This is a genomic window from Nitratidesulfovibrio vulgaris str. Hildenborough, assembly GCF_000195755.1.
Lineage (GTDB): Bacteria > Desulfobacterota > Desulfovibrionia > Desulfovibrionales > Desulfovibrionaceae > Nitratidesulfovibrio > Nitratidesulfovibrio vulgaris.
The window spans coordinates 2,972,776-3,030,446 of sequence record NC_002937.3; the positions used below are offsets into that span (position 1 = coordinate 2,972,776).

General features: G+C 64.8%; 48 protein-coding genes and 6 tRNA genes (2 of these 54 only partly in view). 42 read left to right on the top strand and 12 right to left on the bottom strand.

The window, feature by feature from the left end; genetic code table 11:
- The 4 genes from DVU_RS13490 to DVU_RS13505 all read right to left on the bottom strand — a co-directional run.
- Nucleotides 1-740, bottom strand: the 5' portion of a protein-coding gene (locus tag DVU_RS13490; protein ID WP_010940138.1) for a DNA modification methylase. It extends 619 nt beyond the left edge of the window; the window shows 740 of its 1,359 coding nt (coding positions 1-740); the start codon lies at nucleotides 738-740; the stop codon falls past the left edge of the window.
- 126 nt (nucleotides 741-866) lie between these two features.
- Nucleotides 867-2,423 carry a primase-helicase zinc-binding domain-containing protein gene (locus tag DVU_RS13495; protein WP_010940139.1) on the bottom strand — a complete coding sequence of 519 codons (1,557 nt, stop codon included), beginning with the start codon at nucleotides 2,421-2,423 and terminating at the stop codon, nucleotides 867-869.
- Nucleotides 2,424-2,689: 266 nt separating this feature from the next.
- Nucleotides 2,690-4,375: a DNA primase family protein gene (locus DVU_RS13500; protein ID WP_010940141.1), complete on the bottom strand. Its 1,686-nt coding sequence runs from the start codon at nucleotides 4,373-4,375 to the stop codon at nucleotides 2,690-2,692.
- Between the two features lie 507 nt (nucleotides 4,376-4,882).
- Nucleotides 4,883-4,959: transfer RNA gene (locus tag DVU_RS13505), tRNA-Arg, on the bottom strand.
- A gap of 484 nt (nucleotides 4,960-5,443) precedes the next feature.
- On the opposite strand from DVU_RS13505, the gene DVU_RS13510 reads away from it, so the two are divergent.
- From DVU_RS13510 to DVU_RS13535, 6 genes are all read left to right on the top strand, one after another.
- Complete coding sequence (locus DVU_RS13510; protein WP_010940142.1) at nucleotides 5,444-6,940, top strand: bifunctional folylpolyglutamate synthase/dihydrofolate synthase; 1,497 nt, start codon at nucleotides 5,444-5,446, stop codon at nucleotides 6,938-6,940.
- 111 nt (nucleotides 6,941-7,051) lie between these two features.
- The gene (selA, locus tag DVU_RS13515) at nucleotides 7,052-8,521 is read left to right on the top strand and encodes an L-seryl-tRNA(Sec) selenium transferase (protein WP_014524582.1); all 1,470 of its coding nucleotides are present in this window, start codon (nucleotides 7,052-7,054) and stop codon (nucleotides 8,519-8,521) included.
- A 58-nt stretch (nucleotides 8,522-8,579) separates the two neighbouring features.
- Nucleotides 8,580-9,983, top strand: coding sequence for an aminopeptidase (locus tag DVU_RS13520; RefSeq protein WP_010940144.1), 1,404 nt, complete (start codon nucleotides 8,580-8,582; stop codon nucleotides 9,981-9,983).
- Between the two features lie 168 nt (nucleotides 9,984-10,151).
- On the top strand, nucleotides 10,152-11,345 hold the full coding sequence (locus tag DVU_RS13525) for an iron-containing alcohol dehydrogenase (protein ID WP_010940145.1): 1,194 nt from the start codon (nucleotides 10,152-10,154) through the stop codon (nucleotides 11,343-11,345).
- 106 nt (nucleotides 11,346-11,451) lie between these two features.
- Nucleotides 11,452-12,291 (top strand): AraC family transcriptional regulator, encoded by an 840-nt coding sequence (locus DVU_RS13530; RefSeq protein ID WP_010940146.1) that lies wholly within the window; start codon nucleotides 11,452-11,454, stop codon nucleotides 12,289-12,291.
- 250 nt (nucleotides 12,292-12,541) lie between these two features.
- Nucleotides 12,542-13,510 (top strand): DMT family transporter, encoded by a 969-nt coding sequence (locus DVU_RS13535; protein ID WP_010940147.1) that lies wholly within the window; start codon nucleotides 12,542-12,544, stop codon nucleotides 13,508-13,510.
- A gap of 181 nt (nucleotides 13,511-13,691) precedes the next feature.
- On the opposite strand, the gene DVU_RS13540 is transcribed toward DVU_RS13535, so the two are convergent.
- Nucleotides 13,692-14,519 carry an ATP-binding cassette domain-containing protein gene (locus DVU_RS13540; protein ID WP_010940148.1) on the bottom strand — a complete coding sequence of 276 codons (828 nt, stop codon included), beginning with the start codon at nucleotides 14,517-14,519 and terminating at the stop codon, nucleotides 13,692-13,694.
- Nucleotides 14,516-15,064 (bottom strand): biotin transporter BioY, encoded by a 549-nt coding sequence (locus DVU_RS13545; protein WP_010940149.1) that lies wholly within the window; start codon nucleotides 15,062-15,064, stop codon nucleotides 14,516-14,518. Before DVU_RS13545 ends, DVU_RS13540 begins: the two co-directional genes overlap by 4 nt.
- 18 nt (nucleotides 15,065-15,082) lie before the next feature.
- Between DVU_RS13545 and DVU_RS13550 the strand changes: the two genes are divergently transcribed.
- The 8 genes from DVU_RS13550 to DVU_RS13585 all read left to right on the top strand — a co-directional run bounded on the left by DVU_RS13550 (nucleotide 15,083) and on the right by DVU_RS13585 (nucleotide 24,962).
- On the top strand, nucleotides 15,083-15,961 hold the full coding sequence (locus DVU_RS13550) for a class I SAM-dependent methyltransferase (RefSeq protein WP_010940150.1): 879 nt from the start codon (nucleotides 15,083-15,085) through the stop codon (nucleotides 15,959-15,961).
- Between the two features lie 18 nt (nucleotides 15,962-15,979).
- Complete coding sequence (gene nikR, locus DVU_RS13555; protein ID WP_010940151.1) at nucleotides 15,980-16,399, top strand: nickel-responsive transcriptional regulator NikR; 420 nt, start codon at nucleotides 15,980-15,982, stop codon at nucleotides 16,397-16,399.
- A gap of 10 nt (nucleotides 16,400-16,409) precedes the next feature.
- Nucleotides 16,410-17,204, top strand: coding sequence for a GTP cyclohydrolase FolE2 (gene folE2 / locus DVU_RS13560; RefSeq protein WP_041722811.1), 795 nt, complete (start codon nucleotides 16,410-16,412; stop codon nucleotides 17,202-17,204).
- Nucleotides 17,205-17,251: 47 nt separating this feature from the next.
- Nucleotides 17,252-17,629: a flagellar basal body rod C-terminal domain-containing protein gene (locus DVU_RS13565; protein ID WP_010940153.1), complete on the top strand. Its 378-nt coding sequence runs from the start codon at nucleotides 17,252-17,254 to the stop codon at nucleotides 17,627-17,629.
- A 277-nt stretch (nucleotides 17,630-17,906) separates the two neighbouring features.
- Nucleotides 17,907-18,956, top strand: a complete 1,050-nt coding sequence (locus DVU_RS13570; protein WP_010940154.1) for a sigma-54 interaction domain-containing protein — start codon at nucleotides 17,907-17,909, stop codon at nucleotides 18,954-18,956.
- A gap of 329 nt (nucleotides 18,957-19,285) precedes the next feature.
- Nucleotides 19,286-22,498: a tetratricopeptide repeat protein gene (locus DVU_RS13575; protein ID WP_014524584.1), complete on the top strand. Its 3,213-nt coding sequence runs from the start codon at nucleotides 19,286-19,288 to the stop codon at nucleotides 22,496-22,498.
- A 342-nt stretch (nucleotides 22,499-22,840) separates the two neighbouring features.
- Nucleotides 22,841-23,830: an AmmeMemoRadiSam system protein B gene (amrB, locus tag DVU_RS13580; RefSeq protein ID WP_010940157.1), complete on the top strand. Its 990-nt coding sequence runs from the start codon at nucleotides 22,841-22,843 to the stop codon at nucleotides 23,828-23,830.
- 130 nt (nucleotides 23,831-23,960) lie between these two features.
- Nucleotides 23,961-24,962, top strand: coding sequence for a GNAT family N-acetyltransferase (locus DVU_RS13585; protein ID WP_010940158.1), 1,002 nt, complete (start codon nucleotides 23,961-23,963; stop codon nucleotides 24,960-24,962).
- A gap of 384 nt (nucleotides 24,963-25,346) precedes the next feature.
- On the opposite strand, the gene DVU_RS13590 is transcribed toward DVU_RS13585, so the two are convergent.
- Nucleotides 25,347-26,189, bottom strand: a complete 843-nt coding sequence (locus DVU_RS13590) for a WcbI family polysaccharide biosynthesis putative acetyltransferase (RefSeq protein WP_014524585.1) — start codon at nucleotides 26,187-26,189, stop codon at nucleotides 25,347-25,349.
- Nucleotides 26,190-26,404: 215 nt separating this feature from the next.
- Between DVU_RS13590 and DVU_RS13595 the strand changes: the two genes are divergently transcribed.
- From DVU_RS13595 to rlmN, 5 genes are all read left to right on the top strand, one after another.
- A complete protein-coding gene (locus DVU_RS13595; RefSeq protein WP_010940160.1) occupies nucleotides 26,405-27,604 on the top strand; it encodes an amidohydrolase family protein in 1,200 nt (399 codons plus the stop codon).
- Between the two features lie 13 nt (nucleotides 27,605-27,617).
- Entirely contained in the window at nucleotides 27,618-28,571 is a 954-nt protein-coding gene (locus tag DVU_RS13600) for an aspartate carbamoyltransferase catalytic subunit (RefSeq protein WP_010940161.1), read from the top strand.
- The gene (locus tag DVU_RS13605) at nucleotides 28,571-29,839 is read left to right on the top strand and encodes a dihydroorotase (RefSeq protein ID WP_010940162.1); all 1,269 of its coding nucleotides are present in this window, start codon (nucleotides 28,571-28,573) and stop codon (nucleotides 29,837-29,839) included. Before DVU_RS13600 ends, DVU_RS13605 begins: the two co-directional genes overlap by 1 nt.
- Before the next feature lie 317 nt (nucleotides 29,840-30,156).
- Nucleotides 30,157-31,485, top strand: coding sequence for an HD domain-containing protein (locus tag DVU_RS13610; RefSeq protein WP_010940163.1), 1,329 nt, complete (start codon nucleotides 30,157-30,159; stop codon nucleotides 31,483-31,485).
- A 473-nt stretch (nucleotides 31,486-31,958) separates the two neighbouring features.
- A complete protein-coding gene (gene rlmN, locus DVU_RS13615; RefSeq protein WP_010940164.1) occupies nucleotides 31,959-33,053 on the top strand; it encodes a 23S rRNA (adenine(2503)-C(2))-methyltransferase RlmN in 1,095 nt (364 codons plus the stop codon).
- 293 nt (nucleotides 33,054-33,346) lie between these two features.
- Here the strand turns inward: rlmN and DVU_RS13620 are convergent, their stop codons facing one another.
- The 3 genes from DVU_RS13620 to DVU_RS16890 form a co-directional block, all read right to left on the bottom strand.
- Nucleotides 33,347-34,525 (bottom strand): iron-containing alcohol dehydrogenase, encoded by a 1,179-nt coding sequence (locus DVU_RS13620; protein ID WP_010940165.1) that lies wholly within the window; start codon nucleotides 34,523-34,525, stop codon nucleotides 33,347-33,349.
- Between the two features lie 278 nt (nucleotides 34,526-34,803).
- A complete protein-coding gene (locus tag DVU_RS13625) occupies nucleotides 34,804-36,243 on the bottom strand; it encodes a Y-family DNA polymerase (RefSeq protein ID WP_317623781.1) in 1,440 nt (479 codons plus the stop codon).
- A gap of 158 nt (nucleotides 36,244-36,401) precedes the next feature.
- Nucleotides 36,402-36,770 (bottom strand): LexA family protein, encoded by a 369-nt coding sequence (locus tag DVU_RS16890; protein ID WP_219995814.1) that lies wholly within the window; start codon nucleotides 36,768-36,770, stop codon nucleotides 36,402-36,404.
- Between the two features lie 420 nt (nucleotides 36,771-37,190).
- On the opposite strand from DVU_RS16890, the gene DVU_RS13635 reads away from it, so the two are divergent.
- The 3 genes from DVU_RS13635 (at nucleotide 37,191) to DVU_RS13645 (ending at nucleotide 39,078) form a co-directional block, all read left to right on the top strand.
- Complete coding sequence (locus DVU_RS13635) at nucleotides 37,191-37,943, top strand: hypothetical protein (protein ID WP_010940168.1); 753 nt, start codon at nucleotides 37,191-37,193, stop codon at nucleotides 37,941-37,943.
- A gap of 103 nt (nucleotides 37,944-38,046) precedes the next feature.
- On the top strand, nucleotides 38,047-38,460 hold the full coding sequence (locus tag DVU_RS13640) for a MarR family winged helix-turn-helix transcriptional regulator (protein WP_010940169.1): 414 nt from the start codon (nucleotides 38,047-38,049) through the stop codon (nucleotides 38,458-38,460).
- Nucleotides 38,461-38,472: 12 nt separating this feature from the next.
- Nucleotides 38,473-39,078 carry a manganese efflux pump MntP gene (locus DVU_RS13645; protein WP_010940170.1) on the top strand — a complete coding sequence of 202 codons (606 nt, stop codon included), beginning with the start codon at nucleotides 38,473-38,475 and terminating at the stop codon, nucleotides 39,076-39,078.
- A gap of 200 nt (nucleotides 39,079-39,278) precedes the next feature.
- Here DVU_RS13645 and DVU_RS13650 read toward each other — a convergent pair whose 3' ends face one another.
- Nucleotides 39,279-40,040 carry a TlyA family rRNA (cytidine-2'-O)-methyltransferase gene (locus DVU_RS13650; RefSeq protein WP_010940171.1) on the bottom strand — a complete coding sequence of 254 codons (762 nt, stop codon included), beginning with the start codon at nucleotides 40,038-40,040 and terminating at the stop codon, nucleotides 39,279-39,281.
- Nucleotides 40,041-40,241: 201 nt separating this feature from the next.
- On the opposite strand from DVU_RS13650, the gene rpmE reads away from it, so the two are divergent.
- From rpmE to rplL, 18 genes are all read left to right on the top strand, one after another.
- Complete coding sequence (rpmE, locus tag DVU_RS13655) at nucleotides 40,242-40,457, top strand: 50S ribosomal protein L31 (protein ID WP_010940172.1); 216 nt, start codon at nucleotides 40,242-40,244, stop codon at nucleotides 40,455-40,457.
- Nucleotides 40,458-40,571: 114 nt separating this feature from the next.
- The gene (locus DVU_RS13660) at nucleotides 40,572-41,579 is read left to right on the top strand and encodes a DUF1385 domain-containing protein (RefSeq protein ID WP_010940173.1); all 1,008 of its coding nucleotides are present in this window, start codon (nucleotides 40,572-40,574) and stop codon (nucleotides 41,577-41,579) included.
- 6 nt (nucleotides 41,580-41,585) lie between these two features.
- On the top strand, nucleotides 41,586-42,659 hold the full coding sequence (gene prfA / locus DVU_RS13665) for a peptide chain release factor 1 (RefSeq protein ID WP_010940174.1): 1,074 nt from the start codon (nucleotides 41,586-41,588) through the stop codon (nucleotides 42,657-42,659).
- 699 nt (nucleotides 42,660-43,358) lie between these two features.
- Entirely contained in the window at nucleotides 43,359-44,246 is an 888-nt protein-coding gene (gene prmC / locus DVU_RS13670) for a peptide chain release factor N(5)-glutamine methyltransferase (RefSeq protein WP_010940176.1), read from the top strand.
- 207 nt (nucleotides 44,247-44,453) lie between these two features.
- Nucleotides 44,454-45,380 (top strand): UDP-3-O-acyl-N-acetylglucosamine deacetylase, encoded by a 927-nt coding sequence (lpxC, locus tag DVU_RS13675; protein ID WP_010940177.1) that lies wholly within the window; start codon nucleotides 44,454-44,456, stop codon nucleotides 45,378-45,380.
- An 881-nt stretch (nucleotides 45,381-46,261) separates the two neighbouring features.
- Nucleotides 46,262-46,337: transfer RNA gene (locus DVU_RS13685), tRNA-Thr, on the top strand.
- Between the two features lie 6 nt (nucleotides 46,338-46,343).
- A tRNA-Tyr gene (locus DVU_RS13690) sits at nucleotides 46,344-46,429 on the top strand.
- A 57-nt stretch (nucleotides 46,430-46,486) separates the two neighbouring features.
- Nucleotides 46,487-46,563, top strand: a tRNA-Gly gene (locus DVU_RS13695).
- 36 nt (nucleotides 46,564-46,599) lie between these two features.
- Nucleotides 46,600-46,675: transfer RNA gene (locus DVU_RS13700), tRNA-Thr, on the top strand.
- A 52-nt stretch (nucleotides 46,676-46,727) separates the two neighbouring features.
- A complete protein-coding gene (gene tuf, locus DVU_RS13705; RefSeq protein ID WP_010940180.1) occupies nucleotides 46,728-47,921 on the top strand; it encodes an elongation factor Tu in 1,194 nt (397 codons plus the stop codon).
- Nucleotides 47,922-47,925: 4 nt separating this feature from the next.
- The gene (gene rpmG, locus DVU_RS13710; protein WP_010940181.1) at nucleotides 47,926-48,075 is read left to right on the top strand and encodes a 50S ribosomal protein L33; all 150 of its coding nucleotides are present in this window, start codon (nucleotides 47,926-47,928) and stop codon (nucleotides 48,073-48,075) included.
- An 18-nt stretch (nucleotides 48,076-48,093) separates the two neighbouring features.
- A tRNA-Trp gene (locus DVU_RS13715) sits at nucleotides 48,094-48,170 on the top strand.
- 30 nt (nucleotides 48,171-48,200) lie between these two features.
- Nucleotides 48,201-48,452, top strand: coding sequence for a preprotein translocase subunit SecE (secE, locus tag DVU_RS13720; RefSeq protein ID WP_010940182.1), 252 nt, complete (start codon nucleotides 48,201-48,203; stop codon nucleotides 48,450-48,452).
- A gap of 11 nt (nucleotides 48,453-48,463) precedes the next feature.
- Nucleotides 48,464-49,015 (top strand): transcription termination/antitermination protein NusG, encoded by a 552-nt coding sequence (nusG, locus tag DVU_RS13725; protein ID WP_010940183.1) that lies wholly within the window; start codon nucleotides 48,464-48,466, stop codon nucleotides 49,013-49,015.
- A gap of 56 nt (nucleotides 49,016-49,071) precedes the next feature.
- Nucleotides 49,072-49,494 (top strand): 50S ribosomal protein L11, encoded by a 423-nt coding sequence (gene rplK / locus DVU_RS13730; protein WP_010940184.1) that lies wholly within the window; start codon nucleotides 49,072-49,074, stop codon nucleotides 49,492-49,494.
- Nucleotides 49,495-49,603: 109 nt separating this feature from the next.
- Nucleotides 49,604-50,311, top strand: coding sequence for a 50S ribosomal protein L1 (gene rplA, locus DVU_RS13735; protein ID WP_010940185.1), 708 nt, complete (start codon nucleotides 49,604-49,606; stop codon nucleotides 50,309-50,311).
- 168 nt (nucleotides 50,312-50,479) lie between these two features.
- Nucleotides 50,480-51,001 (top strand): 50S ribosomal protein L10, encoded by a 522-nt coding sequence (gene rplJ / locus DVU_RS13740; protein ID WP_010940186.1) that lies wholly within the window; start codon nucleotides 50,480-50,482, stop codon nucleotides 50,999-51,001.
- A 53-nt stretch (nucleotides 51,002-51,054) separates the two neighbouring features.
- A complete protein-coding gene (gene rplL / locus DVU_RS13745; protein ID WP_010940187.1) occupies nucleotides 51,055-51,438 on the top strand; it encodes a 50S ribosomal protein L7/L12 in 384 nt (127 codons plus the stop codon).
- Between the two features lie 60 nt (nucleotides 51,439-51,498).
- Here the strand turns inward: rplL and DVU_RS13750 are convergent, their stop codons facing one another.
- The gene (locus DVU_RS13750) at nucleotides 51,499-51,699 is read right to left on the bottom strand and encodes a hypothetical protein (RefSeq protein WP_150100223.1); all 201 of its coding nucleotides are present in this window, start codon (nucleotides 51,697-51,699) and stop codon (nucleotides 51,499-51,501) included.
- A 204-nt stretch (nucleotides 51,700-51,903) separates the two neighbouring features.
- Between DVU_RS13750 and rpoB the strand changes: the two genes are divergently transcribed.
- Nucleotides 51,904-56,022 carry a DNA-directed RNA polymerase subunit beta gene (rpoB, locus tag DVU_RS13755; protein WP_010940188.1) on the top strand — a complete coding sequence of 1,373 codons (4,119 nt, stop codon included), beginning with the start codon at nucleotides 51,904-51,906 and terminating at the stop codon, nucleotides 56,020-56,022.
- Nucleotides 56,023-56,129: 107 nt separating this feature from the next.
- On the top strand, nucleotides 56,130-57,671 hold the start of the coding sequence (gene rpoC / locus DVU_RS13760; RefSeq protein ID WP_010940189.1) for a DNA-directed RNA polymerase subunit beta'. 2,616 nt of this gene lie beyond the right edge of the window; the window shows 1,542 of its 4,158 coding nt (coding positions 1-1,542); the start codon lies at nucleotides 56,130-56,132; the stop codon falls past the right edge of the window.

A 57,671-nucleotide genomic window follows, 5' to 3' on the forward strand; every position in this document is an offset into this window, starting at 1 on the left:
CCGGCCTCGGAATGGGCCACATAGGCGGCAGCCCCGTCAGCCAAAGCTTCATAGGAACGCGACAGAAGACGCAGCAGGAACGCGTCGAAGTCTTCCGGACTCATCTTGTCATTCCGGATCTTGCCAGCCTTGCCGGAGTAGTCGACGTTGTAAGGCGGATCGGTCCACAGCATGTCTGCCTGCTCGCCAGCCATGAGCCGGACAACATCTTCCACAGACGTGCTGTCGCCGCAGAGAAGACGATGCCCACCCATGTTCCAGACATCACCCGGGCGGGATGTAGGTGCTTCAGGGAGAGGTGGAACCATGTCCGGATCGGTCTCTCCGGCTAGGGCGACTCCCTGCAGGAAGGCGTCGAGTTCCGCATCGGCGAAGCCGGTCATCGTCAGGTCCACGCCGAAGTCGCGCAGGCTGGCCAGTTCGACGCGCAATGCCTCGTCGTCCCATTCGGCCCATGTCGCCGAACGGTTGACCAGCAACCGGAAGGTCCGCACCTGCGTTGGCGTCATGTCATCCACGACGATCACCGGCACACTGGTCATGCCCATGGCAATCGCCGCCTTGAGCCGCAAGTGGCCGTCCACCACCTCTCCAGCCCCGGTGACCAGCAAGGGTATCCGGAAGCCGAACATACGCAGGGCGTCCACCATACGGGGTATGGCATCGTCATTACGACGGGTGGCATGTTCGCTGTGGTGAAGCCTGTCCACGGGCCAGTTCTCTATGTTGAGGTTTTCCATCCGCTAGGATTCCTGTTATGCCTCTGCCGCCGTTGGCATGAGGGTTGGGTCGGTCCTGGTCGGATGCTGCTACATCCGGTCGCCCTGAAGAGCGGCAACTCTGCAGGGCAACCCTCACCTTGGTTGTCAGCAACAGGCCGCGTCGTTTTGATGCGGTCTGTTGGCGTTGTTGGCGTTGGAACGCCGTGCCCTGCACAGCAGATTGTCCGGGGTGATGATGCGGGCGGGGTGCTCTGCGAAGTAGTCCCACAAGGCCGGTGTGGCGTCGAAACGCCGAAGCAGTTCGTGCAGGCGGGCCATGTGGCGCTTGCCCCACGGGGCGGGGTACTGCCACTCGTACCCGCCGGAGTTGAAGCGCACGTACTTCACCGGCATGCCCTCCCACAGGGAACGGAAGGCCAGCACCGTCTGCAGAACATCCGGCGGGAGGCCGCACGAGGATGCGGCAGCAGCCGCCGGGGTGGGAATGGGTGCGGGTGCAGTCGCACACGGGGCGACGGCGGGTGCGGAGGACGCTGTGGGAGCCTGCTCGACAGACGAAAGCTGCGCCGCGCCCCGAGCCTTTGCATGTTCCATGGCCAGCACCGGAGGCAACCCGGCAAGAATCCACGCCCGCAGGTCCTCACCCTGCTTGAAGGCGTCACCGGGGTCCTTTCCAGCAGGAACGGGCCACCGCTTTGCCTGCGGGTAGGTCTCGCGCCACCACGCCCAGCCGTCTGCCCCCGGGCCGTCGTAGTCCAGTGCCACGAGGATGGACGCAGCGGATTGCAACGCTGTGTGGGCTGTGGCGTCAGGACGGCCCCGGTTTGTCAGCACGGCCAGCGCACCGACAAGGTCGCCAGCGGCATGATGCACGAGCATGGCGTCCAGTTCGGCCTCGACCACGACCACCGCACGAGGAGCCTCGCCCAGCAGCATCGTGGTGCGCCCGCAACCGCCCTCGACGAGCATGTACTTGTCGCCCCACTGCTCCACATCGCCGTCGGGCCTGCGGATTCGGATACGCACCGGCGCGCCATCCTGCCCGGCAGGCCCGTAGGCCGGAATGATGATGCCACGGGGGATGAACATGCTGGTTCTCGGCTTGCCGTCTTTGCCTTCCTTGGGCTGAAGACCCCACGCAGAGCGAGCGCGAAAGACGCCCTGCCGTCCCTGTTCCCCGGCGAGGTAGCCAATGCGGTAGCGACGCACAGCGGCCTCGGGAAGCCCACGCTCGGCAAGATAGGCCAGCGCCCGGGGCGTGCGCAGCAAGGCAGCATGGGCATCGGCCACGAACTTACCTGCCTGGGCTGACCAGATGTCACCCGGTAAGGCCGAGGGCTTCGGCTGGAAGCAGGCCTTGCGGGTCGCCTTGGGCATGGCGGGCAGCCTGCCGGGTACGAAGGTCGTGCGCTCTATGCCCAGTTCCTTGCAGGCTTCGGCCCACTCAAGACGCTCGACCGTGAGCAGGTACTCGAGCACATCGCCGCCCTTCTGTTCCTGACGGCAGAACCATGTGCCGACCACTCCGGCCTTGGCGCAGGCAGGACCGCCCGGCTGTTCAGGCCAGATGCGGAAGCGGTCACGCCCGCCGCACACCGGACACGGGCTAGCGAACTCCTCGCCCCTGTCCCCCCTGCCGGTGGACACCTTTCTGGGCTGCAGACCACGGGCAGCAAGTCTTTCAAGCAACGGCGCTCTCATTCGACTGAACCTCCCAATATCCCTGAAATCTCCCAGCTCATTTCTTTCTTTAACCTTATGTTTTTCCATAATAAATTTAATGAATGGGAGCATGGGACATTCGACGTGGGCGATGCACACAACTCGCAATCATGCGCATGTGCGTGGCAAGATACCGCTGCGGACTCTCCCAACCTCCAGACGTGACTATTCCTCCAATCATCACTGAATGTTGTGACTGCGCGTCCGTCATTACAACGGGAGCTTTTGGGAGGTTTCCGTGCGGCCTAGTCAAAGAGCTTCCTCCTTTTGGCAGAGGACGCGTCAGACGAACTCGTATCCGCAGCCATCTCGTCCTCGACCTCGGGCAGAAGCGAGACGCCAAGGTAGACCATGCCGCCCGACTTCTTCTTGGGAATGCCCTTCTTGGCGAGGATGTCACCAAGCCGCCGGGCGCTATACGAGTAGGAAGAGTCCACGTTCTTGTGCAGCCACCAGTTGAAGGCGTTGAGCAGCACCGTGGCACTTGTCCGCGTGGCAGGTTCGATGCCCTCGACGACCTGCTCGATCTCGCAGCACTCGGTCAGGAAGCGGCCCACATCGTCGAAGGCTCTGCGCCGCTCGCGCGTACAGGCCAGCACCTCTTCAGGCGGGTTGAGTCCGACACGCTGGTACTCGAGGCACCCGCGCACCAGCCACGCGAGGATGCCGGGAAGCTCTTTCATCAGCTTGTGCTCCATCTGTGGATCACGGGGCCGTTCGTCAGGCGTGGTCGGATGATCCACGAAACGGAGCTTCCACGGCACGGCGAGGGTGCGCGTCCAGAAGGCGTCGTCGTCGGCCTTGGCGCGCGGTATCTCGTTGGTCAGAAGGAACAGCAGATGCGTCTGCTTCCATGTGGTGTAGAGCTTGTCCTGAAGGCCCCGGGCCATGAGGTTGCTGCCGCCCGTCAGCCACTTGATCTTGGACATGGCGAACTTCTGGCCGTCCTCGGCTTCGGTGGCGAAGGCCATGCGCTTGCCGCGCAGGGCGAGCACGTCGGGCGAAGGCCCCGCGCTGCTTCGCGGCTGCTTGGTATCCAGCAACAGCGCCGTGTCGATGGTCGAAGCGAGGTCATCGCCAAGGATGGCGGTCAGTATCTTCAGAAGGGTGTCTTTACCGTTGCGCCCCCGCGCCCCGTAAAACACGAACCAGTAGTGATCATCCCTCGCTCCCATGATGCCGTAGCCGAACACGCGCTGCAGGAACGACACGATGGCCTCGTTCTCATGGCAGGAGTACATGAACCGCTCGAACTGCGGGCACGGCGCATCGATGCCGGCCCATTCGATGGGACAGGCGTTGAGCACATAGTCGTCAGGATGGCCGGGGCGGAACTCCCCTGTCCGCAGATCGATGACCCCGTTCCGGCAGGCAAGCAGGAACGGCTGCTGGTCGAGTTCATCACCCGTGATGGCAAGGGGGTCGGCGATGGTGTGGGTACACCGGAGCAGCTGCTCGCGCCCGGACGGTGCCCGAAGGAAGCTGACACGCTTGAGCAATTCCTCGCGCTTGCGCTCGAGCAGGGCCTTCTCGTCCCCCACGGCGTCGTCGGCTTGCTTCGACAGGCTCGAGACAGCACGGAGGTACGCTTCGCACACGGCCTCGACCGCAGCCTGTGAGGTCTCCATGATGTCCTCTTCCCAGTGATGCCCGGCCCAGCGGATGAAGCGCCCCCAGCGTTTGACGTAGACGAACTTTCCTCGGTTTAGCGCGTTGAAGAGCATGGCGTCGCCAACGCGATTGGCCTTCAGGCACTTCAGTATGAAGTCGTCACTGAGTGCGGGCACTTCATCTCTCGGGGCAACCGGGCGTGACGCCTCTTCATCTTTGACGCGGGCTGCCACTCTCGCGGCCATATCAGCCGTGGCAGGCACAGACGGCGCGGCAGCACCGACTTCAGGCAACGCATCGCCGGTACGATCTTCATGCATGACGGTACTCCATGAACCCGCCCGTACATGGTGCAATGCCCCTCAACGGGCGGGGTGCAGTGTTACGATTGTCTCTTGGCGTATGCAGCAAAGGTGTCGCGCCCGCGCGGATTCCATTTTTCCACGCAATGCGTTCCACAGTTCGCGGCCAAATCGTGGGGTCGGCAGCAGCCGTAGGCTGGCCCCCGTAGGGGAAGGACCCGCAGCCACCAGAGGGGCGCGCGGGCTTATGGGAGATTTTGGTCAGCTTCTCCGGAGAGGGGGGGAAGGGGGCGCGGGGGACTGCGCCGCCCCGGAGGCCCGCGCAGCGGCGCGGGCTGAAGGAAGCACCCGTGCGGGCATGACATCGCGCACGGCGGAGGCTAGGGGCACTGTTGCGATCAACGGACCACACGGGTGCACCCTCCCCCATGCAGACCAGCAAGAAAATGGTAACCGCGTGGTAACCATCTTCCAAAACGACGAAGAGGACACACGCGTCTCCGCATGTATCCTCTTGAAATATCTTGGCGCGCCCGGGAGGATTCGAACCCCCGGCCAAGAGCTTAGAAGGCTCCTGCTCTTTCCAACTGAGCTACGGGCGCGTGAAGGCGAAAATGAATAGCCGAGCGCGGGCCCATGGTCAAGGGGGAGCTTGGCAGGAGAGAACGCAGAGGGCGTTCAGCCCTCCCATGGCGACAGAAAAGCCTGTCTTGCGCGCGCAGGGCACATGCCATGTGGGACGCGACACGGCGATGCTGTCGCCCTGCGTGCGAGGCTACCGCTGCCTCAGTCGCATCGCCAACTCGAGCACGGTGCGGGTCTCCTACGCGGGAGCTCAGAGGGTACGCCGTTTAGTGGCCCCGATGATATCGGCCGCCTTCATGTGCGATGGGACGAGCATGAGCGGGGCACTGTCAACAAGGCCAGCGCCCCTGCGCCCCTCCTCGGGGACACGAACCCTTGACGTCCAACGTGCCTCGGCCTAGGCAGGGGCAAGCATCTGGCAGTTCGCATGGACGAAAAGCCTGCATACGACGTGCACCCCACAGCATTGTATCCGCAAGACACCAACCCACCGGAATCAACATGACGTTCCGCACCTATGGCGACGTTGTCGCCCATCTCGAGGGGCTTGGCCTCTTTCATATGGATTTCGGACTCGACCGGATGCATGCAGCCCTCGCCGCCCTCGACCTCACCCGTCCTCCCTACGCCGTGGCGCAGGTGGTGGGCACCAACGGCAAGGGCTCCACGTCGACCTTTCTCGCCTCCATCGCACAAGCGCACGGGCTGCGCACGGGTCTCTACACCTCTCCCCATTTCATCACACCGCGCGAACGCATCCGCATCGATGGCAGGATGCTCGAGGCCGACCAGTGGCCCCTTCTCGGCAACCGCATCCTCGACGCCGGCGGGGCCAACCTCACCTATTTCGAATTCCTGACCGTCCTCGGGGCTCTCGCCTTCCGAGAGGCAGGGGTGGACATGGCCGTCATCGAGGCGGGACTCGGTGGCACATGGGATGCGACCACGGCCCTTGCCGCCGACATCCTCTGCGTGACGCCCATCGGCCTTGACCACCAGCATGTGCTCGGCCCCACCATCACCGCCATCGCCACCGACAAGGCCGGGGCCATGCGTGAAGGACATGTGGCCCTCACCGCCCCGCAATGCGGTGAGGCGTTCTCGGCCCTTGCACAGGCCGCCGCCACGCGAGGGACTCGGCTGGTACAGACCGCCGCCACGACGACACTCCCCGCCGGGACGCACCTCGGACTCGCAGGCCCCCACCAGCGCGACAACGCGACACTGGCACTGGCCGCATGGCGCACCATCGCAGCCACACGGGGCTGGACGCCTTCCGAAGCGGCTGAACGGCATGGACTCGCCTCGGCGCACATCGCAGGCAGATTCCAGCGTGTCGAGGTGCGCCTCTCCGACCTGCCAGTGGCCGGGGTTCGTCCGGCTGATGTTCTTCCGGCTGGCTTCCATCCTTCCGATACGCATCCGGCCCGTATTCTCCCGGCAGACAGTTGCCCCTCGGAAAATTGCCCTTCGGGAGATTGTCCGGCTGGCCCCCCGCCCGACGTCACTATCCCCTCTTCCATCGAAGATACTCCGGATGCGGACACGACAAACCCGCATCCCTGCCGGTCGCTGCCGTTCATCCTCGACGGGGCGCATAACACCCACGGCCTCACCGCACTGCGCACCGCGCTGGAAGCACAGGGCCTGCGCCCTGCAGCTGTCATCTTCTCGTGTCTCGCCGACAAGGATACGGAGGCCCTCGTGCCGCTGCTGCACGACATCGCCGCCGGTGCCCCTGTCATCGTGCCCACCATCGCCGACAACGAACGTGCAGCTGACGGTGCGACCCTCGCCCGCAGAATGGGGCCAAACGCCCGCGCCGTGCCACGCCTTCATGACGCCCTGCACGAAGCCGCGCGGCTGGCCGGAGACGTGACGCCAAAGCACCCGGTGCTGCTCTGCGGTTCCTTGTATTTGCTGGCCGAGTTCTTTACACTTCGGCCCGACCTTCTCGAATCACCCGCAGAAGCGACCGGTTGCGCTGCATCCCGCTGACAAGCGGGCCAACCACGGCGCGAAGGCGGGCAGGGCCCTCTTGCCTGCAACGACTTCATGCCGTGAACCAGACCAGCCAGCACGCACCGGTTGTCGCGCCGCCATGACCGCATGGTCGCCACAGAGGCGATGCGACAGGCCTACTGCACCCAACATGACGAGGACTTTCGCGTGAACCGACTGTTCCGGGCCCTGCCATCTGTCGACGCCCTGCTTACGGCACTGACGACGCCGACACACGGCCACGACACTTTCGCCGACCTGCCTCGCGCCCTGCTTCGCGACCTCGTGAACGACTTTCTCGACGCAAGGCGTGAGGACATCCGGCAGGGGCGCATCGACGCCCCCGAAAGCCTTGCCGCCGAAAGACTGCTGCCGTCTCTCGTCCAGTCCGTGGGCAGACGCAGCCGAGCCCATTTCCGGCGCGTGCTCAACGGCACCGGGGTGGTCATCCATACCAACCTCGGCCGTTCGCTTCTCGCCCCCGCCGCCACCGAAGCCGTCGCCGCCGCCTGCGCCCACTACTCCAATCTCGAGTTCGACCTCGACACGGGCGAGAGGGGCAGCCGCTACAGCCATGTCGAGCAGCTTCTGTGTCGTGTCACCGGGGCGGAGGCGGGCCTTGTGGTCAACAACAACGCCGCCGCCGTGCTGCTGGTGCTCGACACGCTGTGCAAGGGGGGCGAGGTGGTCGTCTCGCGCGGGCAGCTGGTGGAGATAGGCGGCAGCTTCCGCATCCCCGATGTCATGGAGAAGAGCGGCGCGACACTGCGCGAGGTCGGCGCCACCAACCGGACGCACCTGCGTGACTATGAGAACGCCATCAACGAGAAAACCGTGGCCCTGCTGCGTGTGCACACCTCGAACTACCGCGTTGTCGGCTTCCACAAGGAAGTGCCGCTCGACGAACTTGTGGCACTGGGGCGCGCCCGCGACCTTCCCGTCATCGAAGACCTCGGCAGCGGCAGCTTTCTCGATTTCACCCCGTGGGGCCTTCCCGGCGAACCCACGGTGCAGTCCGTGGTGGGCGCGGGGCCCGATGTGATCACCTTCTCCGGCGACAAGGTGCTGGGCGGCCCGCAGGCGGGGCTTATCGTTGGACGTCGCCAGTGGATAGACCGCATCAAGCGCAACCCGCTCAACCGTGCCCTGCGCATCGACAAGATGACGCTTGCCGCGCTTGAGGCCACCCTGCGCCTGTACCTCGACCCCGAACGCGCCCGGAACGAAGTCCCCACCCTGCGCATGATGACGGCATCGCCCGATGAACTGGCGCGACGCGCCCGTCGCCTTGCCGCACGGCTGCGCAAGGCGCTGGGCGACGCGGCCCGTGTGGGCACGGTGCCGGGCGTCTCGCGTGTGGGTGGCGGTTCGTTCCCCGAACGCGACCTGCCCACCACCCTCGTGGAGGTGGCCCCCGCCTCCTGCACCGCCACGGTGCTCAAGACGCGCCTTCTGGACACCGACCCGCCGCTGGTCGGCAGGCTGGAGAACGACACCTTCCGCCTCGACCCGCGCACCCTCGACGACGTCGAATTCGCCCCCGTCGCCACTGCCTTGCGGCAGGCACTGGGGCTGTAGTGCCACCGAGCACAGACAGGAAAGAACACTGGCGGGCCCGTCCCGCAGGAGGAAATAGATGACCCTAGACCTTGCCTTCTCCACACGTAATTGCTGGGAGACCTACGCCAGCCAGACAGACGCGGCGGCCATGAACGACCTCGCCACGCGCTATGTAGACTTCCTCTCCCGCTGCAAGACCGAACGCGAGACCATCGACTATGTCGTCGAACGGTTGCGCACGGCTGGCTACACCGAGAACTTCGCCCACGACAGGGTGTACCGCGTCTTCAAGGGCAAGACCGTGTTCATCGCCCGCAAGGGCCGCCAGCCCCTCTCGCAGGGGATGCGCCTCATCGGCGCCCATGCCGATACGCCCCGCCTCGACCTCAAGCAGCGTCCGCTGCAGGAACAGGCAGGGGTGGGACAGGCCAAGACCCACTACTACGGCGGCATCCGCAAGTACCAGTGGCTGGCGCGCCCCCTCGCCATCCACGGCGTCGTGGTGCGTGAAGACGGCACGACCGTGCAGGTGACCCTAGGCGAGGATGTGACAGAACCTGTCTTCACCATCGCCGACCTGCTGCCCCATCTCGCCCAGAAGCAGTCGGGGCAGACCGTGGCCGACGCGTTCGAAGCGGAGAAGCTGAACATCGTCATGGGCCATCGCCCGCAGCCGAAGCCCGAAACCGCCGGTGACGAAGCCGACGCCAAGGACGCGCCGGAGGCCAAAGACCCCATCAAGGCCCGTGTCCTCGCCCTGCTGCACGAGAAGTACGCCATCCGCGAAGAGGACCTCTACTCCGCCGAGTTGCAGGCCGTGCCCGCAGGCCCCGCGCGCTTCGTGGGCCTCGACGGTTCGCTGGTGGGCGGCTACGGGCAGGACGACCGCATCTGCGTCTTCGCTGCGCTCGAAGCCCTGCTCAACGCCGAGAACCCCGCCGCCCCCCAGTGCGTGCTCTTCTGGGACAAGGAGGAGATAGGGTCTGAAGGTTCCACGGGGGCCAAGTCGAAGTTCTTCGAATACTGCGTGGAAGACCTCATCCAGTCGTGGCAGCCCGCGGCGCGCTTCAGCGACGTGATGCTGAACACCCGCGCCGTCTCCGCCGACGTGCACGCCGCCCTCGACCCCGACTGGCAGGAATTGCACGAGAAGCTCAACGCCGCCACGATGGGCCACGGCCCCGTGTTCTGCAAGTTCACCGGACACCGGGGCAAGTACGAGGCCAACGACGCCCACCCCGAATACGTGGGCTGGCTGCGCGGCGTGCTCAACGAACGTGGCATCCCGTGGCAGATGGCCGAACTGGGCAAGGTCGACCAGGGCGGCGGCGGCACCGTTGCCATGTACCTCGCCGCCTATGGCATGGACATCATCGACTTCGGCCCTGCCGTACTCTCCATGCACAGCCCCTTCGAACTCGCCAGCGTGGCCGACCTGTATGCCACACGACTCGCCTATACGGCGTTCCTCGAACGCTGACCGTTGAACCGGAGGGCGGGCAAAAGCCCGCTCACACATGCCGACGCCCCGCGACAGGGGTTGCCGCATCTCGCAGCGGACCGACCGCCGGGGTGGAGCACCACACCTCCGCCAGCCCCGCCAGCCGCACCCATCTACACCCCTCTCTCCCCACCGCAAGGAGGCCCCATGCTCGACTTCACCTTCCATGTCCCCACCCGTATCGTGTTCGGTGCAGGCAGGCTCGAAGAACTGGGCAGGCTGCCGCTGCCCGGCGTCAAGCCTCTGGTGGTCGTCGGTGCAGGTGGTTCCATGCGGCGTCACGGGCACCTGGACAGGGTGCTCGCCCTGCTGCGCCAGAACGGCTGCGAACCGATGCTCTTCGAGCGCGTCAGACCCAATCCCTCGCTGGTGCACGTGGACGAAGGGGCGTGCGTGGCACGCGCCAACGGCTGTGACTTCATCGTCGGCCTCGGCGGCGGCAGCCCCATCGACGCGGCCAAGGCCATCGCCCTTGCCGCAGCCAACGGTGGCAGCTACTGGGACTACATCCAGAGTGGCACAGGCGGCCGCCGCACCCCGCAGCACCCTGCGCTGCCCGTCGTCGCCATTCCGACCACGGCGGGCACGGGCACCGAAGCCGACCCGTGGACGGTGGTGACCCGTGACGAGACACAGGAGAAAATCGGCTGGGGCAACGACTCGACCTACCCGGTGCTGTCCATCGTCGACCCCGCGCTTACCATCACCGTCCCGCCCCGCATCACCGCCATGACAGGCATGGATGCCTTCTTCCACGCCGTGGAAGCATATCTTTCCCTCTCGCGCCAGCCCTCAAGCGACCTGCTGGCACTGGAGGCCGTGAGCCTGCTGGCGCAATTCCTGCCACAGGCCGTCCGTCAGGGCGACAGCGTCGAGGTGCGTTCGATGGTCTCGTGGGCCAGCACCGCCGCTGGGCTGTGCGAATCGCTCTCTTCCTGCATCGCGCACCATTCGATGGAACACGCCCTCAGCGCCTACCACCCCGACCTGCCGCACGGCGCGGGCCTCGTGATGCTCTCGCTGCCGTTCTTCGAGGTCATGGCGCGGGTGCAACCCAAGCGTTGCGCCGACCTCGCCGCCACCATGGGGATGCCGTTGCATGGGCTGCCTCCGGCACAGCAGGGCATGGCCTTCGTCGAAGGGCTACGGTTGCTCATCCGCGCCGTGGGCCTCGATGACCTGCGCCTTGCCGACCATGGCATCACCGCCGCAGAGATTCCCGCGCTGGCGAAGAACGCCCGCGAGACCATGGGGGCGCTCTTTCCCCTGACGCCGGTGGACTTGCGCCCCGAAGACGTCGAAGCCATCTTCGCCAAGGCCCTCGCGGGCCCGACGGCCTGACCACGAGCACTGCACGGGGGGGCCAACGCCCCCCTGCCGACGAGGGCAATTTCACGCAATACGCCACCCCGCCTTGCCGGGTATGGTGCGAGGATGGAGAAGCCCCATGCAGCCAAGCCATGACGTACGCTTCTGGCGCGACGCCGACCTCCCCGACCTCGAAGTCAAGCGTGTCGTGCGCAGTTCACACAGCTACCCCAGACATACCCATGACACGTATGTCGTGGGTGCCATGGAAGAAGGGGCCAGCTACTGTCTGGGGGCCACCCGGTCGAGTGCCGTCGTCGCAGCGGGGCAGTTGTGCCTCATCAATCCGGGGCAGGTCCACACAGGCGAACCCTTGCGGGACGTGCTCCCCACCTTTCGCATGTTCTACGTCGAACAGGCGTGGGTGAGGCGTCTTGCCAGCGAACTCACCGGGCGCGACGCCCATGAACCGGAGTTCGACGCCATCGTCCGCGCCGACCGCGAGATGCTCGACGCCTTCATGCTGTGCAGCCACGCCATCATGCGGGGTGCGGAACGCCTCGCGAAGGAATCCGCCATGGTGCGGGCCTTCTCGTTGCTGCTCACCCGCGGTGCGGCCCTGCGTGCGGAACCGGCCCTGCGCCGTTCTCCGGCTTCGCGCCATGCCGGTCACATGGCGGTGTTGCGTGTGCGCGAACACCTCTCCGCCCATCTCGGCGGCAACGTCTCGCTGGAGGACCTCGCGGGGGCCACGGGCCTCAGCCGGTACCACCTGCTACGGGTGTTCCGGTCTGCCACGGGCATGACGCCCCACGCCTACCACCTGCAATTGCGCGTGGAGAAGGCCAAGCACCTGCTACGTTCCGGCTGGACGCCAGCCGAGGCGGCGGCAGACACCGGGTTCGCCGACCAGAGTCACTTCACCAACACCTTCCGCCGTTTCGTGGGGGCCACGCCCGGCCAATACCTCAACGGGTGAGGCACAGCCGCGACCGCAAGCCGAAGAGGAGGCAACGCCATCAGGCGGGCGACGCCATCACAGCCTCACCGGTTCCAGCCTTGAATTGAGCCCTGCCGCCCGCAGGCGGACGACGCAACGTCCACCTGCCCTGCGGGCCGGACGCCACCGCATGGACGCGGCCCCACCGCAATTTTCTGCAACAACCCTCTCCAAGACAATCGCGCACCCATCTGCTAGACCTCCCCCCAGCACAGGAGGAGAGACGCCCGTGGAAAGAGACACCGTACTGACAGCGACCCCGACCATCGACGCAGACCTCGCGGATGCGACGTCTTGCGCGACGCCCTCACGCACGGCGGTATCGCCACTGTTGCCCGTACTCGCGGCACTCGCCGCCGTCGTCCTCTGGGGGGGAGCCTTCCCTGCCATGAAGGTCGCGGTGCAGACCCTCGGCACATGGCAGATGATGTGGGCACGCATGGTGTTCGCCCTGCTGCTGCTTGTGCCGCTGGCACGACGCCTCGCCCCCGCGCGCATCGAACGGCGCGACCTGCCGCTGCTGGCGGGCATGGCCCTGATGCAGCCCTGCCTCTACTTCCTGTGCGAATCGACGGCACTGCAACTCACCACCTCGTCACAGGCGGGCGTCATGGCCGCGTCCATGCCGCTGATGATGGCCGTGGGAGGCTTCCTCCTCGGCGAGAAGGTCAGCCCCCGGCTGTGGTTCGGCGTGGGGGTGTCGTGCATCGGCGTGGCATGGCTCACCTCCTCCGGTGGTGAAGGCGGAGGTTCAGCACCAGACCCGTTCACGGGCAACCTGCTTGAACTCGCGGCCATGGCCTGCGCCACAGGCTCATCGCTGTGCATCGGCGCGCTCATCTCGCGCGGCAAGGGGAGGTGGAACGCCCTGACGCTCACCGGCATCCAGACGCTGGCGGGGGCCGTCTTCTTCCTGCCGGGGGCACCCGGCGTCATCGGCGGCGTCGCGGACTGGTCGACGGAGGTCCTGCTTGCCGTCGTCTACCTCGGCGGGGCCTCATCGCTGGGGGCCTTCGGCCTCTACAACTGGGCACTGGGACACATGCCCGCCAGCCGCGCGGGCAACTTCATCAACCTCGTGCCCGTGGCCGCCATCTTCTTCGGCTGGCTTCTGCTGGGCGAGACGCTGACGACGACGCAGTACCTCGCCACCGGCCTTGTCATGGGTGGTGTTCTCATGGGCACCCGCGCCCGGTGACCTTGCGATGACAGTCCGCTGACCGCGCGCTGACCAGCCCAGCCAGACTGCGGAGAGGCTGGGCTGGCTGCGAACAGGCTTTGGACAGGCCGCAGACGGGCCACAGACGGGCCACAGACGGTCCGCCGAAGCCCTACTGCGCCGGACAGGGGGACGGATGAGGCGAAAGCCCGGAAGGGGTTCAGAGATAAGGCACGATCGTCCGGTGGGCCGTCCACGAATACGGAGGGCGGATGCCGAAATCGCGCACATGGTCGAGCACCTCGCAGGGCGGGCCGTACAACACCTGCCGCCCCTCATGCAGGACAAGCATGGCATCTGCGACATCCACCACCGGTTCGAGGTCGTGCACGGAGACGACCTGCGTGAGTCCTGCGGCACGATGCGCCACAAGCACGGCACGCAACTCCATGATGGCGGGGTGGTCCAGCCCGCTGAAGGGTTCATCGAGCAACAACAGGTGCGGCCCCGTCAGCAACGCAGCGGCAAGACACAGTTTGCGCTTCTGCCCGTAGGACAGCGTATGCACCGGTTCGTCCCACTGGTGCCCGAGGCCGAAGCGGTCGGCCATGTCGCGGGCCGCGCCATGGGCTTCGGCATCGCCGGGGTCGAGGGCAAGACAGAGGTCTTCACCCACCGTGGCCCCCAGAATCTGCATGTCCGCGTCCTGCAACAGAAGCGCCGCCCCTTGCCGGAGTACCCGCGCGGCCTCACGCGCCTGTCGTGCGGATGGTGCGACCAGCCCCTCCCGCCTGTCACCGTCCTTCGCATCAGGCGCGTCACCCGGCCAGCCATTGGACCCCGCATCCGGCCCGCCGCCTAGCCTGATGCCCCCCGTGGATGGTCGCTGCAACCCTGCCAGCAGCGAAAGCAGCGACGACTTGCCGCTGCCGTTCACTCCGCACAGACACAGAAGCCCGCCCGCGGGCACGGAGAACGTCACACCTTCAAGGGCGGCGCGTTCAGCACCGGGGTAGCCGAAACCGAGGTCACGTACCGATAGCGTCATGGCAGTAGCCTTCTGTCACGCAGGTAGCGCCACGCGGCCACGGCGGCGACAATCTTCAAGAGGTCTCCCGGCAGGAACGGCAGCACTCCCACGGCGAAGGCACGGCCCATGCCGATGTCCAGCACGGACATGAGGCGCAACGCACCAAGCCCGTAGGCGACGGCAAGTCCCGCAAGGGCCCACGCCGCCGCGACGACCACGGTCATGCGCCCGCCTTCGCGGCGTCGCCCGCCCATGCCCGCACACCATGCCATGACGACGAACCCGGCAAGGTAGCCTCCGGTGGGCCCGAAGAGCACAGCCAGACCGGACTTGCCACCGGCGAAGACCGGAAGCCCCAAGGCCCCCGCCGCGATGTACAGCAGCATGGCGTAGGCACCGCCGCGCGGGCCCAGCACGAATCCCGCCAGCAGCACGAACAGGGTCTGAAGGGTGACGGGCACCGGCCCGACGGGGATGACGGTCATGGCGCCCACGGCGATGAGGGCCGCCATGAGCGATGTCCAGACAAGACGATGGATGTCTGCGAGAGGCGATTCTGGCATCATGACTCCACAATGAGAATGAGCGTCCCGCGCTGGGTGGCTGAACGGACCGGCCTGCCCCGCACGGCGCACGACGCGGGAACAATAGGTGCGGCGGGGTGTACGGTCAATCGCTTCGCCGTCGCCCTCATGCCCGACTCCGGAGGGCACCCTCGGAAGCCCATCGCCGGGGTGGACGCCCCGCCGCCCCACCTGCTACTGGTGGCACGGCGCATGACGCGCCCCGGAGAACACATGGCCCTCACCACCTACACCCCTGTCATCACCGTCTTCGCCGCCGGGCGCGAATGGACGCTCGAACGCGCCGCCGACCTCCAGACCCTCTGGGACAACATGGTGGAGGCCGACTTCGGCGACGACGAACGCCTTCCGTACTGGACGGAACTCTGGCCGTCGAGCCTCGTTCTGGCCGACTGGCTGCATGACAACGCCGGTCGCATCCGCGGCAGGACATGCCTCGACATGGGGTGCGGGCTCGGCCTGTGCTCGCTGGTGGGACAGTGGCTCGGTGCCCGCGTGACGGGCATGGACTACGAACCCGAGGCCCTGTTCCACGCCCGCCGCAACGCCGAACGCAACCGGGTGCCGCAACCGCTGTGGACGGTCATGGACTGGCGCGCCCCCGCCGTGCGCCGTCATGCGGCAGACCTTGTATGGGGCGGCGACATCATGTACGAACGCCGCTTCGTCACACCGGTGCTCGACTTCCTCGACCACGTGCTGGCCCCTTGCGGCGCGGCGTGGGTGGCGGAACCGGGGCGAACCGTGTACAACCACTTTCGCGAAACGCTCGACGCGCGAGGCTGGCATGCCCGCAGGGTGCTCTCGTCGGAGACAGCATCCCTCTACGAACAGCCGGAGAGCGTCACCGTCCACCTCTGGGAAATCACCCGCTAGACCAACGAAGGAGCCGCCATGGGACGCACCATCCGCTTCGGCGTATCACTCGACTCCGAGCTTCTGGACAAGTTCGATGTCCTCTGCGATGAACGCTGCTACCAGACCCGTTCCGAAGCCATCCGCGACCTCATCCGCAACACGCTGGTTCAGCAGGAATGGGAAGACACCGACCGCGAAATCGCCGGTACGCTCACCCTCGTCTACGACCACCACAAGAGCGACCTCGCACAGCGACTCACCGAGATACAGCACGACGTGCACGACATCATCATCACCTCGCTGCATGTGCACCTCGACCATTACAACTGCCTTGAAGTGCTCGTCCTCAAGGGCCCCGGCCAGCAGGTGCGCAACCTCGCGCAACGGCTCATATCCACCAAGGGCGTGAAGCACGGCAAGCTTTCGCTCACCACAACCGGACAGGACCTCACCTAGCATCATGGAAATGGAAGACGTACAGAACAGCCCGGCACAGGTGGCCATGCCCATCGACCGCGTGGGCGTGAAGAACCTCCAGTTGCCCCTTGTGGTCAGCGACAGGGCGCAGGGCCGCCAGCACACCGTCGCCACCGTCGACATCGGCGTCGACCTGCCCGCCCACTTCAAGGGCACGCATATGAGCCGCTTCGTCGAGGCTCTCGAGAACTGGACCGAAGAACTGGACTACGCCAGCATGAAGCGCCTGCTCGAAGACGTGAAGACACGTCTCGAGGCACGCAAGGCCTATGTGCTCTTCAGGTTCCCGTATTTCATCCGCAAGAAGGCCCCTGCCACGGGCAGCCCCGGTCTCGTCTGCTACCAGTGCCGCCTCACCGGTGAACTGGAGGAGGGACGCCCCTCGTTCCTGCTGGAGGTCGAGGTCCCGGTCATGACCGTGTGTCCGTGCTCCAAGGCCATCAGCGACGAGGGCGCGCACAGCCAGCGGGCCGTGGTGCGCATCGCCGTTCGCATGACGCGCTTCAGCTGGCTTGAGGAGTTCATCGACCTTGCCGAGGTGTCGGGTTCATCGCCCGTGTACACCCTGCTCAAGCGCGAGGACGAGAAGTACGTCACCGAAGACGCCTTCGCCCACCCCACCTTCGTGGAGGACGTGGTACGCGCTGCCGCACAACGTCTTGAACGCCATCCGCAGATTTCGTGGTTCCGCGTCGAGGTGGAAAGCTTCGAATCCATCCATTGCCACAACGCCTTCGCCAGCATCGAGCGCACCATCACCCCCGAAACGCAACCGGGTAGCTGACAAACCGTCCCGCGCGTCTTATCTGAACGATAGACGTGGAGGCAGCCATGCGCATCGACACCGGATGGGCCGCCCTTGACGCCTTCGGCATCGGCCTTGGCGTCACGGCCAACAACATCGCCAACGTGAACACGGATGGCTTTCGCGCCTCGCAGACCCGGTACGAGACCGGGCCGGGCGGCGAAGGGGTGCGCTTGGGCGAGATTCGCGAAAGCACGACACCCGGCCCCCTGCATGAGGGCATGGGCATCGTCGAACGCGAAGGACGCATGGAACAGCAGCGCGTACTCGTCGAGGGCAGCAACACCGACACAGCGCGCGAGATGGTCTCGATGATGGAGACACAGCGTGCCCATGAGGCCAACGTCGCCTCCATACGCGCCCACGACGACATGACGGGAGTGGTGCTGGACATCATGGTCTGACCCCCCGTCCCCGACCCGCATGAACGTACCGCGCCGGATGCCCACTACAGGTATCCGGCGCGTTTGCGTCGACGCCTTGCATGAAGCCCGCCCCCGCAAGCCTGTGCCGCACCCGTCGCGTCGGCAGCATGATGGAAGGGGACTCCCATGCCATGAATCGCGTCTTCTCCACACCCGGAAGCTGCGGATGACGCAACTTCGCTTGACTTCATGTCATGTAATTGACAGTTAGAGTCTGTGGCTGTCCGGAACGCCGGTTGCCCGACGAGGAGGGAGGATGGAGATAGACACCTGTGGCATCATCGGGCAGAGCACCACGCTCTGTCAGGTGTTCCGCATGCTCGGCAAGGTGGCCCCCACCGACAGCACGGTGCTGGTCACCGGCGAATCGGGAACCGGCAAGGAACTGCTGGTGCGTGCCCTGCACGCCAACAGCCAGCGGGCCCAGCAGCCATTCGTGCCCATCAACTGCGGGGCCATCCCGAAAGACCTGCTCGAGTCCGAGTTGTTCGGCCACGAGAAGGGAGCCTTCACGCACGCCATCCGCTCGCGCCCCGGACGTTTCGAACTGGCCGACGGAGGTACCATCTTCCTCGACGAAATCGGCGAGATGGACCTCATGCTCCAGGTCAAGATCCTGCGCGTGTTGCAGGAGAAGGAGATCGAACGGGTCGGCGGCACGGGTACGAAGAAGGTCGACGTGCGCATCGTCGCCGCCACCAACCGCGACCTCGAACGTGAAGTGGCCGCAGGGCGCTTCCGCGAGGACCTCTACTACCGCCTGAACGTCATCCCCCTGCACCTGCCGCCCCTGCGCGAACGCGGCGGCGACATCCTCGTGCTGGCGGAACACTTCCTCGAACGGTTCTGCGAACGCAAACAGCGTGCAAGACTCGCCCTCGCCCCCGACACCCGCAAGGTGCTCGCCGCCTACTCATGGCCCGGCAACATCCGTGAACTCGAGAATTTCATGGAGCGCGTGAGCATCCTTGCCGAGGGTGACATCGTCGACCCCGCCGACCTGCCCCGCAAACTCCTCGACGAGGTGGGCGACATCGTCACCCTGCCGGAACCCGCGCCGGTGGCCCCCGCAGCACACGCCGCAGACGTATGCCGTCCTGCGGGCGGCGGGTTCGACTGGCCCACCATCGCGGACATGCGCCAACGGGGCATGGGGCTGAAGGATTTTCTCGACACCATGGAGGACAGACTCCTTCAGGAGGCGCTCGCCATGGCGGAGGGCGTGAAGAATCAGGCTGCGGAGATACTGGGCATCAAACGCACCACCCTCATCGAGAAGCTCAAGAAGAAACGCCCCGACGCCTGACCCGGCACCCGGCAGGTGCCCGACCGGATGCCCCGACACATCGACAGACTCGAACGGGGTGCCGAAGGCCGTGAACACAGGCTGCCCCGAGGCGCGAAGACGGCGCAGGACGAGAGGGACAGACGGCGAAGCAGCTGTCGACGACGGCCCGACATGCCCCTCTCGGCAGGGGCGTCAGACACACGGCGGAACGCCTGCACCGTTCAGGGGCACTCCCTGAAGGTTCAGGAAGACACGCCGGGCGACGCGCATGAAGACACTCCGGGGACTCGTTTCCCGGAACATGGCAGACCTTCAACATTGCACGGTTCTTGCTTGCGAAACCCGTGATGCGAAAGACACCCGCCGGTCTTGCCCGGTTCCTCCTTGCGGCATGGCTTATCCTGCCGCCCATGGCCCACGAAGCGTTCGCCGCCTCGTGGCAGTGGGCGTCGATGCCGCGTCGGGAACGTGTCACCATCGCCCTCGACGCGCCGCAGGCAGACATTCGCCACAGCCGTACGGGGCGGCAGGAGATAACGCTTCCGCTTGGGGGGTCGGGTCTGCTGCAACGTACCGGGCCAACCCCGGCGTCGGCCCGCATTCTCGACGACGTGAAGGTCGAGGGGGCAGACGTCCGCATCTCCACCCGCACCCCGGGCTTCGGCTACATACTCACCCGCCCCGACCCAGGGCATGTCGTCATCGACCTTTTTGAAGACCCGCTTGGCAACTCGTGGCAGCCGGATACCACGGCACCTGCCGCGACAGCGACAGCGGCGACCGCAACCGCCCCGGCGACAACTGCACCAGTTGGACAAGCGGCGGAGGCGATGGCGCCACAGGCGCCACAGACCACCGTCACACCGCAACGCCCCTCTGCCCAGACGGAGGCGGCACCTGCTGCGCCCGCCCCAGTGGCCCCTCCAGTGGCACCCCCTGCGCCGCTCAAATCACGTGGCATCGTGGAGACGCCCCTTACAGACGCCCGGCCCGTCACAGGGACCGTGAGCGGACAACTGGCCCCCGGCAACCCCGTCACCCCGCTTCCGGCGCAGGAACCGGCTGCGCCGACAGCCGATGCGGCCCCGGCACCCGGCCCCACCACCGCCCCGCCGCCCCTGCCCGCCCCGCACACGGGGGCCGACAGGCAGCGTGCCTACTTCACGGTCCCCTACGCACTGCGGGGACGCGTCAACTTCGGCGGCCCCGAAGACTGGCCACAGGAACAGGCCGTTTCGGCTTCGTTCGGTGCGCCGCAAGGCAATGCCACCAACGGTGCCACAGCACAGGCTGACAATGCAGTGGGCGGGCGCATGGCCCCCCGTGACGGCACCGCCGTCACAGCCCCCGCCGGGACCCCGCAGCAGCCCGCCGGACAGGCAACGGCTGACCAGACAGCGCAGGGACAGACTGCCGACGCCCCCGCGCCGCTGCAACCCGTCACCCCGCAGGCCGACCCCACGGCACAGGCCAGCGCCTCCGCGCCCGCCAATGCCACGGTCGCCCATTCTCCCGCAGGCAACGGCACGGCAGCCAACGCCACCGGCGTGGTCTATGTGGACGAGAAGGGCAATCCCGTTCCCCCGCCACCCGACCCGCCACAGTTGCTGGCAGAGGCAAAGAGCCTCATCTCCACCAAGGACTGGCCCGGTGCGCTGGAACGTCTCGGTCTGCTCAAGGGGTTGCCCGACATCCCGTCCGACATGCGCGAGGAAGTGCTCTACCTCATCAGTGACACGCTCTTCGCCCAGCACAAGGACACCATCCTCGAGGGCTACGAGAGCATCATGGACGCCACCAGCGAAGCCATGAACTACAATATCCGCTCGCCGCGGGTGCCGCTGGCCCTGCTGCGCCTCGGCCTTCTCAATCTGCGGGCCGGCAACACGCGCGAGGCCGAAGCCTACTTCGCGCTGATGAAGCGCCAGTACCCGCACGACGACAACATCCCCCTCGCCTACTTCTATCTTGGCGAAGACCAGTTCAGGAAGGGCCAGTACCAGAAGGCCGCCGACCAGTTCCAGTACATCCTGCAGAACCACCCCGAAAGCCGCTACGTACGCGAATCGTCGGTGTTCCTTGCACGGTCGCTGCACCGCCTCGGCTACCTCGAACAGGCGTCTGCCATCATGGACTTCGTGGACAAGCGCTGGCCGCGCCTCTACCTCGAAACCCCCGAATACCTGCTCATGGCCGCCGACGTGGAGACGCAGACAGGGCGTCTCGACCAGGCCCGCGCCTCATACTGGACGTACTTCAACATCCACCCCGAAGGTGCGGAGAACGACGTGGTGCTTGCCAAGCTTGGCGACATCTACGCGCAGCAGAAACAGGACAAGGCCGCCCGCGAAATCTATGAAGAGGCCCTGCGACGCTTCCCCGACAAGGACGGCGGGCTCATCGCCCTGCTTCGCCTCACGGAACAGGGCATCTATGACAAGCCCGATGTGGCAGCCATGTTCTCGGTCTTCGATAAGCCCGGCGCCAGCGACCCCGCAGAGGCGTACAACCGCATCATCGAGGGACATCCGAAAAGCGCCCTGGTCCCCATGGCCCGCATCAAGCTCGCCATGTGGCACCTGTGGAAGCAGAAGTACCCCGAAGCCCTCGAAGCCATGGCCGAATTCGCCGCACAGCACGGCAAGCACGAACTGCTGGACAAGGCACGCGAGGTGGCCGTACGCGCCTTCGGCTTGCTCGCCGCAGACGCCGTCAAGGAAGGCGATTACGACAGGGTGCTGCGATTCTGGGAAGACTACCCCATCGTCCGTGAACAGGCGAAGAACTTCGGCCCCGAACTCAGGCTCGCTCTTGGCATGAGCTTCTGGAAGAAGGACAGGCCGGGCCAGGCGCTGGAAGTGCTTGAACCGCTCATCAAGCAACCGCCCGACGCCAAGTACGGTGAGGCGGCCATGAACCTCTCGCTCACGGTCTACCTCGGCACCGAAAGCTGGCAGCCCATCCTCGACCTCGCCAATAACGTCGCGGGCTGGAAGCTCTCGCCCCCGGCGCAGCGCCAGCGCGACTATGCCGTGGCGCTCGCCCATGAGAACCTGAAGCAGCAGGACAAGTCCGTTCCCCTGTGGGAGAAGCTGGACAAGGACCCCGACCTGCCCGAAGACCAGAAGGCCTATGTCACCTTCTTCCTCTCCCGTGACGCCGAACGCAAACGCGACCTCCAGCAGGCATACCTGCTCAACAAGGACGCCCTCGCCCGGTTCGTGGCCCTCGGAGAGAAGGACAAGGAAAAGGCCGACAACGCCCGCATCCGCGACTGCATCGCCTCGCTGATGGACATCACCGAAGCGGCGGGACGCACCCGTGAGGCCCTCGACTGGGCAGGGCAGTTCGCCCATTACCTCACCAAGGACACGCCCGAGTACACCGCACTGGACTACCGGGTGGCGCGGCTGCACCGCAAGCTGGGCGACCTCGGCGAATGGCGACGCATCCTCGACGGCATCATCGCCAAGGAACCTGACTCGGTCTACGGCAAGATGGCCGCGTCGGAACTTCGCACCTACGACGTGACGCGCGGTGCATCCTCATTCACCAACTGACCTTTGCGCGCACCGGACTTCGCGCCTGTCGACAGATGGGCATCATGGCCACCGCACAGCCGACTGCGCGCAGCCCGGGCGTCCTACGTTCGGAACGCCACGCCACGGGCAGACGTGCAGATGAGCGGACTGTCCGCACGTACGACGGGCGACCACGTGGGCAGAAGACAGCACGACCGTCCGGTCGTGCCAAAGGTCCGGAGACGACCATACCTTCAGCCCGCCGCACGATGTACGTGATGCCGCATACGGCATTGCCTCCGGCACCGCATTTCGGGTAACAGATGGGCATGGCACCCTGTCACGCCCCTCACCCGTGGGGCTAGCCCTGTGGGAGGCTCCATGCCCGACAGACATCCCATCGTCTCCGGTGTCTTCTACCCCGGCACCTCGCGCTCCCTGCGCCATGCCGTCGACGCCTTGCTGCGCACGCCACCGCTGCCCGTGCCGGAACCCGTGTTGCAGGCCATGGCCGACGCCACCCGGCAGGAGGCGCATCCCGCCGTATGTGACGGGCCCGATGTGTCGTCCGACGCGACCTCCGGCCTGACACCCGGCGTCGCACAGGGCGCGGCGCCCAAGCCCCCGGCCCCCGCCTCCGTCACGACAGACGCCCTGCTGGTCATGCTGCCGCACGCCGGCTACGTCTATTCCGGGCGTGTGGCGGGCCGCACGCTTTCGCAAGTGCGGCTTGCCCCGGTGGTCTTCATGCTCGGTCCCAACCATACGGGAAGAGGCGCACCACTGGCCGTGTGGCCCGAAGGCGACTGGCTCACGCCACTGGGTTCCGTGCCCGTGCATGAACGTGCCGCGGCGGCGCTTCTCGACAAAGACGGCGGATACACTGCGAACAGGACGGCCCATGAAGGCGAACACTCGCTCGAAGTGCTGCTGCCTCTGCTACAGGTGCGTCATCCGGCGCTCTCCATCATCCCCGTCGCCGTCTCCGAACAGGATGCGGGCGCATTGCAGCGGGCCGGGGCATCCCTTGCCCGCACCATGCAGGAACTGGCGGCAGCAGGGGTGCCAAGCTCCATCGTGCTCAGTTCCGACATGAGCCATTACGTCACCCGGACACAGGCCGAAGAACGCGACGCGCTTGCCCTTGGTCGCATGGCAGCCCTCGACCCCGAGGGCCTGTACGCCACCGTGCGGCACAACCGCATCACCATGTGCGGCGTGCTGCCCGCCGTGGTGGCCCTGCACGCCTGCCGCGCCCTTGGCGCAGAATCGGCCTGTCTTGCCGCCTACGACACCTCGGCCTCGGCAAGCGGCGACCACGAGAGGGTGGTCGGCTACGCGGGCATGGTGGCGAAACGGCCCGCCGCTTGAACAGCCGCCCACAGGGTGATATGGACGCACCGCACCCGCGTGCAGTGCCACCGGGGTGCGTTCCGCGTTCGCCATGACATGGGCGGACGCCAGCCCCTGCCCCGCCCGACGGCGGGCCTCCGGAGCGGAGATGAGCGAGAACTTTCTTCTGGAAGAAGCGACCCCAGGCCCCCAGTGGGACGCCTTCGTCGAAGCGTCGCACACGGGAACCCTGTTCTCCCTCTCGTCGTACCTCGCAGCCATACGCCAGCCATCGCGCCTCTTCTGGTGCATGCGCGGCAAGGAGCGCCGGGCCGCCGTCGCCGTCATGGAGAACGAAGACGGCACGGCAGCGCTGCTGCATGACTTCGTCATCCACAACGGCATCATCTTCGGGCCTGTGGCCAACAAGCAGAACAGGTCGCAGGTCCTCTCGGAGCAGTTCGAGATTTCCGAAGCCGTGGCAGCGCAGCTTTCGCGCCGCTACGAGAAGGTCGAACTGGCACTCGCCCCGCAGTTCACCGACATCCGGGCCTTCCTGTGGCACAACTACGGCGAGGACGGCCCGCACTACACGGCAGACGTGCGCTACACCGCCTACGCCGACCTTGCGGGATTCGCGGAGGCGACTGTCCCCGAGGACATCCCCCTCTTCGCCGAGATTTCGTATTCACGCAGGCAAGAGGTGCGCAAAGCCGCCAAGAGCGGCGTCCCCACCGTGGAAAGCGACGACGCCGCAGCCCTCGCGGCCTTCTACGCCATGACCATGGGACGGCAAGGCATCACCCCGGAGCAGGAGAAGCTCGACGAACTGCGCGACCTGACCGCGGCCCTGCTCACCAGCGGGACGGGACGCCTCTTCGTCACCAGCACCCCCGCCGGGGAACCTGCGGCCATGGCGCTCTTCGGTACGGACAGCAAACGGGCCTACTACCTCTTCGGCGCTGGCGACCCGGCCCACCGCAACACCCCCTGCGGCACCGCCGTCCTGTGGGAGGGCTTCACCGCCCTCGCCCGTGCGGGCGTGACCACCGTTGACCTCGAAGGGGTCAACAGCCCCCGGCGCGGCTGGTTCAAGCTGAGTTTCGGGGCCGAGATACTGCCCTACTACCAACTCACCAAGGATGGCGTCGACGGGGAGTCACGAGCCTAGCAGGACTGCTGCCACTGCCTGTTCCCGCGTTGGATGGCGAGCATCGCACCCCGCATGCGGCATCGCCCCATGTGTCATGCCCCGGTGAAGCCAACGCTGCACAGGTGTGGGAACGCCATGGGGCATCCCTCATGCATGCGAAGCCCTTGAACACAGCGAGTAGGCCACCCCGTCGACCGGGCGTCCGCCAGTGTACGCCGCCGCGCATCCGTGCACTGAGGCATCTGCGGCAGGGGAGACCTCACGTCGTGCGTGGCGGCCTCACGCAGCCGCCAAGTCATCCGTGCCCGCCACGCCGTTGCAACCCGACCGGGGCGCGGTACTCCACGTCGCCCATGACGCCACGCGCCCGCCAGTGCGCGGCACATCTCATCACGCGTCGCGTCACACCAGCTGCAGGTAGCCTATGAAGTTGCCGACGCCGCCATGGCGGCAGGCGATGTACCGGCGGGCATAGTCCTCATAGGTCATGGGGCGCCCGTAGATGTTGTAGCGCGTTCCGGCGTCGCCGAAGGCCAGCCCGTGAAAGGCCGCCACCTGCGGATGGATGGGGAGTTCGAAGTCGTCATAGGGCATGGTGAAGGCGGCACGCACCTCCGCGGGCACCGGGGTCATGCCCAGCGCGGCAAGAACGCCGTCGGCCACATGCAGCAGCAGACGGCAACCGGGATGGTTGATGGTGGCGAACATCCGTTCCGTGCGCCAGTGCTCAAGCACCAGCGGCACGGTCTGCACCACGGTGTTGCCCTCCTTGCCCCGTTCCACGTCAAGCGACGCCTCCAGCAGGGCGGCGAGGTCGTACTTGGCGGCGAGGTCGCCTTTGAGGCACACATGCAGGGCCTCCGCCTCGGAAAGCCCCATGTCCACGAGATGGTCGAGGAAGCTGTCCCCGAAATCCATGGTGCTGCGGTTCGTCCAGAAGGGCCAGTAGCCCTTGAACAGCATGTTGGGGATGCACAGCCGCACCGCCTCGCCGGGAACACGCGCCAGAAGCCTGTCGGAGGCGTGGTCGTCCCACTTCTCGCCCAGATGCTGGTAGATGAAGAGTCGGCAGCGGCCCATGTCCTCTTCGGCGATGGGTTCGCGCTCGTAGTTGGTGTAGCGGCGCACCTCGAAGGCACCGCCGAACACCGGGTGAGCAGCCAGAAGGCCAGCCAGCGGGTCGCCCTGACAGTTGGCGTGGATGATACAGAGAGGGCGGCAGGATGGATGCAGGGTCGGGGGCATGGGCTTTCGGTACTCCATGGGCGTGATGCGGGCGCGGTGGCGGTATGGGCGGTGACGCCGGGGCCGCGGGCCGCAGGCCTTGCGTACCCTACGGGCCTGTATCCTGATGGCATAACCCAGACGGCGTTACACGGCTTTTCTTTACATCGACCCGCTGTTGTGGAAGAGTATCGTGTGGGCGTACGCCCGACAACCCCGAGCCTCATCGACAAGCCATGCAACGAGCCTTCCGCGCACGACGCATCATCCCCCTCGCCGGAGAGGGGCCGTCAAGAACCGCGCGAGAACTGTTCTCTCCGCCCCGCGTACACGACGACGCCGTCATCGTGACCCGGGGCGGTTTCGTGGAAGCCGTCGAACCCTATGGGCACTTCCGTCGCAGGGCCGCCACCCCGCTCACCGACATGGGCGAGGTCACCCTCGTTCCCGGTCTGGTCAACGCCCACGGGCACCTCGAACTCGCCCACCTGACAGGCAGCACCGTACAGGGTGCGGGCTTCGTACCGTGGGTGCGCAGTCTGCTTCCTCTCGCAACGCATCCTCTCACACAGGACGCGCTCGATGCCGCCGTGCGGCAACTTGCAGATTGCGGCACGGCCCATGTGGGCGACGTGGGCAACAGGGCCACACCGCAGGTGGCAGCCGCCCTTGCCGCTGCGGACATAGGGGCCACGCTCTTCTGCGAATGCTTCGGCTACACACTGCCCGACCCGCCCGTGAGCGACGCCCTGTGGCCCGACAGCGCGCGTGCCCTGCCGCCCGACGTCTTCATGCGACAGGCGGCACTGGCCGGACACGCCCTCTTCTCGACGCACCCGGTCACCCTCGCCGTGGCCAAGCGATGGTGCTCGCGCAATGGTCGCCCCTTCTCCATCCATCTGGCGGAACATCCCGACGAGGTGGAGTTCCTGACCACGGGCAAGGGTGCCCTCGCCGACATGCTGGCCGTGCGCGTGCTGCCCGAAGGTTTCGAGGCCCCCGGCGTGCCCCCGGTGCGCTACGCCGCCGAACTGGGTCTGCTCGACGAACAGACCGTGGCCGTACATTGCACCCAGTGCACCGCCGATGACGCGGCCCTGCTCGCCGCCTCGGGCACGTGGGCCTGCCTGTGCCCGCGCTCCAACGCCGTCATCGGTGAGGGCGCACCGCCCGTGCGCCAGCTCATCGAAGCCGGAGTGGGCCTCTGCTGCGGCACGGACAGCCTCGCCTCGAACCACGACCTCGACCTGTGGAACGAGGTACGCACGTTGCGCGACATGGCGGCCCTGCCCGCCGCCGCGCCCCTGCGCATGGCCACCGTCAACGGCGCCGCGGCGCTCGGACTCGCCCACCTCGGCACGCTCGAACCCGGCAGACGCGCGGCCTTCGCCCTCCTGCCCGACGACCTTTCCCGGGACATCCCGGCAACCGCATAACCCAGTGGACACCATGCAGAACGAGACCCGTAGCCTATGGCCCCACAAGGACCTGCTGGACGTGGACCAGCTCTCGAAGGACGAGCTTCTCCACCTCCTCGACACGGCGGCACAGTTCCACGAGATCAACCGCCGTCCGGTCAAGAAGGTGCCCACACTCAAGGGCAAGAGCGTCATCCTCTTCTTCGCCGAACCCAGCACACGCACCAAGACCTCGTTCGACGTGGCGGGCAAGCGTCTGTCGGCCGACACCTTCTCGCTCGCCAAGAGCGGGTCGAGCCTCCAGAAGGGCGAGAGCCTGAAGGACACGGCGCTCACGCTCGAAGCCATGAACCCCGACGTGCTGGTCATCCGCCACTCGTCCAGCGGGGCGGCGCGCTTTCTCGCCGAACGGCTGGCCTGCGGCGTGGTCAACGCGGGCGACGGCTGGCACGCACACCCCACACAGGCGCTGCTCGACTGCTATTCGCTGCGTCAGGTATGGGGCGACACCTTCGAGGGACGCACGCTGTGCATCCTCGGCGACATCGCCCATAGCCGCGTGGCACGATCCAACGTGAAGCTGCTCACCTCGCTGGGTGTGCGCGTGCGACTGTGCGCCCCGCGCACCCTTCTGCCCGCGGGCGTGGGCAACTGGCCCGTGGAGGTGTTCACCGACCTCGATGCCGCCGTGCGCGACGCCGACGCGGTCATGTGCCTGCGCCTGCAACTGGAACGCCAGCAGGCGGGACTTCTGCCCGACCTGCGCGAATACTCCAACCGCTACTGCCTCACCCCGCGCCGCCTCGAACTGGCGAAGCCGGAGGCCAAGGTGCTGCACCCCGGCCCCATGAATCGCGGACTCGAAATCGCCTCGTCCATCGCAGACGCCCCCGCCAGCCTCGTCCTCGACCAGGTCGCCGCCGGGGTCGCCACGCGCATGGCCATCCTCTTCCTTCTCGCAACCCGAACGGACGGAGGCCGCTGATGTCCGACATCCTCTTCCTGCGTAACGCCCGCCTGCTGGGCACCCCCGTCGACCTCATCGCAAGGGATGGCGTCATTGCCGCCATCGGCGAGCACGGCACCCTCGACACCCCCGCCGACGCCACCGTCCATGACGCCGGGGGGCACATCCTCTTTCCCAGCTTCATCGACGCGCACGTCCACCTGCGCGAACCCGGCTTCGAGTACAAGGAGGACATCGCCTCCGGCCTCGCCGCAGCAGCCCACGGCGGCTTCGGTGCGGTGATGTGCATGGCCAACACCAGGCCCGTGAACGACGATGCCGCCGTCACGCGCCACATCATCGAGACGTCCCTGCGCCACTGGCCCCACGGGCCGCGCGTGTACCCGGTGGGAGCAGCCACCGTGGGCCTCAAGGGTACGGAACTCGCACCCATGGCCGAACTCGCCGCCGCGGGCTGCGCCGCCTTCTCCAACGACGGTGCACCGGTGCCCGACACCGAGATGTTCCGCCGTGCCGTGGAGTACGCCGCCGACCTCGGCCGCGTGGTCATCGACCACTGCGAAGACCCCTATCTGGCCAAGGGCGCGCACATGAACGAAGGGGCCACCAGCGGGCGCGTGGGCGTCAAGGGCCAGCCCGACGTGGGCGAGGCGCTGCACGTGGCGCGCGACATCCTGCTGGCCGACTATCTCGGGCTGCCCATCCACCTTGCGCACATCTCGTGCCGCCGTTCGGTGGAACTCATCGCGTGGGCCAAGGTGCGGGGCGTGCCCGTCACAGCCGAGACCTGCCCCCACTATCTCATTCTCGACGACACCGCGCTGGAGAATTACGACACCAACGCCAAGGTCAACCCGCCCCTGCGCACCCCCGACGACGTGGCGGCCCTGCGTGAGGCCGTCAAAAGCGGTGTCATCGACATGTTCGTCACCGACCACGCACCGCACGCGGCGCATGAGAAGGAGACCCCGCTGGACGAGGCCCCCAACGGCATCTCCGGTCTCGACACCGCCGTGGCCCTGACGTGGGGGCTGGTGCGCGAAGGGCTGCTCACCGAGGGCGACCTCGTGCGATTGTGGAACCGCGAACCCGCCCGCGTGTTCGGACTGCCCCGCAACGGCTTCGAACCGGGCGACCCCGCGGACTTCTTCCTCTTCGACCCCGACGAGGCGTGGGTGGTGTCGCGTGAGACCATGCACTCGAAGAGTTGCAACACGCCCTTCCTCGGCCATACGCTCACCGGCAGGGTCAAGGCCCACTGGATGGGCGGCAGGCGCATCGCCTGACGTGGAAAGGACGCCCGACGACAACCGACGCCGACGGGCAACGACGGGCAACGACGGGCACAGGCTGGCACGGGCCGGGAATCCCTCGCCCCGACAGACAGAGGGAACAGTCCCGAGGTGAAGCACCTGCAAGGCGCAGGTGACGGTACGGGCGTGGCAGGACGGGTTGCGTCCCCCTGCCGCCCTTGACATTTCGCCCCGCACTTGTGATGCAGACCCGTAGCGGAATATCCCGATGCGGCGCGCCGTGCGCGCCGCTCACCTGTTTTGCACAGCCGCCCTGCCAGCCGGGGCTTCATAAAGATCAGGAGGAACGGATGACGCAGCCTTTCAAGGACGCCATCTCCATTTGCAAGACCATCCTGCGTAACGGTTACGACGCCTACGTCGTCAACATGCGCCTTCAGTCCGAGCTCATGGCCGAAGACAAGCGCATGGAGATCGACCTCGCCTGCGAATGCGACTTCGATGAGATCGCCCGTCTCTTCCCCAACGCGACACGTTCCGACGAGGAAGGCGTGCTGGCGATGCTCGAGGAAGGCGGCGTCGCCCACCGCTTCTACCTCACCGACACCGAAGAGTCGTCGTACCCCGACCGCACGCTCATGCGCATCACCCCGCACATGGTCGCGAGGTTGCAGGCACTGGGCAAGGCCCATTCGAGCCTCACACTGCCGTATGGTGCGGCCGCACCGCACGACAGCGACGACTTCGAGAGCTTCGACAAGGGCATCATCCGCCTGCGCGGCCTGCCCGACGAGACCCTGCGCCGCAACTACCTGCTTGCCGTGCGTGCCATACGCTACGCCGCCAACCTCGACATGGAAATCGACCCCGTGACGTGGATAGCCATCGTGCGCAGTGCGGGCCGCGTGCTCGACTACGTGCCGGTGTCCGACATCGTGGCCGAATGGCAGATGGTCGAGGCCGAGACCATGTGGAAGTTCGTACGCCTGCTCTTCGACGCGCAGCTGCTGCACGGTCTGCTGCCCGAAGTGGCGGCCCTCGCCCGTGTGCGCCAGAGTCGCAACGACAGCGGCGACACCGAGACGGTGCTCGACCACACCATCGAATGCATGCGCCACTACCCCGAAGAGGGGTTCCACCACGACTGGTACGGAACGCTGGCCATGCTCTTCCACGATGTGGGCAAGCTCTTCACCGCCGACTTCCACGACGGGCAGTGGACCTTCTACCAGCATCACCGCGTGGGGGCCAAGGTCACCCGCCGCCTGCTGCACCGCCTGCACCTGCCCGCGCAGGAGGTCGACCTCATCTGCCATCTCGTGCGGCATCACATGCGATTCCACTTCATGCTCACCGACAAGGGCATCCGCCGCTTCGCCGCGCTGGATGAGTACCCGCGTCTCATGGAGATGGCACGTGCGGACATCAAGGCTCGTGACGGCAGCTACACCTACTTCAACCACAACCAGAAGTACCTCGAACGCGCCGCCACACCGGAACAGATGCTCGAACCGCTGCTCAACGGCAACGAAATCATGCAGCACACCGGTCTGCATCCCGGCCCGCAGGTGGGCCTTATCCGCGATGCCCTGCTCAACGCGCAGGTCACCGGGGCCGTGGCCGACGTCAACGACGCCGTGGCCTTCATCAAGGAATACAAGCGCCAGTACTTCAGCTAGGGCTGCCGTAGCGGCGGCAGCGCACACATATGCCCTGCCTTGCCGCGCCGGATTCGAACCTGATGCAGTCCTGACGGCCTGAAGCCCTTGCAGACGAAGCGTTCCGGGCCGGGAGGAGAACCTCCCGGCCCGGTCTTCCTTCACCGGGCGCGTCACTCCCCGCCGGTCGTACCGCGCATGAGGGGCTTCCCCTTCGGCGCGTTATCCCGTATTGCCACGCCACACGGTTTCCGTTCATTCGGTCTCTTCCCCGCACCTTCACCGGACTCGACGACCTTGCGCACCCTCCCGCCTGTTCACGGCGACATCAGGGAAGCGCACCCGATGGACGGCACAGGCCTTCTGTCCCGCGCCGGCAGGCGTACGATGAACGACCGCATGCCATCGCCACGACAGCCATGACTGCTGGCGATTCCCCTTTTCGCAGCACGCGCCAAGCGCGTCACACCACAAGCCCACAAGGGCAGAGGAACATGACAGACATCCTCAACCTCACCTATGAAGAGCTTGAAGCCTTCATGACCGCTGAACTGGGCGAACCCCGGTTCCGTGCGCGTCAGGTATGGCAATGGCTGTGGCAGAAATGCGCCCGCAGCTTCGACGAGATGACCAACGTCTCCAAGGCGACCCGCGCCCGGCTGGCCGAAAAGGCCGTCATCACGTGGCCCGAGGTCGAGACCGTGCAGAAGAGTGCCGACGGCACGACCAAGTTCCTTCTGCGCCTCGCCGACGGTGCGCTGGTCGAGACGGTTCTCATCCCCAGCGCCTCACGCGAGGGCACGCTCCGCATCACCCAGTGCCTTTCGTGTCAGGTGGGTTGCGCCATGGGCTGCACCTTCTGCAGCACGGGCACCATGGGGTTCGAGCGCAACATGACCATGGGCGAGATACTGGGGCAGGTGCTCGTCGCACGCGCCCATCTCGGCGACTCGCGCCCCGACCACCCCATCCTGCGCAACCTCGTCTTCATGGGCATGGGCGAACCCCTGCTCAACCTCAACGAGGTCATGCGCTCGCTGCGCACACTCAACGACGAATTCGGCCTGTCGTTCTCGCCACGCCGCATCACCGTCTCCACCTGCGGCATCGAGAAGGGACTGCGTGAACTCGGCGAAAGCGGTCTCGCCTTCCTTGCCGTCTCGCTGCACGCGCCCAATCAGGAAATCCGCAAGCGCATCATGCCCAAGGCCGCGCACTGGCATCTCGACGACCTCATCACCGCGCTGGAGAGTTACCCCCTCAAGACGCGCGAACGTGTGACCTTCGAGTACCTTCTGCTGGGCGGGGTGAACGACGGCATCGAACATGCCCGTGAACTGGTGCGCCTCGTCTCCCGGACCAAGGGCAAGCTCAACCTCATCGTCTACAACCCCGCCGAGGGCGACCCCTACGACGCCCCCACGCCGGAACGCATTCTCGCCTTCGAGCAGTACCTGTGGTCGAAGAACATCACCGCCATCATCCGCAAGAGCAAGGGGCAGGACATCAAGGCCGCCTGCGGGCAGCTCAAGGCCTCCGAGTTGCAGCGCGGCACGGCATCCGCCGGGGCCGATGCCCCCGAGGCCTAGCCCCGCGGCAGTGCGGGCAGGGAACGACGCCCGACCATGCGCTGCCCTGACGTTCGACCGGGAATGCCCCAAGGTCGGCAGACGCTCCCGCGGGTTGCCTGCCGCTCATCATCGAGGGATGCCCGAGGGGCGGAACCTGCCGTTGCTGAAGCCTTGGGCAGCAGGATGACGGCGACCGCACACCGACTTTGCCATGGCATCAATGCCTACTACGCCAAGGGGCCGCGCATGATGCGCGGCCCCTTGGCGTAGATGTGCGTGACCGGCCACGCAGAACCCGCTTCGCGCAGGCGCTACAGGGCGCTCCTGAAGATGCGCTCCACCCGTTCCGGGGCAAGGCCGAGCGGACGGGGGTACTCCAGCGCGGCACGGACGAGACCGGGGATGGCGTCCTCGCCCACGCCCCATGCGGCCAGACGGCGCGGGGCACCCCAGCGGTCGAAGGTGGCGCGCATGGCACGGATGCCCTCCACAGCGCCTTCCACGCCCCACACGTTCCGTGCGAGGCGCTCGAACATCGGAGTGTGCTCCGATGCGACCTCCTCCATCCAGCAGGGGAAGAGCACCGCCAGCGCAGGGCCGTGGGGCACCTGCGGGAAATGCCCGCTCACCGCATGTTCGAGGGCATGCGAGACCCACGAACCGCCGCCAAGCCCCACCCCGGTCAGCCCGCACAGGCCAAGGCCCGCAGCCCACGCCAGCGACGCCCGCGCCGCATAGTCACCGGGTATGCGGCGCAACACCTCCACCGACCGGATGATGGAACGGAGAAGCGCCTCGTTCTGCGCCAGCACCGTCTCTTCCATGAAATACGTCCCACCGGGGATATCGAGGGCCTTCGCATCCACGCAGGGGGTTCCCGCCACCGCGAATTCCAGCACGTGCGTCATGGCGTCCACGGCGCAGCCCACCGCCAGCGCGAGGGGTACGTCACGCTGATAGACCGGGTCGAGGAACGCCGCCACCGGCGTGGGGCCACGCAGCGACCATTTGCGCTGCTGCGCCATGTTGGTGATGACGGCCGTGCCGTTCATCTCCGCCCCCGTCCCTGACAGGGTGGGCACGGTGAACACCGGCACCGCCGCGGTCGCCGTGGTGCGACGGGTGAAGTGGTCCCACGGGTCTCCGTCATGCAGGGCGCATACACCCGCAGCCTTGGCGGTATCCATGACGCTGCCGCCGCCCACGGCGACGAAGCCCCCGGCCCCCGCATCACGCAACGCCTGTACGGCACGCAATACGCCGTCGAGGTCGGGGTTGGGACGCACCCCCTCGCACGGTGTCCATGCTACGCCCGCCGCCTCCAGAGAGGTCACCGCATCGCCGAATGCGCCGCAACGACGGGCAGCACCGCCCCCCGCGACGACGACAACGGCCGAAAGTCCCGCGGCGCGAACACGTGCCCCGAGAGACGCGACCACGCCCCGACCGAAACGTACTTCCGTTGGGTTATGATAGACGAAATCCTTCATGATGCCTCCATGTCCTCGCGAACGACAATGCTATGCAGCCCCGTACCGGGGAAACCGGCAAGGCAGCACACGCCGCCTCACGCAGGGTGTGCGCCGTCCTCGCCGCCCGTACGCCGGGAAGCGAGACTTCGCCCCTCGCGATGGCAACCCCGTTGCCCGGTCGCATGGGCTGCGACCTTCATGACTCTCCCGCGTGACGCGGGGGGAAAGACACCTCCCGTACGCCACAACAGCCTCGTCATCAATGCCGGGGCTGCCGCAGGCGGACACTGCGCAGGTCAACGGCAGAGCACTTCGGGCAGTTCCTCCCATGCCGTGGTGTAGCGCGGCGAACGGTACTTCTGGCTCATATGCCACGCGGCACCGGGGTCGCCTTCCGCACCGTGGCGGATACTCCCGCGCCCGTGCCGTAGGTTGACGGCATCCAGCGCGGCCATGAGTCGTTCGCGTCGCGCCTTGTGCTCGTGCGAACCGTCGAGGAGGTCGAGAAGGCTCCCCTGCCGCCCCGCAGCCGGTTCGAGTCCGAACAGCGTGACCCCCGCCTTGGCGTAGAGATAGCCCTCACGGAAGATGCGCTCCAGCCCCGTGAGGGCGTGTCGTATGCACAGGCCCGTGTCCGCCGTGGGGCAAGGCAGGGTGATGGTCGTCGTCTCGTCGTAACGTGGTCGTTCGGTGTGCCGCGGCGTGCGGATATGCACCTCGATGCACGACGCCACAAGCCCTTCGGCGCGCGCCTTGGCCACCGCCCGTGCGGTGAACGTGGCGACCGCCTCCCGCAGGGGCTCCAAGGTGCGCACCATCTGACCGAACGAACGGGATGAGCGGATGGAACGACGCGGCACGGGCAGGTCGTCATCCGTGAGGCACGGCATTCCCCGCAACTCCTGCTGCGTGCGCCAGCCCGTGACGGTCATGCGCTGCCGCACCCACAGGGGGTCTGCGTCGCGCAGCGCCCGCGCGGTGAGAATGCCACGCCCCCGCAGCATCTCCGCACTCCGGCGCCCCACGCCCCACACATCGCCCACATCCACGCTGGCGAGTACCCTGTCCATGTCCACCGTCTCCGGGGTCAGGTCGAAGACATTCCCATACGCGGAGTCCTGCTTGGAAAGCCTGTTGGCAAGCTTGGCGAGGGTCCGCGTGGGGCCGACGCCCACCGACACGGGAATGCCCACCCATTGCGCCACGCGCTGCCGCAGGGTGCGCCCCACAGCTACGGGGTCGGCGGCAAGTGCCGCAGGCAACGGGATGAACGCCTCGTCGATGGAATAGACCTCGACCCGGGGCACCACCGTCGCCAGTGTGCGCATGACCCGTTGCGAGAGGTCGCCGTACAGGGCGTAATTGGACGAGAACACAGCCACGTCGTGGGCACGCAGCATGTCGCGCACCTTGAACTCCGGTGCCCCCATGGGCACGCCGAGTGCCTTGGCTTCGGCGGAACGCGCGATGACACAGCCGTCGTTGTTGGAAAGCACCACGACCGGACGCCCCTTGAGGTCGGGCCTGAAAAGCCGTTCGCACGAGGCGTAGAAGTTGTTGCAGTCCACCAGCGCCCACAGGACGCCCCCCCGCGGCAGGCGTCGGGCCTCCCCGCGTGATGCGGCCGTCGAGGTTGCCCCTGTGGTCTCGTCTGGCCCGAAGGTTCCGCATGGCTCTTGTGATTCAGGCGGCCCATGCACTGCAGCAGGTGGTTTGAGTGCTTCAGAAGTGCTCACACCGGCACTCCCCGCAATACCGGAGACGCCCCGCTGGGCGTGCGCCATTCGCCATTGTTGCCGCCGACGCCGTAACTCCGCGCACCATCGTGCCCCGCTTCGCATCAACAGACAAGGATGCGGCGAGGGGGCGAGTCGTGTCACAGGGCCCGGTCATCTCAAAGGGCATGGACGACATGCGTCACCACCCCCCACACCTCGACATCCTCGCGACCGGTGATGTCCAGAGGCGGATACGCCGCATTCTCGGGGGCCAGCAGCAGCCTGCCCCCCTCGCGCACCAGTCGCTTCACGGTAAGTTCACCGTCGACTGCCGCGATCACCACCCTTCCGGGACGGGGGTCGAGGGCCCTGTCCACCACCAGCAGGTCGCCGTCATGGACACCCGCGCCCAGCATGGATTCGCCCGATGCCCTGACATAGAAGGTGGCCGCAGGATGCTTCACGATATGGTCGTTGAGGTCGAGGCTGCGGTCGATATAGTCGTCGGCGGGAGACGGGAAACCCGCAGCCACCCGCGAAAGCATGAGAGGACGCGACAGGCGCGGCGGGTCTTTCACAGGCACGGCGCAGGGCACCACGCGGTCTGTGGCCGCATGACCCTGTCCACGGTTGGAAGTCGGTGAGTCGTCGGGGACTGTATGGCGCTTCATCGTCCCATTCTGCGCCTCACGCCCCCCCACTGCAACCTGCCCTCGCAGGACCGGTACGTCTTCCACATGGATACAATCGGAAAGTGTCCGGTAGGCACCCGGGACGAACATCACGAAACGTACCCGTTATCTTTAGGAAGATACGTCACACATCACAGCAGCATGCCCCGCGTCCGGGCCACCGGACACGCCACGAAGCCCCGTGCACATCACCGTGACCAGCGAACGGGGCTTACGCCGTCATCCCGCATCCGGCCCTTGCCCACGACACAGGGTTGAGGCATAGCAGACGCCATGCACGCTTCCCGCCCCAGCCCCCTCTCCGACCGTACGGCCCCTGCGGCCTATGCACCGCCATGCACCGACCCCCGGCCCTTGCTGCTGGTGGCCCTCTGTTACGGCATCCTCGTCTGGCAGGTGGGACCTATGGGGCTTGCAGTCATCGGTATGGGGGTGATGGGGGCACTGGCCCACCCCTTCATACGGCGACGGCGCACACCCGGCATGGTACGTGGGCTTATGCGTTTCTGCGCCTTCTGGGGGCTGCTCAAGTTCGCGCTGGACATGCTCGTCGCAACGCCGGACGTGGCAGACGCCCTTGCCGGGGCCGCACTCCTTTCAGGAAGACTCGCCGTGCTGGGCGGCATCGGCATGGTGCTCACCCTTGCCGTATCGCCCCGCGCGCTGGCACTGGCGCTGGCATGGGCCCTGCGCCCCCTCATGGGTGACGCAGCATGGCGGCCCGCACTGGCACTGGCGCTGATGCTGCATTTCCTGCCCCTGACACAACGCACCGTGACACAAGTGACGCAATGCGCAGCCCGCAGACAGCCGCACGGCGGGTTGCGCCGACGACTGACGCTGGTGCCCGCCGCAATCTTGCGCATTCTCGGCCAACGCACATGGCAGCAGACCGTGGCCTTGGCAGTGCGAGGGCTGGACACCCCTGAGGCATGGCGACCATGCTTCGCGCCCGCATGCAGGGCATGGCTGTGGGCCGTTCTCCTCACCGTCGCAGGATGGGGACTGACGCTACTGCCCGCCTGACGCCTCGCACACCCTGAGAAGTTACCCGCCTCCATGGCTTGCAGCCCGCTCTGGCTGCGGCTATACAGCCCCCACATTTGCAGACACACGTAACGGAACATCCATGATTACCGATCGACTCTCACAGGCCATCGTGGCCCTTCACGAACGCCTTCTCTCATGGGAACACGACGTGGCGCGCGAGAAGGGGCTTACCGTGCCCCAGACCCACACCCTGGGGTGTCTTGCCATGCACGGCCCCCTGCCCATGAAGCAGTTGGCGTCATATATGGGTACGACCACGGGTACGGTCACTGTGCTCATCGACCGACTCGAAGCCAAGGGCTTCGTCGAACGCCACCCCAACGAGCGTGACAAGCGTTCCACACTGGTCAGCCTCACCGCCCTCGGTCAGGACCTGTATGAAGGGCACGCCCGCCGGCACCGGGAGATGACAGCCAGACTCATGGCCCCCCTCGCCCCCGACCAGCGTGCGGCCCTGCTCGACTACCTCGAAACCATAACCCGGCCCGTGTAGGCAAGGTTCGCCGTGAACACCCTCGAATGTCTCGCCGTCGCCGTGGCCCTCGCCATGGACGCCTTCGCAGTGGCCATCGCCACCGGCATCAGGCTACGCGAGGTCTCGCCCCGCCAGACCTTCCGGCTGGCCTTCCATTTCGGCCTCTTTCAGGCACTGATGCCCGTGGCAGGCTGGACTCTGGGCCTGACCGTGCGCGGCTACATCGAACAATGGGACCACTGGCTGGCCTTCGGCCTGCTGCTGTACATCGGGGTGCGCATGATGCGCGAGGCGTTCGAGGAAACGGAAGAGAACGACGACCGCTGCGACCCCACCCGGGGCCTCACGCTGATCATGCTGGCGGTGGCGACGAGCATCGACGCCCTTGCCGTGGGGCTTTCACTTTCGGTACTGGGCATCGACATCGTCACGCCCGCCATCGTCATCGGCGTCGTCTGCCTTCTCTTCACGGCCACCGGGCTTCATCTGGGCAGGATGCTGTCACGGGCCGAAAGCCTCGGCAGACGCGCGGCCCTTGCGGGCGGCGTGGTCCTCATCGGCATAGGGCTTCGCATCCTGTACGAACACGGTGTGTTCGACACGGCGGCGACCCTAGCGCGCAGCGTCCTTGGCTGATGCCCTGTAGCGCGGACAGACGGCGAGGACGGGGCTGGATGTTCTGACGCGAGGCAGCCACCTTCGTCATGGCAAGGCGCATGATGCACCGCATGCGCGGTTGACCCCGGCGCGCTGCCGGGACTGCCGGCCCTTGCGACCACACAGCGGGTATCGCCGCATGACCTCGGGCGACGCCAGCAGCGCAACGACGCGAGAGGTCACGCCTCGCGGCGCAGACAGACGAGATACTCCTGATTGCCCTTGGGGCCCTTGATGGCCGAAGGCACGGTGCCTTCATGCACCAGCCCCAGCGTCTCGCGGCAGTAGGTCAGCACCTTGTCCACGGCCGCCTGCTGCAACCCCTCGTCGCGCACGACACCCCTGTCCGTCTGGTGCGCCCCCACCTCGAACTGCGGCTTGACCAGCGCCACCACGCGCCCGCCGGGCTTCAGCCACTGCATGCACGGTTCCAGCACCAGCGTCAGCGAGATGAACGACACGTCCGCCACCACGATGTCCACCTGTTCGGGGATGAGGTCCGCCGGTGCTGTGCGCAGGTTGGTACGTTCGAGGTTCACCACGCGGGGGTCGGCCTGCATCCTCTCATGCAACTGCCCATGCCCCACATCGACGGCATACACCCGCACCGCGCCGTGCTGCAGCAGGCAGTCGGTGAACCCGCCCGTGGAGGCACCGGCATCCAGCGCCACGAAACCCGTCACATCAAACTTGAAATAGTCGATGGCCGTCAGCAGCTTGTAGGCACCGCGCGAGACGAAACGCTCGCGGCCGCGCACTTCGAAGCGGGCGTCGAGGTCGAACTTGTGACCGGGCTTGTCCACAGGTTCGGCGACCGGGGCGGCGAGGGGCCCCCGCAGCACGAAGACCTGCCCCGCCATGATCATGCGCTTGGCCTGTTCACGACTTTCGGCAAGTCCCGCCTCGTGTACAAGCTGGTCTGCACGTTCCTTTCGCGGCATAGGCTCTCCTTGACATGCGCCCCATGGGGGCATAGGTGGTGGCTGCACACGACGCGGGTAGCGCTGGGCATTCCCCGCAGCCGGCACGGGCGCGTTCTACATGAGCAGGGCGTCTCGGGCAACGGCTGTGAACGGGGCTTGCCAAAAAGGGGTTATGCGCGTATTAACGAACGTTCCGCATCTTCCCCAGAGAGGTATCCCATGAAGGACAATATCCATCCTACCGTCTACAAGGCCACCATGAACTGCGCCTGTGGCTATCAGGCCGAAGTGCTTTCCACCAAGGGCGAGAACGTCCACGTGGAAATCTGCTCCAACTGCCACCCCTTCTACACCGGCAAGCAGCGCCTCATCGACACCGCTGGCCGCATCGACCGCTTCCGCAAGAAGTACGCCAAGTTTGGCGAAGAGAAATAGGCCGTTTTCGTCCGTACGCGGCGCACGCGTCGCACGGTGCGTCTTTCTCCCCGGAGGGTTTTCACTCTCCGGGGAGACGTCATCATTTGTCCTTTCCCACATCGGGGGTTCGGCGTGATTGACCACCGGCCCACCTCCTGGTCTCGCCTCTGCACGGCGCTGACCTCGGGCGCTTCCTGCACCATCGGCGGACAGGCCGTCATGGAAGGCGTCATGATGCGTAACGGCGACAGGCTCGCCATCGCCATGCGTCGTCCCGACGGAGAAATCGTGGCCGAGAGCCGTCCGTGGTTCTCACTGACGCGCAGCGCATGGCTGAAACGCCCGTTCGTGCGCGGCTTCCCCATTCTTGTCGAGACGCTGGTCAACGGCATCAAGGCCCTCAACCGTTCGGCCGAACAGGCCGTCGAGGGCGAGACGGGTGAAGAGCTCAAACCATGGCAACTCGCAGCCACACTGGCTGTCTCCGTGGCCATGGCCCTCGGGCTCTTTGTCGTCGTGCCGCACCTGTTCTCCATCGGCATGAAGCTGCTGGGACTGGGCGGCGACGTCGAAGGACTCTCGTTCCACATGTGGGACGGCTTCTTCAAGTTCGCCGTGTTCATCGGTTACATCGTGGCCATCTCGTTCGTGCCGGACATCCGCCGTGTCTTCCAGTACCACGGGGCCGAGCACAAGGTCATCCGCGCCTTCGAAGCCGCGGGCGACGTGACCCCCGACACGGCCATGCACCACAGCCGCCTGCACCCGCGCTGCGGCACGACATTCCTGCTCTTCGTGCTCTCGATTTCCATCATCCTGCACGCAGTGCTGGTGCCGCTGCTCATGCTCGTATGGACGCCTTCCGGGGCCTTTGCCAAGCACGGTGTCACCGTGCTGTTCAAGCTGCTGCTCATGATTCCCATCAGCGCCCTCGCCTACGAGACCATCCGCTATGCGGCCCGTCTCGGCGAAGGACTGACCGGAACCCTGCTGCGCGCCCCCGGCATGCTCCTTCAGAAGCTCACCACCGGAGAACCCGACCGCGAGCAGCTTGAAGTGGCCATCGTCGCCCTGCGCGAAGCGCTCGGAGACGACGCCCCGCAGTCGGTTCGTGCACCGGCCTACCGCCATCTGGAGTAACAGACCATGTTCGCCAAGCTCGAAAATCTCGAGCTCAAGTTCGAGGACCTCGAACAGCAGCTCAGTTCCGCCGAGGTCTTCAACGACCAGGACCGCTATCGCAAGCTCACCAAGGCGCACGCCGACCTCAAGCAGGTCGTCGACGCGTTCCGTCGTTACAAGGAGATGAAGCAGAACCTTGCCGACAACAAGGAGCTCCTCGGCGACAGCGACCACGAAATCCGCGCCATGGCCCATGAGGAGATCAAGGCCATCGAAGCCGCCCTGCCCGACATCGAGCAGGAATTGAAGATCCTGCTGCTGCCGCGCGACCCCATGGACGACAAGAACATCCTCCTCGAAATCCGTGCCGGCACGGGTGGAGAAGAGGCTTCGCTGTTCGCCGCCGACCTGTTCCGCATGTACACCCGCTATGCCGAAATCATGGGCTGGAAGGTCGAAGTGCTGAGCGCCAGCGATTCGGACACGGGCGGCTACAAGGAAATCATCGCCCTCATCGCCGGTGACAAGGTCTACAGCCGCCTCAAGTACGAGTCGGGTACGCACCGGGTGCAGCGCGTGCCCGCCACCGAGGCGCAGGGGCGCATCCACACCTCCGCAGCCACCGTTGCGGTCATGCCCGAAGCGGAGGAAGTGGACGTGGACATCCGCCCCGACGACCTCCGCATCGACGTCTACCGTGCCTCCGGCGCAGGCGGGCAGCACGTCAACAAGACCGAGTCGGCCGTGCGCATCACGCACCTCCCCACCGGTATCGTCGTCGCCTGCCAGGACGAGAAATCGCAGCACAAGAACAAGGCCAAGGCCATGAAGGTGCTCATCTCGCGCGTCCTGCAGGCCGAACAGGAGCGCGCCCACAGCGTCATCGCCGACGCCCGCCGCGCCCTTGTGGGGTCGGGCGACCGTTCTGAACGCATCCGCACCTACAACTATCCGCAGTCGCGCATCACCGACCATCGCATCAACCTCACCCTGTACTCGCTGGACAAGGTGATGGAAGGCGAACTGGCACCGCTGGTTGACGCCCTTGTCACCCACGCGCAGACCGAAGCCCTCAAGGCACAGGCCGACGCCAGCTAGCTGCCTGAGACGCGACACTCGCACCATCCGGAATGACGGGGGAGGCCCAAACGGGACTCCCCTTTTTCGATGCCCCTGCCACAGGTGCGCAGCCGCTTCGAACGCCGAGTGGCAACGCCCGCAGTGTCGGCCTGCCGGTTTGAAGCAGCACCAACCACAAGCGGTTACCGTTTTGCCCGAGATGTCCGGCCGCAGGCGACACTTCGCCCGTTGCCCCGGTTGTGCCAGTTGTCCCTGACGCGGCCGTAGTACATGTACTCTGTGGCTCCCCGGCAACGGCACATCGGCCCCGAGTTCCAGCCCCGCGACTGTGCGGGGTGCCCGCATCGGCTGCAACGCCCGCAGAGGCGCCAGAGGCCGGGCCATGACCGCCTACCCGGCAGACGCCGATGCAGCCGTGCCCCCGTTGGGGCACATGAGCCCGCCTGTGCCCCTGTGCAGCCGTCGCAGGCATGCTGCGCGCCGCAGCACCTAACCCAAGGCATCCCCCCCACAAGGCCGCGCCGCGGATGATGCCGATGCCACGCGCCCCGCTCGCACAGCGGTCTTCGGCATGGGCATCATCGAGATGCGGTCAGCAAGGACTCCAGCCCCTGCTGCAACGGCCCTCTCCCTTTATCGTAGCCGCCCCCCTTGCAGCCCAGTGTCTTACCAGCTACTTTCCGGGCCGCACTCCAAGCCCGCAACCGGAATCCCACCATGAATCCTGCCTCCACGTCCCACGCCACCCTGCAAGGCCTACTACGGCATGCCCGCCAGCGACTTGAAGCGGCAGAGGTCGACGCGCCGCGTCTTTCAGCCGAAATCATCCTTTGCCACGCCCTTTCGCTGCGCCGCATCGACATCATGCTGACCCCCGACCGTATCGTCGAAGAGGCAGATTGCATCCTTTTCTCCGAACTCGTGGCCCGCCGCGCCACCGGAGAACCTCTGGCCTACATCGTGGGAGAGAAAGAATTCTTCGGACGCGATTTCGCCGTCAATCCGTCAACTCTCATTCCCAGACCGGAGACCGAACACCTCATCGAAACAGCCCTCGAATCCCTCCGGTCGGGCCCGGCCCGTTTCGTCGACGCGGGCACCGGCAGCGGTTGCATTGCCGTGACCCTCTGCGCCGAACGCGCCGACCTGTCCGGCCTTGCACTGGACATGAGCGCCCCGGCACTTGCCACTGCAAGCCACAATGCCCGCCGGCACGGTGTGGCACAGCGGCTTGCCTTCGTACGCGGCGACTTCACCACCTCCCTGTTGCGTAGCGGTAGCCTCGACCTCTATGCGAGCAATCCCCCCTACATCAGTGAAGCGGAATACACAGGCCTGTCCCGTGAAGTGCGCGACTTCGAACCACGGTCGGCACTTGTTCCGGGTGACACCGGACTCGAACACGCGGCCGCCATCATCGCCGAGGCCACAAGGGTTCTCAGGCCACACGGTATTCTGCTCATGGAATTCGGGTGCATGCAGGGTGCCGACATGGCGTCGCTCTTCACCCCCTATTCCACCCTGTGGGAGATGGTTGAAGTCAGACGCGACCTCGCCGGACTCGACCGTTTCATCTTCGCACGCCGCAACCTTCTCCAGCCGTGATGGGCCTCTTAGACGGCAAGCCGCCTGCTGCACGGGGCAACCCAGCCTCTCCTCTCCGCGCTCGCCATGTGGTGTGCAGAACACACACTGTGCGTGGATGACACAACACACACCATCACCCTCACCATTTTATGTGTTTATTTACAGCATATTAAACACTCTAAAACTCTGGCACATCTTTTGCTTTATCACTGGCGAGAGGTTGCCATGAACCAGACCACCATCAAAAAAAGCATCGCCTGTTCGGGAGTCGGCCTTCACAGTGGCAAGACCGTTCGCATGGTCCTGCACCCTGCCGCCGAAGACACGGGCATCGTATTCGACATACATACGGCCCAAGGCGTCAGACGAATCGCCCCCGAACCGCAGGTGGTCATTGCCACCGGCCTTGCGACCACGCTGGGCATGGACGGGGCATCCGTCGCCACGGTCGAACATCTTCTCGCCGCCATCCGGGGCCTTGAAATCGACAACATCACCGTCGAGATAGAAGGCGGAGAAGTGCCCATCATGGACGGCTCAGCCGCCTCCTTCGTGATGCTGCTGCGCAACGCGGGCATCCGCCGCCAGACGAGCGCACGCAAGGTCTTCCGTATCGCCCGGCCCGTCCATTACGAACGCGACGGCAAATCCATACGCGCACTCCCCTATGACGGCTTCCGTGTCGAATACCGCATCGAGTTCCCGCATCCCCTGATCGGACGCCAGACTCTGAGCATCGACATCACGCCCGAGAGCTTCGGCGAAATCGCCAAGGCGCGCACATTCGGCTTCCTGCGCGAAGTGGAATATCTTCACAGCAAGGGCCTTGCGCTTGGCGGGTCGCTGGACAACGCCATCGTGCTCGACGACTACTCCGTGCTGAACCCCGACGGCTTGCGCTCCCCCGACGAATTCGTCCGCCACAAGGTGCTCGACTTCGTGGGCGACATGGCCATGATGGGCGTCCCCCTGCAAGGGCACTTCATCGTCGAATGCTCCGGTCACGCACTGAACAACGGCTTCCTGCGCATGCTCGAGGAGAACGCCTCGCTGTACCTTGAAGCCGTCGAACTCCCGGTTGCCGAACAGCACCCCGCCGCACTGCGCCCCGCCGCACGCGTTGCCACCGAAGGTCAGCCCGCCATAGCCTGACACCATCGACATCTCGTTCAAGACACGAGGGGAGAGGCGAAAGCCTCTCCCCTTTCTACATCTCACAGACACCCCAAATCGGATGATGAGGTCTGCCCCGCAGCCCCCCATCGGACAAAACGCTCTGCCACAATGTATGACAACTGGTACGGCGTTCAACGGCGTGTGCCATGGTTACATATCACCATGGCGAAGACACGTGACCCCATCCGGGTTGCCGCCACGCACCACGCCTGTCATATCGCGCATATAGGGCGCATCAGGCACAATCCGTCAGAAGGACCAGCACACCCCCTGCCCGCTGGCGCAGACGGGGTTCGGCACCTGCTTCTCAGGGCTTGCCGCAACGCGGAAGTGGGATATGATTGAAGACGGCAAAGCCATGTAACAGGACGACGCACAAAGCGCAGGACACCAAACCATAGGTCAGCACGGATGGCCACTTGCGGGAGCCCTCGAAGGCCACAGACGGGCACTGCCTCTGCACGAACGCGCCAAGTGCCCCGCCCCCAGCCTCGGGGCAAAGGTCGGGAACACCGTAACCCGACATGCCGCCAAAACAGGCCCAATGAGGGCAAAGGGCACACGCGCAAGCACCAGCACGCACCAGCACCATGGCAGGCAGAACAGAGGGAATACGGACGGTGAGTGTGGGCGATGCCAACGGCACACAACAGTACAGAAGGCAGGAACCGCGCCCCCTGCGAGGAAGACGAGCCCCGACGGAGACCGTGCCAAGTGCGCAGGTGAAGACCTTAATGGTTGAAAAAAAATTAGCCTTACATACCGAATAGATAAAAAACACTTGAAAGCAAATTCGAAAAAAGGCGTTTTTATGCTTGCCAAGCCATGAACCCTCGTATAAAAGCACATCTCCGTTGGCTGGCGTAGCTCAACTGGCAGAGCAGCTGATTTGTAATCAGCCGGTTGCGGGTTCGAGTCCCATCGCCAGCTCCATACAGTGGTGGGGTTCCCGAGTGGCCAAAGGGAACAGACTGTAAATCTGTCGTCGTAAGACTTCGGTGGTTCAAATCCACCCCCCACCACCACTTGACAAGCTCTCAGGGCTGTAGGAGACAGTGCGCTGTCGGAGAACTACGGCATATGCGGGAATAGCTCAAGTGGCTAGAGCATCAGCCTTCCAAGCTGAGGGTTGCGAGTTCGAGTCTCGTTTCCCGCTCCATCCCCAATAGCCTGGGTCTCCCTATAGCTTGATGTTGCCCACATAGCTCAGGCGGTAGAGCACTTCCTTGGTAAGGAAGAGGTCATGAGTTCAAGTCTCATTGTGGGCTCCATATTTGCCTTACGCCCTTAAGGAACAAAAAAAGAAAGCCAGGGAGAACACCTATGGGTAAGGAAAAATTTGAACGCAAGAAGCCGCACGTCAATATCGGCACCATCGGTCACATCGACCATGGTAAGACCACTCTGACGGCAGCCATCACCAAGACCGCAGGCCTCCTCGGTCAGGGCAAGTTCATCGCGTACGACGAAATCGACAAGGCTCCTGAAGAAAAGGAACGTGGCATCACCATTGCCACCGCCCACGTCGAGTACGAGACCGCTACGCGTCACTACGCGCACGTCGACTGCCCCGGTCACGCCGACTACATCAAGAACATGATCACCGGTGCGGCCCAGATGGACGGTGCCATCATCGTCGTCGCCGCCACCGACGGTCCCATGCCCCAGACCCGTGAGCACATCCTGCTCGCCCGTCAGGTCGGCGTGCCCTACATCGTCGTGTTCCTGAACAAGTGCGACATGGTCGATGACGAAGAGCTTCTCGAACTCGTTGAACTCGAAGTTCGCGAACTTCTCACCAGCTACGGCTTCCCCGGCGACGACGTTCCGGTCGTGCGCGGCTCCGCCCTCAAGGCTCTCGAGTCCGACGATCCCAACTCTGACGCCTGCAAGCCCATCCGCGAGCTGCTCGCCGCTTGCGACAGCTACATCCCCGAGCCTCAGCGCGACATCGACAAGCCCTTCCTGATGCCCATCGAAGACGTGTTCTCGATCTCCGGCCGCGGTACCGTTGTTACCGGTCGTGTCGAGCGCGGTGTCATCAAGGTCGGTGAAGAAGTCGAAATCGTCGGCATCAAGGACACCACCAAGTCGACCTGCACCGGCGTCGAAATGTTCCGCAAGCTGCTCGATCAGGGTCAGGCTGGCGACAACATCGGTGCCCTGCTCCGTGGCGTGAAGCGTGACGACGTGGAACGCGGCCAGGTTCTTGCCGCTCCCAAGTCCATCACTCCCCACCGCAAGTTCAAGGCTGAAGTGTACGTCCTTTCCAAGGAAGAAGGCGGTCGTCACACTCCGTTCTTCTCGGGTTACCGTCCCCAGTTCTACTTCCGTACCACGGACATCACTGGTGTGATCACCCTTGAAGAAGGCGTCGAGATGGTGATGCCCGGCGATAACGCCACCTTCAACGTGGAACTCATCGCCCCCATCGCCATGGAACTCGGTCTCCGCTTCGCTATCCGCGAAGGTGGCCGTACCGTCGGCGCAGGCGTGGTTTCCGAGATCGTGGAGTAACGCCATGCGCGTCAACATCCAGCTTGCCTGCACCGAGTGCAAGCGGCGTAACTACGCGACCGACAAGAACAAGAAGAATACTACTGGCCGTCTCGAACTGAAGAAGTATTGTCCCTGGGACAAGAAGCACACAGTTCACCGCGAGACCAAGTAAGTAGTACCTTCATAGTGCAGGGCAGTAGCTCTAACGGCTAGAGCGCCGGTCTCCAAAACCGGATGTTGGGGGTTCGAATCCCTCCTGCCCTGCCATTTCCCTTCTCTTCTCGGGTAGAGGCGATAATGGCGAAAAAGCAATCAAATGCGCCGGAAGCGGCCTCTGCGAGCAGCGGCACCAGTCTCGGAGACAAGGTCACCCAATTCAGGGACTATGTCGAAGAGGCGAAGGTCGAGCTCCGGAAGGTTTCCTGGCCCACCCGGAAGGAAGCCTGGGCGACCAGCATGACCGTGCTGGTCTTTGTGTTCGTCATGTCCCTGTTCCTCGGTTTCGTGGACCTCGGACTGACGCATCTCATCGAATTCATCCTCTCCTGACGGGCTGTGCCATGACCGAGACGACTACCGCCTCAAAGGCCCGTTGGTACATCGTACATACCTATTCGGGCTTCGAGAACAGGGTTGAACAGACCATCCGCGAAATGATCCGCACCGGGCAATCCCAGGACGAGATCGTCGAGGTGGTCGTTCCTACGGAAAAGGTCATCGAACTCGTCAAGGGCGAGAAGAGGACCTCCACCCGCAAGTTCTACCCCGGGTATGTGATGGTCAAGATGTTCATGACGGATTTCTCGTGGCATCTCGTCCAGTCCATTCCCAAGGTTACGGGGTTTGTCGGCGGCAAGAACCGCCCCACACCCATGCGCGACAGCGAAGCCGAGCGCATCCTTGCCATGATGGAATCGCGTCAGGAGCAGCCGCGGCCGAAGTTCAACTTCGATCGTGGGGATGAAGTACGGGTCATCGACGGGCCCTTCGGCGGCTTCAACGGAGTCGTTGAAGACGTCAACTATGACAAGGGCAAACTCAGGGTCTCGGTTTCGATCTTCGGTCGCCAGACCCCTGTCGAGCTGGACTTCGTTCAGGTTTCCAAGGGATAGCAGACGACGTTACCGCGCGGTGACAGGCTCACCGTGTCGTTCAGAGGTATAGAGCAATGGCTAAGAAAGAAGTTGCCAAAATCAAGCTGCAGATTCCCGCTGGTGCTGCGAACCCCTCGCCGCCGGTGGGCCCCGCCCTGGGTCAGCATGGTCTGAACATCATGGCGTTCTGCAAGGAGTTCAATGCCAAGACGATGGAACAGAAGGGTATGATCACCCCTGTTGTCATCACCGTCTACGCCGACCGCTCCTTCAGCTTTATCACCAAGACCCCCCCCGCTTCCGTGCTCCTGATCAAGGCTGCCAAGCTTGAGAAGGGTTCGGGCGAACCCAACCGTAACAAGGTCGGCAGCGTCACCATGGCGCAGGTCGAAGAGATCGCGGCTCTCAAGATGCCCGACCTCACCGCCAAAGACCTTGAGGCGGCCAAGCGCAACATCCTGGGTACCGCCCGCAGCATGGGCATTGAAGTGAAGTAGCGCTTCGTTAATCAGTTGCACTGCCGTCCGCCGGATCATTCCGGCCACACACCCCGTGACCGAGGCGGCAGGAGATTTCAAACGACAGCAAGCACATAAGGTGGGTACAATGCCCAAGCACGGCAAAAAATATCGTAACGCGACAGAAGGCCTCGACCTTACCGTCAAGTACTCCGTCGAAGACGCCGTGGCCAAGTCTCTGGCCGCCGCTCCTGCCAAGTTCGACGAAACCGTCGACGTGGCCATCTGCCTTGGCGTCGACCCCAAATATTCCGATCAGATGGTTCGCGGTGCCGTGACCATGCCCAACGGGCTTGGCAAGACCGTTCGCGTAGCCGTCTTCTGCAAGGGTGAAAAGGAAGCCGAAGCCAAGGCCGCCGGTGCCGATGTCGCCGGTGCCGAAGAGCTTGTCGCCAAGATCAAGGAAGGCTGGCTCGACTTCGACAAGGCCATCGCCACCCCCGACGTCATGGCCCTTGTCGGCCAGATCGGTCGTGTGCTCGGCCCCCGCGGCCTGATGCCCAACGCCAAGACCGGCACCGTCACCTTCGACATCACCACCGCCATCAAGGAAATGAAGGCCGGTCGCGTCGAGTTCAAGGTTGACAAGGCCGGTGTCCTTCACGCCCCTCTCGGCAAGGTGTCCTTCGGTTCCGAGAAGATCCTCGGCAACCTCAAGGCCCTTATCGACACCGTGAACCGCCTCAAGCCCTCCAGCGCCAAGGGTACCTACATGCAGGCCATGGCGATCTCCACCACCATGGGCCCCGGCGTGAAGGTCGATCCCACCCTGATCAAGAAGTTCATCGAAGGCTAACCCCCTTCGTAGATATCAGGCCCGGGCGCAAGTCCGGGCCGTTTCCGGCAAATGGTAGGAAATTCGAGTCGAAGAAAGCAGGTGGCCGCAAGGTCTTAAACATCCTGCCGAGATTCAGCTTTGGCTCGGCATTTCCACCTTGGCAAACCCGAACTCGAGGAGAGTCACGTGAACAGGTCCGAAAAAGCCGCCATCATCGAGCAGCTCAAGTCTCGTGCCGAGGCTGCTTCCATCGCGGTCGTGACCGACTTCAAGGGTATGCCGGTGGAAGAGCTGACCCGTCTCAGAGTGAAGCTGCGCGAGAATGGTTGTGAATACCACGTCGTGAAGAACACTCTGGCACGGATTGCTTTCACCGGCACTGCGCATGAGCCGATTGGTACTCGGTTCAAGGAAAACTGCGCAGTTGCCCTTGGGTTCGATGATCCCGTCGCGGTGGCCAAGGCGTTGACCGATTTCGCCAAGACCAGCAAGCTGTTCGCTATCCGCCACGGCAGCCTTGAGGGCAAGGCCCTCTCCGCCGACCAGGTCTCCGACCTGGCCAAGCTGCCCAGCAAGCCTGAACTGCTCGCTCGCGCCCTTGGCACGATGAACGCCGTTCCCACCAACTTCGTCAGTCTGTTCGCCAACATCATCCGCAGCCTGCTCTATGTCCTCAAGGACCTCGAGAGCAAGAAAGCCGCGGCCTAGTTGCGAACGTAACGAACCACCACGCAAGCCAAAGATCCTAAAGGAGCCAAACAATGTCCATCACCAAAGAACAGGTCGTTGAATTCATCGGCAACATGACTGTCCTCGAACTCTCCGAATTCATCAAGGAACTCGAAGAGAAGTTCGGCGTTTCCGCTGCCGCTCCCATGGCTGCCATGGCCGTTGCCGCTCCTGCTGGCGATGCCGCCCCTGCCGAAGAAGAAAAGACCGAATTCGACATCATCCTGAAGAGCGCCGGTGCCAACAAGATCGGCGTCATCAAGGTTGTCCGCGCCCTTACCGGCCTCGGCCTGAAGGAAGCCAAGGACAAGGTCGACGGCGCTCCCTCGACCCTGAAGGAAGCCGCTTCCAAGGAAGAGGCCGAAGAAGCCAAGAAGCAGCTCGTCGAAGCTGGCGCCGAAGTCGAAATCAAGTAGTTTCGGTTTCAGCCGCCGCATGGCGCATCCACAGCGCGGGCGGGTCACCGCCCGCGCTTCTTATACTTTTTCGGGCTTGACGGGAACGAAGGGTTGCACTTCAGGCACGAATAGACTAACTTTGAAGTTTAGTCGAAATATTTCACCAATCGCGCGAACCCTTTCGACACGGTCGGTACGTTGTACGCCGCACACATGCACACCATATTTCACGCCGGCACACCAAACCGGCGCATATCCTCTTGCGCGGATATGCGCCATGTCTGCGTTCTCCAACCATACCACAACGTTCTTTCCTGTCGCCGCACCAGCGGGCAAGCCATTCCGGAACGCACGTCCGGCCTTCGGGCCTCGGCGCGCACCACTCCCGGCGCGCTCGACGTCTCCGCACACCCCGGTCGTCGCGAGCAGGTAGCCTAGTTCCCGGGCACTGCTGCCGGAAAACCGTCTTTTTGAGGTGAAACGATGGGCCAGCTTACGAAGAAGTTCGGCAAGATCGATGTCTCGCTCCCCATTCCGCATCTGCTGAACCTGCAGGTGGATTCCTATGTGAAATTCCTGCAGGAAGGAGCGACCGAACGCAGACACGATGAAGGCCTCGAAGGGGTCTTCAGGTCGGTGTTCCCCATTGAGGATTTCAACCGAACCGCCAGTCTCGAGTTCGTCAGCTATGAAGTGGGCGAACCCAAGTACGACCAGCCCGAATGCATATCCAAGGGCCTCACCTACGAAGCGCCCATTCGCATAAAGGTTCGTCTCGTCGTCTATGACGTTGACGAAGACTCTGGCAACCGCACCATCCGTGACATCAAGGAACAGGAGATCTACTTCGGTACCCTGCCCCTGATGACCGAGAAGGGCACCTTCATCATCAACGGCACCGAACGCGTCATCGTCAACCAGTTGCAGCGTTCGCCCGGTATCATCTTCGAGCACGATTCGGGCAAGACCCATTCGAGCCGCAAGGTGCTCTACTCGTGCCGCATCATTCCCATGCGCGGCTCGTGGCTCGATTTCGACTTCGACCACAAGGACATCCTGTACGTCCGCATCGACCGCCGCCGCAAGATGCCCGCGACCATCCTCTTCAAGGCGATGGGGATGTCCAAGACCGACATCCTCGACTACTTCTACAAGAAGGAGTTCTACCGCCTCGACCCCATGGGCCGTCTCATGTGGGAAGTCCAGAAGGACATGTACCGCAAGGATTCTGCCTTCGTCGACATCGAGGACGGCAAGGGCGGTACCATCGTCAAGGCTGGCAAGCCCATCACCAAGCGTGCATGGCGCCTCATCTCCGAAGCCGGGCTCGAGACCATCGAGGTGGCTCCTGACACCATCGAGGGCATGTTCCTCGCCGAAGACATCGTGAACCCGGCCACTGGTGAAGTGCTTGCCGAGGCTGCCGACGAAATCACCGCTTCGCTGGTCGAGAACCTGCGCGAAGCCGGCATTTCGCGCCTGCCCGTGCTGCACACCAAGGGTCTTGAGACCTCGTCTTCGCTTCGCGACACCCTCGTGCTGGACAAGACCCCCGACATGGAGGCCGCACAGGTCGAGATATACCGTCGCCTGCGTCCGAGCTCGCCGCCCACGCCTGAGATCGCCGCGTCGTTCTTCGACAATCTCTTCCGCAGCGCCGACTACTACGACCTGTCGCCGGTGGGCCGCTACAAGCTCAACCAGCGTCTTGGCATCGACCAGTCCGTCGACCTGCGCACCCTCACCGATGACGACATCCTGCGCGCCATCCGCGTGCTCCTGCACCTGAAGGACTCGCACGGCCCTGCCGACGACATCGACCATCTGGGCAACCGCCGTGTGCGCCCCGTGGGCGAACTGGTCGAGAACCAGTACCGCATCGGTCTCGTCCGCATGGAACGCGCCATCAAGGAACGCATGAGCCTTCAGGAAGTCTCCACGCTCATGCCGCACGACCTCATCAACCCGAAGCCCGTGGCCGCGGTGCTGAAGGAGTTCTTCGGAACCTCGCAGCTTTCGCAGTTCATGGACCAGACCAACGCCCTTTCCGAAGTGACGCACAAGCGTCGTCTCTCGGCCCTCGGCCCCGGTGGTCTGACGCGCGAACGTGCGGGCTTCGAAGTACGAGACGTGCACACGTCGCACTACGGTCGTATCTGCCCCATCGAAACGCCTGAAGGCCCGAACATCGGCCTCATCGTTTCGTTGACCACCTACGCCAAGGTGAACGATTTCGGCTTCATCGAGACGCCCTATCGCATCATCCGCGAAGGTGCCCTCACGGACGAAATCAAGTTCCTCGACGCCTCGCGCGAACAGGGCGAAGTCGTGGCGCAGGCCAACGCAGCCGTCGATGCCGATGGCAAGCTGGCGGACGAATACGTCACCGCCCGCGTGCGCGGCGACGTGCTCATGTCGCACCGTGACGAAGTGACGCTGATGGACATCTCGCCCAGCCAGATGGTCTCCATCTCCGCCGCGCTCATCCCCTTCCTTGAGCACGACGACGCCAACCGCGCGCTCATGGGTTCGAACATGCAGCGTCAGGCCGTGCCGCTTCTCCGTTCCGAGAAGCCCATCGTCGGCACCGGCATGGAAGGCGACGTGGCCCGCGACTCGGGCGCGTGCATCCTCGCCGAAGGCCCCGGCATCGTGCGCTACGCCGACGCCACGCGCATCATCGTCAGCTACGAGAACGGGCTCTACCCCGATCGTGGCGGCGTGCGCGCGTACGACCTTCAGAAGTACCACAAGTCCAACCAGAACTCGTGCTTCGGCCAGCGTCCCACCTGTCATCCCGGGCAGATCGTCAAGAAGGGCGACGTGCTCGCCGACGGCCCCGGCATCGAGGATGGCGAACTGGCTCTGGGCAAGAACCTCGTCGTGGCCTTCATGCCCTGGTGCGGTTACAACTTCGAAGACTCCATCCTCATCTCCGAACGGGTGGTGAAGGAGGACGTCTTCACTTCGATCCACATCGAAGAGTTCGAAGTCGTCGCCCGTGACACCAAGCTCGGCCCCGAAGAGATCACCCGCGACATCCCGAACGTCGGCGAGGACATGCTCCGCAACCTCGACGGCAGCGGCATCATCCGCATCGGTGCCAGCGTGAAGCCCGACGACATCCTCGTCGGCAAGATCACGCCCAAGGGCGAGACCCAGCTCACCCCCGAAGAGAAGCTCCTCCGGGCCATCTTCGGCGACAAGGCACGCGACGTGAAGAACACCTCCCTCAAGGTACCCCCGGGCATCGAGGGAACCATCATCGATGTGAAGGTGTTCAACCGTCGTTCCGGCGAGAAGGACGAGCGCACCCGCAATATCGAAGACTACGAGACCGCGCGCATCGACAAGAAGGAACAGGACCACGTCCGTGCCCTTGGCGATGCCCTGCGCGACCGTCTCGCCGATACCCTGGTGGGCAAGCAGATTGCCGTCACCCTGCCCGGCAAGCGCAAGGGCGAGGTGCTGGCTGAAGCTGGTGCCCCCATGACCCGCGAACTTCTCGACGCCCTGCCCGTCAAGCGGCTGGCAGGTCTGTTCAAGAGCCGTGAGGTCGACGAGATGGTCGACACGGCCCTCGAGGATTACGACCGTCAGGTGGCCTTCCTCAAGGGCATCTACGACTCGAAGCGCGAGAAGGTCACCGAAGGCGACGACCTGCCCCCCGGCGTCATCAAGATGGTCAAGGTGCACATCGCCGTGAAGCGTAAGCTGAACGTGGGCGACAAGATGGCCGGCCGTCACGGTAACAAGGGTGTCGTTTCGTGCATTCTGCCCGAAGAGGACATGCCCTTCTTTGCCGACGGACGCCCGGTCGACATCGTGCTGAACCCCCTCGGCGTGCCTTCGCGAATGAACATCGGCCAGATCATGGAGACCCACCTCGGGTGGGGTGCCAAGGAACTGGGCCGTCAGCTCGCCGAAATGCTCGACAGCGGTGCCGCCATGGCAACGCTGCGCCACGAGGTCAAGGACGTGTTCCGTTCCGCCACCATCGCCAAGTTGGTCGACGAGATGGACGACGAGACCTTCCGCAAGGCCGTGTCGAAACTGCGCACCGGCATCGTGACCAAGACCCCCGTCTTCGACGGCGCGTCCGAAGAGGACATCTGGTCGTGGATCGAGCGCGCGGGCATGGACGGGGACGGCAAGACGGTACTGTACGACGGCCGCACCGGTGACAAGTTCTACAACCGCGTCACCACCGGGGTCATGTACATCCTCAAGCTGCACCACCTGGTCGACGAGAAGATACACGCCCGCTCCACGGGCCCGTACTCCCTCGTCACCCAGCAGCCCCTTGGCGGCAAGGCCCAGTTCGGTGGCCAGCGTCTGGGTGAAATGGAAGTGTGGGCACTCGAGGCATACGGCGCATCGTACCTCCTGCAGGAGTTCCTCACCGTCAAGTCCGACGACGTGACGGGCCGCGTGAAGATGTACGAGAAGATCGTGAAGGGCGACAACTTCCTCGAAGCCGGTCTGCCCGAATCGTTCAACGTTCTCGTCAAGGAACTCATGTCGCTGGGTCTGAACGTGACGCTGCATCAGGAAGAAGGCAAGAAGCGCCCGAAGCGTGTCGGCTTCATGAGCGCGCTCTAGGCATAGATATCCGTCCCGGCGGGCATATGCCCGCCGGGATTGCGGCGCACCCCGCCGCACGCGGATGAAATCCGCGACAATACAACCTTTCCGGGTAGGGGTACCACATGACCTTAGACGATCTGTTCACCGTCCGGGGCTCGGCGGCCAACATCGCGAACATACGCAACCTGAAGGCGATTCAGATAACCATCGCTTCGCCCGAGAACATCCGCGAGTGGTCGTACGGCGAGGTCAAGAAGCCCGAGACCATCAACTACCGTACGTTCAAGCCCGAGCGCGATGGCCTCTTCTGCGCCAAGATATTCGGCCCTGTGAAGGACTACGAGTGCAACTGCGGCAAGTACAAGCGCATGAAGCACCGTGGCATCGTCTGCGAGAAGTGCGGCGTCGAGGTCATCGCCTCGAAGGTGCGCCGTGAACGCATGGGCCACATCGAACTCGCCGCGCCTGTCGCGCACATCTGGTTCCTGAAGACCCTGCCGTCCAAGATCGGCACCCTTCTGGACATGACGATGGCCGACCTTGAAAAGGTGCTGTACTTCGACTCGTACATCGTGCTCGATCCGGGCAGCACCAACCTCACCAAGATGCAGGTCATCTCCGAAGACCAGTATCTGCAGGTCATCGACCACTACGGCGAGGACGCCCTCACCGTGGGTATGGGCGCCGAAGCCGTGCGCTCGCTGCTCGAGGAGCTCAACCTCGAAGAACTGCGCGTGCAGCTTCGCGAAGAATCGCAGGCCACCAAGTCGCAGACCAAGAAGAAGAAGCTCACCAAGCGCCTGAAGATCGTCGAGGCGTTCCTCGAATCGAACAACAAGCCCGAGTGGATGGTGATGGAAGTCATTCCCGTCATTCCGCCCGAGCTTCGTCCGCTCGTGCCCCTCGACGGCGGTCGCTTCGCCACGTCCGACCTCAACGACCTGTACCGCCGCGTCATCAACCGCAACAACCGCCTCAAGCGGCTGATGGAACTGGGCGCGCCCGACATCATCATCCGCAACGAAAAGCGCATGTTGCAGGAAGCCGTCGACGCCCTGTTCGACAACGGTCGCCGTGGTCGCGCCATCACCGGCACCAACGGCCGTCCGCTCAAGTCGCTCTCCGACATGATCAAGGGCAAGCAGGGCCGCTTCCGTCAGAACCTGCTCGGCAAGCGCGTCGACTACTCGGGCCGTTCGGTCATCGTCGTGGGCCCCAAGCTCAAGCTGCACCAGTGCGGCCTGCCCAAGAAGATGGCCCTCGAACTGTTCAAGCCCTTCATCTACTCCGAGCTCGAGAAGAGGGGCCTCGCCTCCACCATCAAGAGCGCCAAGAAGATGGTGGAGCGTGAAGAACTGGTCGTGTGGGACATCCTCGAAGAGGTCGTGCGCGAATATCCCATCATGCTCAACCGTGCGCCCACGCTGCACCGTCTGGGCATCCAGTCGTTCGAACCGCTGCTGGTCGAAGGCAAGGCCATCCAGCTGCACCCGCTCGTGTGTTCCGCCTACAACGCGGACTTCGACGGTGACCAGATGGCCGTGCACGTGCCCCTCTCCGTAGAGGCACAGATAGAATGCCGCGTGCTCATGATGAGCACCAACAACATCCTGTCGCCCGCCAACGGTTCGCCCGTCATCGTGCCTTCGCAGGACATCGTCCTC

Excerpts from the sequence above, each read along its gene's own strand:
- rlmN (WP_010940164.1), top strand. The coding sequence starts at position 31,959 with ATGACAGACATCCTCAACCTCACCTATGAAGAGCTTGAAGCCTTCATG.
- DVU_RS13595 (WP_010940160.1), top strand. The coding sequence starts at position 26,405 with ATGCAACGAGCCTTCCGCGCACGACGCATCATCCCCCTCGCCGGAGAG.
- rplL (WP_010940187.1), top strand. The coding sequence starts at position 51,055 with ATGTCCATCACCAAAGAACAGGTCGTTGAATTCATCGGCAACATGACT.
- DVU_RS13585 (WP_010940158.1), top strand. The coding sequence starts at position 23,961 with ATGAGCGAGAACTTTCTTCTGGAAGAAGCGACCCCAGGCCCCCAGTGG.
- DVU_RS13525 (WP_010940145.1), top strand. The coding sequence starts at position 10,152 with ATGCTCGACTTCACCTTCCATGTCCCCACCCGTATCGTGTTCGGTGCA.
- DVU_RS13550 (WP_010940150.1), top strand. The coding sequence starts at position 15,083 with ATGAGCGTCCCGCGCTGGGTGGCTGAACGGACCGGCCTGCCCCGCACG.
- DVU_RS13650 (WP_010940171.1), bottom strand. The coding sequence starts at position 40,040 with ATGCCGCGAAAGGAACGTGCAGACCAGCTTGTACACGAGGCGGGACTT.
- prmC (WP_010940176.1), top strand. The coding sequence starts at position 43,359 with ATGAATCCTGCCTCCACGTCCCACGCCACCCTGCAAGGCCTACTACGG.
- rpmE (WP_010940172.1), top strand. The coding sequence starts at position 40,242 with ATGAAGGACAATATCCATCCTACCGTCTACAAGGCCACCATGAACTGC.
- nusG (WP_010940183.1), top strand. The coding sequence starts at position 48,464 with ATGACCGAGACGACTACCGCCTCAAAGGCCCGTTGGTACATCGTACAT.
- rplA (WP_010940185.1), top strand. The coding sequence starts at position 49,604 with ATGCCCAAGCACGGCAAAAAATATCGTAACGCGACAGAAGGCCTCGAC.
- lpxC (WP_010940177.1), top strand. The coding sequence starts at position 44,454 with ATGAACCAGACCACCATCAAAAAAAGCATCGCCTGTTCGGGAGTCGGC.
- selA (WP_014524582.1), top strand. The coding sequence starts at position 7,052 with ATGGTCGCCACAGAGGCGATGCGACAGGCCTACTGCACCCAACATGAC.
- DVU_RS13510 (WP_010940142.1), top strand. The coding sequence starts at position 5,444 with ATGACGTTCCGCACCTATGGCGACGTTGTCGCCCATCTCGAGGGGCTT.
- DVU_RS13565 (WP_010940153.1), top strand. The coding sequence starts at position 17,252 with ATGCGCATCGACACCGGATGGGCCGCCCTTGACGCCTTCGGCATCGGC.
- rpmG (WP_010940181.1), top strand. The coding sequence starts at position 47,926 with ATGCGCGTCAACATCCAGCTTGCCTGCACCGAGTGCAAGCGGCGTAAC.
- DVU_RS13620 (WP_010940165.1), bottom strand. The coding sequence starts at position 34,525 with ATGAAGGATTTCGTCTATCATAACCCAACGGAAGTACGTTTCGGTCGG.
- DVU_RS13570 (WP_010940154.1), top strand. The coding sequence starts at position 17,907 with ATGGAGATAGACACCTGTGGCATCATCGGGCAGAGCACCACGCTCTGT.
- DVU_RS13635 (WP_010940168.1), top strand. The coding sequence starts at position 37,191 with ATGCACGCTTCCCGCCCCAGCCCCCTCTCCGACCGTACGGCCCCTGCG.
- amrB (WP_010940157.1), top strand. The coding sequence starts at position 22,841 with ATGCCCGACAGACATCCCATCGTCTCCGGTGTCTTCTACCCCGGCACC.
- DVU_RS13545 (WP_010940149.1), bottom strand. The coding sequence starts at position 15,064 with ATGCCAGAATCGCCTCTCGCAGACATCCATCGTCTTGTCTGGACATCG.
- DVU_RS13750 (WP_150100223.1), bottom strand. The coding sequence starts at position 51,699 with ATGGCGCATATCCGCGCAAGAGGATATGCGCCGGTTTGGTGTGCCGGC.
- DVU_RS13520 (WP_010940144.1), top strand. The coding sequence starts at position 8,580 with ATGACCCTAGACCTTGCCTTCTCCACACGTAATTGCTGGGAGACCTAC.
- folE2 (WP_041722811.1), top strand. The coding sequence starts at position 16,410 with ATGGAAGACGTACAGAACAGCCCGGCACAGGTGGCCATGCCCATCGAC.
- DVU_RS16890 (WP_219995814.1), bottom strand. The coding sequence starts at position 36,770 with ATGCTTTCGCGGGTGGCTGCGGGTTTCCCGTCTCCCGCCGACGACTAT.
- rplK (WP_010940184.1), top strand. The coding sequence starts at position 49,072 with ATGGCTAAGAAAGAAGTTGCCAAAATCAAGCTGCAGATTCCCGCTGGT.
- DVU_RS13605 (WP_010940162.1), top strand. The coding sequence starts at position 28,571 with ATGTCCGACATCCTCTTCCTGCGTAACGCCCGCCTGCTGGGCACCCCC.
- DVU_RS13575 (WP_014524584.1), top strand. The coding sequence starts at position 19,286 with ATGCGAAAGACACCCGCCGGTCTTGCCCGGTTCCTCCTTGCGGCATGG.
- DVU_RS13495 (WP_010940139.1), bottom strand. The coding sequence starts at position 2,423 with ATGAGAGCGCCGTTGCTTGAAAGACTTGCTGCCCGTGGTCTGCAGCCC.
- DVU_RS13640 (WP_010940169.1), top strand. The coding sequence starts at position 38,047 with ATGATTACCGATCGACTCTCACAGGCCATCGTGGCCCTTCACGAACGC.
- DVU_RS13600 (WP_010940161.1), top strand. The coding sequence starts at position 27,618 with ATGCAGAACGAGACCCGTAGCCTATGGCCCCACAAGGACCTGCTGGAC.
- prfA (WP_010940174.1), top strand. The coding sequence starts at position 41,586 with ATGTTCGCCAAGCTCGAAAATCTCGAGCTCAAGTTCGAGGACCTCGAA.
- secE (WP_010940182.1), top strand. The coding sequence starts at position 48,201 with ATGGCGAAAAAGCAATCAAATGCGCCGGAAGCGGCCTCTGCGAGCAGC.
- tuf (WP_010940180.1), top strand. The coding sequence starts at position 46,728 with ATGGGTAAGGAAAAATTTGAACGCAAGAAGCCGCACGTCAATATCGGC.
- DVU_RS13590 (WP_014524585.1), bottom strand. The coding sequence starts at position 26,189 with ATGCCCCCGACCCTGCATCCATCCTGCCGCCCTCTCTGTATCATCCAC.
- DVU_RS13530 (WP_010940146.1), top strand. The coding sequence starts at position 11,452 with ATGCAGCCAAGCCATGACGTACGCTTCTGGCGCGACGCCGACCTCCCC.
- nikR (WP_010940151.1), top strand. The coding sequence starts at position 15,980 with ATGGGACGCACCATCCGCTTCGGCGTATCACTCGACTCCGAGCTTCTG.
- DVU_RS13610 (WP_010940163.1), top strand. The coding sequence starts at position 30,157 with ATGACGCAGCCTTTCAAGGACGCCATCTCCATTTGCAAGACCATCCTG.
- DVU_RS13500 (WP_010940141.1), bottom strand. The coding sequence starts at position 4,375 with ATGCATGAAGATCGTACCGGCGATGCGTTGCCTGAAGTCGGTGCTGCC.
- DVU_RS13540 (WP_010940148.1), bottom strand. The coding sequence starts at position 14,519 with ATGACGCTATCGGTACGTGACCTCGGTTTCGGCTACCCCGGTGCTGAA.
- rpoB (WP_010940188.1), top strand. The coding sequence starts at position 51,904 with ATGGGCCAGCTTACGAAGAAGTTCGGCAAGATCGATGTCTCGCTCCCC.